We start from the raw sequence: 48,649 nt of genomic DNA on the forward strand, positions 1-48,649 counted from the left end.
GTCTTGGCGGCGTAGTAGCTGCTCGGAGCCACCTGCAGCAGTCTGCAGATGAGCTCGACTCCGAGTCGGCGACCGTCCACGACGTCGTCCTTGTTCGCGTCGATGAACGCGACTACTTCCGGTAGTGGCGGTCGAGCTCCGCCCCGAAGAAAGACGCCGCCCGCTTGAGCACCTCGTTGGCCCGACGAAGCTCCCGGTTCTCCTGCTCAAGCTCCCGCACCCGCTGCGCCTCGGCGCTGCTCACGCCCGGGGTGACGCCGTCGTCGATGTCGGCCTGCTTCACCCACATCCGCACGGACTCGACCCCGTAGCCGAGCTGCGTCGCGACGCGCTGCACCGTTCCCTGAGTGACACCGAGCTCCGCGCGCAGCGTCCTCACCATCCGCACCGCGGCGGCCTTCTCCTCGTCCGAGTAGCGACGCGTCGTCGGCTTCCCATTCGCCAGTTCCTTCGGCATAACTCCATCCTCGTTTCCAAGGTAAGGAGCCTCCAACAAACTCAGGGCGCTTCAGTACTCGGTCGCATCGAGTTGCCAGCACGCGTTCGGCGCGGGATACACGAACCGGCGAAACGACGCGCGCGGCCGCTTGTTCGGCGCCGCCCGAGCGACTCCCGCGTCCCGGAACACACGCGACAGGGACGCCGTCGACGGTGCCGGCAACCCCATCGCGGTCATCTTCGCGTGGACGCTGATCGGCCCGTGATCCAGCCCCGACTGCTCCAGCGACGCACGCACCTGCAGCGCTTGAACCTTGATGTCGTCGCCCAGCTGCGTTGGTGAGGTGTGCGGCCTGCGTGACTTCGGCTCGAGCAGCGCGGCAGGTCCTTCGGCGACCGCGCGCGAGCGCAATAGGTAGAACGTCTTCCGCGAGATGCCGTGCTCGGCGCAGAACGTCGTCACCGCCCCGCGCGGCGCGTCATCGGGCCACTGCGAGATCGCGAGACGGACACGGGGATCAACAGGCTCATTTCTGCTCACACCTACATGAGAGCGGCGGAAGTGTCACCACGAACAACCCCGGAAGTGTCACCGATGTCCTGATGCACTCTCGTCACCGATGTCCTGCGAGATGACACTCCAAAAGGAAAGGACGGAACGAAACTCAGGGCGAATCAGAGTGCCGGGCTCGCCGTAGACTCGACTTAACCGAACCGGGGGTGCCGTGGGGACGATCCTGCTCTGGGCTTCAATGAGCCTCGCGATTGCGTTGATCTGGAAGCGCAGTCCGCACGTCGTGCTCGGCTTCATTCTTGCGGCGGTGGTCCTCATCCCGTCGCTCGTTGCGCCGGTCGCTCAGTATCTCGTTGTTGCGCATTTGATCGTGCAGATGCTTGCACGCCCGCAAGCAACCGGCCGTGCAATCGCCCAACACTCGCTACTCTTCGCCGTGGCGCTCTACGTGACCGTGTTTGGCGCCGTGACGAGTTGGGTTGCAGACGGTTCGCTATTTGTCGAACTCCAATACGTAGCTGGCGTCGCCATCCTCCCAGTCACCTTCTTCGTGTTGTCGCGCCAGGCTCTGGCCGATGACCCGCGTCGGGCGCAATACCTAACCGGTGTTCTGATTGCATTGGTCGTGTTCGAGGTTGGCCTGGTGTGGCTCCAGTTCATTACGGGAGAAGTCCTCGTGTGGGAGTCCTACTTCTCCCAGCAATGGTGGTGGAGCACCAATCTCGTGAAAGTTCAACCCATCGGGACCTTTGGTCATTGGATCCCGGTGAGCGGCTTCCTCGCAGCCAGTCTGCCCTTCGTCTGGGTCGCGCGAAACCCCCTTTTCCGCGTGATCGTGTTGCTCAGCGCGCTGGCCACGATCATCCTGATCGGTGCGCGGACTGGAGCTCTCATTGCAGTCGTCGGGATTGCCGTGATGATTCTGACATCTCTAAATCTCCGGTCGCCCGCGCGGCTGCTCGGCTCGGTACTTCTCACCGGCACGCTGTCCGTCACGGCGTACTTGCTGATTACTTCCACGTTTGCAGCGACTTTGATCGGCAAGCTGACCAACGACGGGACCTCGACTTCTCTCCGGGGCGAGGCAACGAAGTGGATAGCAGAGAACTGGACGAAGTTCTTCATCTCGGGGTACGAGGGCGATACTGATCTGCGGCAATCTGGGGTGCTCGGGTCGAGTCTGGAGAACGCGTTCTACATGTTCGCTCTGCGCTATGGCGTGCTGCTCACACTCGTTCTGCTGGCCATGTTCGCAGTGATGGCGCTGCGGCTGCTACCTCACACTGGCCCTTACAAGTGGGCCGCGGTGGCGACGTCGATCGGGGTTGGTATTTCGTTCATCACGTCGGGGTCGTTCGGCTCGGGTGACTCAGTTGGCCTCATGCTCTTCTGGCTGGCGATGGCGTTGGGCGCCCTGCCCGGCACCGAGGGCGCCCCGGCCGATGACGGCAAGGGCGCACTTGTTGCGCAGTCGAAGAAGCTGTCACCGAGCTCCGGTCAGTTCTGAATCCTGATCAGATTCCGAACTGATACTCAGCTACGTGGGTCGCGATGCCCGGATCGACCTCGCCCGCCGACGAGGCCCGCGGCTCGACGACGACAGAAGGGGCCGGACCGCATCCTTCTTTACACCGCCGCCGACGTTGGCTCGCACCTGCGGTTGGTTCAGCAAAAGAGGATCTGATCGCCGTGGAGTCGCACAGAGGCGATGTCCCAACTCCGCGTCGAGCGCTTATCCCAGCTACGGTCAGTCGATCGACCACCGACGGCGCGGGAGATCCTCGATGAAGGATTGAAGGCGCGACGCCTTCGCCGACCAATCTTCTTCCTGCGCGCGATCTATGCCACGGCTATTGGTGCCATTCGGCACTGCCCGGGCACTAGCGCCGATGCTTCGTGAGGAGTCATAAATGATCACACCCGCATCAGAAGCATTGTCGACGCCTGCGATAGGCGGCGAAAGGACGTAGCAACCGCTCGCAAGATACTCGTACAGCTTCATTGGGCTACGACCCGAATTCGACGGGTGCGCGTTTAACGGGAGCAAGCCAACCCGCGCCCGCGCTAAGAGTGACGGGACTGAGTCGTAGCTGACCGGCCCATGGACGCGAACATTCTGTGGGAGTGGGCCCGGTGGGCCAACCGAGACTGGGCCGTAGATGTCGATCGGTTCGTCACTGGCCGCAGCAAGGTCTGCAACGGCCCCCCAGTCGAAACGAGCGTCAACGGCTCCTACGTAGATGTATCCCGCTCGTTTGCTGCCGGAATGATGGGGTGAGAATCTTGAAAGATCAACGCCGTTGCTGAGCATGAGGCCCGGTATCTTGCCCATGCGATATGCCTCGAGGACCGGCGTTGATGTTGCGACGACCCCATCCGCTGAGGCCGAGAGGAGCGAGGCTCTCGCAACAAGCCTCGCATCGGTGAAGAGATCTGTCGGACGGAAGACGATCGTGCAGCCCGTGAAGCCTTTAGGCCACAACAGCGGCTGATCGACTATCAATACGTCCGCTCCAGCCACGCCCATCCTCTTGAGTGCACGGGCCAGTTGTCGGACCGTCCACCGTGCCTGTGCTGGCAGGAGCGGCCGAGGGATATAGTGACGTACTCCGGCCGCCGAGACCGTGACACCCCGCTCCTGCGCTGCTAGACGATCCGGCTCGCCCTTCCTGAGGATCTTATGGGTGACGCTTAGTGGTGTAGATACGTGACTGACGCGGTTGCCGCGCTCGGCGAGGGCTTCGCTCAAGTGATGGCTCCCCACCACGAATGGACCGCCTGCAAACGTGTGGCTAAGGAAGACTACGTCGCGGATATTCAAGACGCACTACCGTCGTGAACTGCCGCGTCGAATGTCCGTTCAAGCTCTGCCGTACACGTTCGAACGTTGAAATCAGTCTGCGTCCTGCGTCGGCCTTCTTCGCCGAGCGCCACCCGGCTTTCCTCGTCGGAGAGTAGCGTGACGATGTTCGATGCAAGCGCGGCGATGTCACCTTCCGGCGCTAACAACCCAGTGATGCCATCGGAGACTGCTTCAGTTACGCCACCGTGCGCGTATGCAACCGCTGGGATACGAGCTGCGGCGGCCTCGAGAAACACCATGCCAAAGCCCTCGGCGTCGCCATCAGCGGCGTACTTGGATGGCGCGGCAAAGACTCGGGCGGACGACAGCGCTGCCGAAACTTCCGCGGGTCTTTGTGTACCGAGAAAATCTACTTTCAATCTGTACCGTGCGGCGACTCGCTCTAGGGATCCTCGAAGCGGCCCGTCGCCAATTACTGCAACACGGAGATTGCTCGGGACCGCCTGGTCTGCCTGCGACAGAGCTAGAAGGAGATCCTCCGCGCCCTTCTTCTCGACCAATCGCCCGACGAACACGACATCCCACTTGACTTCTGGGTTTGGTGGCAATTCGATCGGCGAGGGAACTCCGATATACCTAGTCACGACCTTGCTGGGGTCGGCTCCCCAGCGTATTGCTTCACCCCGAATGAAATCGGATACCGCGACGATTGTCGTTGCGGTCGCGAAGAGGCGTCGCAGGCGGTAGCGTGCCACCAGCCCGCGTGCTCCGCGCTGAGCCGGCCACCGCGTGATGTCGTGCCCATGGAGTGTGACCACGAGCGGGACACCGACGGAGCGTGCCGTCTGTGCGATGATCCAGCCGTCGCGCGCGAAATGGGCATGAATTAGGTCGGGGTCGACCTCTCGCACAAAGCGGCGGACGGCGCGTGATCTGCCGGTCCGATGGAATAGCTTTGCTCGTATCCGGCCAACCCGAGAATTTGGGAACACAAAGCGGTCTGAGTCCCGGGACAGGGCGCTCGGCCTGCGAACCGATCCCACCAGGAGAGGCTGCCAGCGACTAAACGAATCCACTTGGTTTCGGATGAATGTCTCTGACGGGGGGAGCAACTCGAGGTGCCAGATGAGCGCGCGCTTCCGCGGTTCCTCACCGGTCATATCGACCACTCCTTTGAAGTGGTGCGACCGCCCTGTGTAGCGGAGTGAAGTCGATCGGCTAGTGTATGCCGAATAGTCGTCGCCGACCGCTCCCAGGTGAAGCGGGCAGCGTTCTTGGCCCCTCGCGCGATTAGGTCGGCTCGCAGAGCTGGATCAGAGTCAATTCGCTCGATTGCGTCACGAATGGAAGCCTCATCGGTCGGATCGAAGTAGAGGACACTCTCGCCAAGGACCTCCCTCATCGATGCGGCGTCGGAAGAGATTACCGGGCACGAGGACCGCTGTGCCTCTAGGGGTGGTATGCCAAACCCTTCATAAAGCGAGGGAAAGGCGAAGGCCGTTGCACTGCGGTAGAGCACTGCTAGCTCGTCGTCGGCGACCCGTCCCAGACGCTTGACGCGATCACTTCCCGAGACCGATGTTGATGAAAACACGCGATCCTGACTCCCGACAACGACAAGGCGCTTCAAAGTTGTGAGATGGGCGCTGTCAAAGGCGCGTTCCAGACGGCCGAAGTTCTTGTGAAGGTTGGGGGATGACACCGCCAGCAGATAGGGAGCAGACGCGTAGCAGGCACCATCGGGGCCGAAAAGGTCAGATACTCCGTTCGGCACCACCAAGATCTTGGCGAGCGGAATTCTGTAGTGCGACGCGATCTCGGCCTTAGAGAACTCGCTGACTGTGATGACCATCTCGCTCCGCCTTAACAACGGCGGGATAAGCAGCCTGTAGAGCAGTCGGAATGCGCGGGAGAAACTCGACGGGAACCTGACGTAGGTGATGTCATGGTGAGTCACGAACTGCGGTCGGTAAAGAACAGGTCCGGTGCTGGCTAGGTTCAGGAGCGTGGGCGTTCCCGCTCGTCTCAAGTACCGGGGTAGATCGATCTGCTCCCAAGCGTGCCCACTTAACCGACCAGTCTGGACAACTGCGGCCTTTCCGAGGTCGACGGTCTCGAGGTCTCCAGGCGGCGCGATGACTGTGAGATCCGTTTGTTCTGCGAGCGCGCGCGTAACCTCTGATGCGAATCTCTGAACACCTGTCATCGGCTGAGTGAGAAAGCGGCCGTTGACGAACACTCTGGTTGGCATGCTCTTGCTTTCCATCATTCGAAGTTCCACCCGCCCGACCCCCAGAGCGAATCGAGCGCACGACGCTGATTTTGAGGAGTGTGGTCTTGAAGGTATTCCGACCAACCACGCCGATTCGCCTCCGCCCAGAGGGAGAAGTGTCCTCTGTTCATCGAGCTTGTCATTTCGAGGAGCCCCTGTTCTACGGTGAGGCTATCGGGGAGATCCGTGAACGCAGGGATGCGGCGAACAAGAATTGGGAGACCAACGTTGTTGGCATCGAGGACGGCCAGCGGGAAGCCTTCCCACGCCGCGCTGTGTATGTACAGGTCGATCCCGGCGAGCATCTGTGCCACATCGGCCTGATCCATCCAGCCGGTCACGATGACTTCCTGATCAAGGTTGCGCGAGTCCCCGCTTCCCATCCATAGCGCCTCAATCGGCCCTACGGCATCGCGGATGGTTTGGACCACTCGGGAAAAGTAGCGTGGATCCTTCTGCGAAGTGAGGCGCCCGAGCATACCGATGCGAAAGACTCCGTCGGCCCGTGCGGGGCGGGCGGTGACGGACATTGCCGAGACGTTGGGTACGAAAATAACCCGGCCGCCAAGCGACCTTATCTGCCGTGCAGTGCGTGCTTCTCCTCGCCCGCAGGCTGCAAGCGCGGTGGTGGACGCGCCCAGAAGCTGCTCGACTCCTCGGAATGCGATCCGTTTCGCTCCTCCCACATCGCGTCGCTCGAAGGCGAAGCCATGGGGTGAATAGACGACCGGGGGTCGGGTGCGGCGACCCGTCGGTGTTCGCGCATAGAGCCCGGGAAAGCTGGAGTGCGCGTGGACGACGTCAGCGCCCATCTCGGTTGCCACAACGCTGATTCGCTGGGGGGACTTGGCTATTGATGGGCTACCGAGATCCCGCATCTCTGCCTCCACGCCCGTCCAAACTGCCGCGGGCGCGGAGCCTACGAAGGGAGAGAGGATCGTGTGTGTGAACCGAGATGGGGAATTTGCGATGTAGCCTCGCACCGCCGCCGGGACTCCGCCTGTGAGTCGGTCGACGACATGGAGGACCCGGGCTTGCCCGGTCAAAGTGCGCTCTCGCCGGGAACGAGCACCGTACGAACTGTCTTTGCGAGGATAACTAGGTCAGCTATGAGCGACCAATTCTCTACGTAGAAGAGGTCCAACTTCACTGCTTCCTCCCAACTTGTTTCGGAACGCCCGCTTACCTGCCACAGACCCGTGACACCGGGTCGCGCCAACAGGCGTCTCTTGGCCGCGTCTGAGTAGAGGGCGACTTCGTCCGCGATCTGTGGGCGCGGACCCACCAGGCTCATTGAGCCGCTGAGCACGTTGAAGAACTGGGGCAATTCGTCGAGTGAGTACTTGCGGATGAAGCGGCCGATCGGCGTAATACGCGGGTCGTTCTTGATCTTGAACAGCGGTTGCGTATCGGTGCCCTGCGCCTCAAGAAGCGACTTGAGCTCTGCGTCGGCACCCACGCGCATCGAACGGAACTTCAGCATGCCGAAGGGCTCGCCGTTCAGGCCGATTCGCTCTTGGCGATAGAGCACAGGACCAGGGCTGGTGAATTTCACCGTCAGAGCCACGACGAGCAGAACGGGCGAGAGAACGATGACGAGAACCGCGGCCCCGACGAGATCAACGCTCCTCTTGAGGAAGCGCTGCCCCGAGCTAAACCGTGGCGTCTCGACGTGGATGAGCGGTAGCCCAGACACCGGACGACTGTGCACGCGCGGGCCCGCGATGTCGGTGATGCTCGGCGCGAGCACGAGGTGTTGGCGGCCGGCCTCGAGGCCCCACGAGATCTCTTTGACCTTGTTGGGTGGAAGGTCATCGGTGCTCGTGACGACCACCGTGTCAGCGCCCGTCACGGCCAGCGCGCGGTTGATTGCGTCGACGCTTCCCATGATCGGCAGCGACGTGCCCTCGATGACGTCGGCCACGGCGCCGTTCGGCACACACGCGCCGACGACCTGGTAGCCAGCATCGGGACTGCGCTGCAGATCACGCGCGATCTGCGTGACCGACTGGCGTGAGCCGACGAGTAGCACCTTTGCCGAGTAGCGACCCATCGAGCGCTGGGCGACGAGCCACTGGCGCCAGAGCCAACGGGTCAAGACGAGAACCGCAATGCCGACCGGCAGCGAAATCAGCAGATAGCCCCGCGCGACGTCGATGCGCACGAGGAAGGCGATGATCGCGATCGCGCCGAACAAGCCGAAACTCGCGCGCGTCACGCGCGCGTACTCCTCGGTGCCGGTGCCGATCACGCGATCATTGCGCGAATCGGCCAGGGCGAGAGCCAGCATCCACAAGAGTACGAGAAGCGCGGAGAACAGCCAATACGAGAACTCAGTGATGCGGCTGTCTTGCCGCACCGCGACGTCGACGCGGCCCCAACCGAACCACAGCAGCTGCGTGCCATACACGACCCACACCAACACGATGAAGTCGGAGATACGCAGGAAGCGGGCGAAGCGCGAACGCCAGTTGTCGTGGGGCGGCGGTAACACGATGCGGCCGGATGCCGTCGTCACCGGTTCGGGCTTCGGCTGCGCGAGTGTTGTGGCCTTCGCGCGCGAGGTCGCGGCATCCACACTCATCGCCTCACCTTCCGTCGCATCCGAGACATCGGGCATGACCGTACCAGGCTCATGCGACGAGAGAGTTTCGTGAGGCGACATGGAGGTTTCCTGAGGAGCAAGGGGTGGTGTCAGGATACCCGTCGGATGAGGACAGGCTCATCTGAGGCCGTTCGGCGCGGTCCGCGCTGCACGAAAAACCTCGATAAAGACGACGAGCAGGATGCCGACGCACGCGCCCGCCGTATTCGCCACGACGTCGAGCATGCTCGGGGTGCGGGCCCCCAGCGCGACCGCTTGGACGCACTCGATCGTCACCGTCGCGACGAACGCGATCGGCAGGGTGAGCCAACGGTTTCGCGTGAGGATGAGCGTCAGAAGGAACCCGAGCGGGATGAAGAGGGCGATATTCGCGGCGAACTCGATGCGCGGATAGGTGAGCACCGGCAGGATGCGAGTGATCAGCCGGATGAGCGGCCCGGCGCCCTGGTCGACCGGCGACGGCCAGAAGGCGACGCCGGCGAGGAGCACCACATACAGCGCGAGGTAGGCGCGGGGATCGCGGGCGAGGCTTCTTGTGGCTAGTGGTGCATCGGTCATCGGGCCTCCTGGAAAGCGGGGCGCCGCGACGATGCGCGCTGGAAGGCACGAGTTTAGCCGAGGCGGTGCGCGGGGTGATGCGCCGTCAGATCATCGGAGATCGCCGCGACGACCTCGGCGGCCAGCGCGCGCGCAGTCCAAGCCCGTACAAGTCCGTACGCATCGCCTCCTCCCCAGGCGCGTGGATCGGCGAGTTGTCCACAGATGGACAGGTTTTAGATTCGAATGTCGGAGGTGTTTGAGATGATTTACGTATGACATTCCTCGAAGATATGCACGATGCCGTGGAGCGGCTTCGCGTGTTCTCTGAGCTCGATGTCGACGCGGCGGGGCTGCCGACCTCCGTGCAAGAACTCAGCGACGAGTCGGTGCGCGAACTGATCGGCGAGGTCGGGCAGATCGCCACCTCGTGGCAGACGCTGCAGGCCATGCTCGCCGGGGTCGTCGCGCAGCGCTCGACGCGCGAGCTCGGTCAGGGCGGCTTGGCCGCGACGGGCGGGTTCCGCACGCCGGTCGAGATGATCCGCACGATCACCGGCGTCACGCGGGGCGAGGCGACGCGTGCCGTGAAGGTCGGCGAGGCGATGCTCGAGGGGGCCGGCCGGGCTGATGTTGCCGATGGTGACGTGACTGGGTCTGAGCCTGGGCCTGTCCCTTGGCACGCGCCGCTGCGTGAAGCGATGCTCGCGGGGCGCCTGACCCCAGCCCAGCACGACGCGATTCACCGCGGGCTGGGGGAGCCTCCGCACGAGGGACTCGTCGAGGCGTGGCGGCTGGCGGCCGAAGAGCTCGCGTGCGACGCGGCGCAGTGGACCGTCGAGCAGCTGCGCGATCACGCGCGCACGCTCCGCGACATGCTCGACCAGGAAGGCGCGCAGGCGCGATTGCGGGCGCAATACGACGCGCGGTCGGTGCGGATGTGGCGTGACGCCGACGGGCGGCGCCGATGCGACATCACCTTCGACCCTGAAATGGGGGAGTGGTTCGAGTCGCTGTTCGGTGCGGCCCTGCGCCCCCGGCGCGGCGGGCCGCGATTCGTCGCCGAAGGGGAGAAAGAAGCCGCGGCGGCGCTCACCGATGATCCGCGCACGAACGAGCAACTCGCCTACGACCTGCTGATCGACGTCGTCCGCTCGGGCGCGCTCGCCGAGGCGAAAGATGTGTTCGGGGCGCGCGAGCCCGGCGTCCGGTTGATCGTGATGAAAGACGCCGTCACCGGCGACACCGTCCACCGCGACGCGTTCGGGCGACTCATGGCTACCGGGCACGTCGAAGACGGCGGCACCACAGTCGACGGTGCCACCATCGAGCGGGCGCTCTGCCTCGGCGGGAGCGTCGAGGTGACCGTCGACACGACCGGCAAACCCCTCGACGTCGGACGCCTCGAACGGCTCTTCACCTCGACACAGCGGGTGGCGCTCGCCGTCCGCGACGGTGGATGCATGTGGCCCGGCTGCGATCGCCCACCGGCGATGTGCGAAGCGCACCACTGCGTCCCCTGGGGGCAAGGTGGCTTCACCGATATCGACGACGGGATTCTGCTGTGCCGGTTCCATCACATGAACCTGCACTTCCGCGGATGGGCGATCGAACGCGACGGCGACGGGCGCTTCGCGCTCGTACCGCCGGCGGATGCCGCGGGTGGCGGTGGTGGTGGCGGGGATGGGCGGGTCGGCGCGATTCGGCTCGCGTCGAAGTCACCGCTGCGGTGGCTGTGGGATCCACCACCGGATCGGCCGCGGTGGAGAATCGGTCGCGCAGCGTAGGCGGTTGGGGTGGGTGTGGGGGATCGGGGCGGGCGGAGGGCGGCGCGGCTTGAGGGCGCGGCTCAGGGCGGCTCGGGGCGCGGCTTGAGGCGGTGCGGATCGGGCGGTGTCGGGCGGGCGGCTCGGGCTGGGGTGGACAGCTCAGTCCAGGCCGAACACCGAATCGCCCGACCAGAACACGAGGTCCTCGCCCAACAGGGACAGTGCGGCGGGAGCGGCGACATCGGTGAGAGCGGCGGCATCCACATCCGAGATACAGCCCAACTCGGCGCCCTCCACTTCCGTGAACTGCGTCACCGTCACCCCGGCCTCACACTCGTCGGACACATGTGCCACAACGATCGTTCCGGCCACGGCGTCGAGAGCCACGGCATCCGGAGCGAGAGTCGTCCACTCATCGTTCGACCACACGAACGCCGACCCGTCACACACGATTCCCGTCACCGAGCGACTCGTGCGCGCGCTCCGCGCCTCGGCGCACGGCGCCGACAGCGCCGTGCTCGCAGCCGTCACCGACGACCGATCCTGCGGCGACACGAACGTCGTCGCACCGAGCATCTGCGGATACGACTGCCACGCATTCCCCGCCGTATACGTCCGCAACACCGTCGGCGCACACGTCGCATCCGTCGCCGCAACCACCTCAGACGCGCGCGAACCGAGCGTCGCCAGCGCAACAACCTGCACAGCCGAGTCGGGAGTCACATCCACCCACGAATCGCCGCCATCCGACGAGTACTCCACGACCGGCGCCGCGCCACCGCACACACCGCTCGTCGCGCGCCACACATCCGACCCGTCGATCGCCAAGAAGCGCTCCGCCGCATCGGCCGTCGCCGCCGGCGGCACGGTCGCACTCGGCGTCGGGGTGCCCGACGCGCGATCACCGAAATCGAACGTCGGCGCGGAGCGCGCACTACCGATCGGAGCAGACGTCGCCGTGCTCTGCAAAGCGAGCACCGACAACGCACCCACACCGATCGCCAGCACCGTGATGCCGAGAGCACCCCACACTCCGTGCGCGGGACGTCCCCCGCGTCGCCAGCCCGCCATCCGCGTCAGGACTGGTCGCTGCGGCGAGTCGGCGGCAGCGGCGGCTGCCCGCCATCCGGCTGCGTACCGGTCACACGCGCGCCGCCGACCGACGGACCGAAGCCCAGGTCCTCGATGCTCGTACTACTCGGCACCTGCGCGATCGGACCCCGGCGCTTGCGGCCCTTCGCGGCCTTGCTCGCGACGTCCTGCTGCACGTACCCGCCATACCCGCCGTAGCCGCCGTACCCATACCCGCCGCCGTAGCCGCCGTAATACGAGTCGGGCCCGCGGGTCGGCACCATCGACATCACGATGCCCGCGACCTTCGCGCCCACCGTCTCGAGCGCATCCGTCGCGCCCTGCAACTGGTGGCGAGTCGTGCGTCCTGCGGCGACGATGACGATCGCGCCGCTCGTCGCGCGAGCGAGAATCGCGCCGTCCGTGACCGGCAGGAGCGGCGGTGCATCGCACAACACCACGTCGAAGTCACGCTCGAGCACATCGAGCAGCGTCTTCATCTGGTTCGAGCCGAGCAACTCGCTCGGGTTCGGCGGAATCTTCCCCGCCGGCAACACATACAGACTGCGGCCACCCCACGGGAGCATGACATCCCCGACGCGGGCGCGGCCGATGAGCACATCGGTGAGGCCGGCGCCGCCCTCGATGCCGAGGTACTCCGCGACCTTCGGCTTGCGGAGGTCGGTGTCGAGCAGGGCGACCCGCTTGCCGGCATCCGCCAGCGCGATCGCCAGGTTGATCGTCGTCGTCGACTTGCCCTCACTGGGCACCGAGCTCGTGACGACGAAGCTCGAGCGGCCGCCCATGTCGAGGAACTGCAAGTTGGTGCGGAGCGCGCGGAACGACTCGGCCCGGGGGCTGAGCGGGTCGGCGTGCACGATGAGCGGCCGCTCCTTGGCCTTCGGGTCGTACGCGATCGCGCCGATCATCGGCGCCTTCGTGACCTGCTCGGCGTCCCGGGGCGTGCGGACCCGGGTGTCGAGCACCGAGCGCAGCACGGCGATGCCGATGCCGAGCGCCAGGCCCACGAGCGTGCCGAGCGCAAGGTTCAGCGGCGTGTTCGGGCTCGCCGGGCTGAGAGCCGGCTGCGCGTCGCGCACGCGGGTAAGGCGGACGGGGCTGACGTCGCTGTCGTTCGGGGTCTCGATGCTCTCCACGGCGCTCGTGAGGCTCGCGGCCAGGGCGTTCGCGACATCCGCGGCGCGGACCGGGTCGGGGTCTTCCACAAGGATCGTGATGAGCGTGGAGTTCAGCGCCGACGACGCCGTGACCGACTGCGCGAGCTCGCCGGCGGTGATGCCCAGCTCGAGCTCGGCGATGACGGGGTTCATGACGATGGGCGTCGGAACGAGCCCGACATATGTGTTGATGCGCGCCTGCGTGAAGCTCGAGCCTTGCTGCAGCTCGGCGACGGTGCCGCCGGTCTGCGTCGAGACGAACACGGTGCTGGAGGATTCGTACGTGGGCGTCCGGGTGAGGGAGTATGCCGCCGCCGCACCGAGGCCCAAGAGGGTCGCGACGAGGATGATCGCCCAACTCTTGCGCAGGATGCGGATGTAGTCGCTGAGCTCCATGGTGCCTCTCGGATGCGGCGCGCCGGAAACGCGCGCCGTGATGGGGGTCGTCTCAGTCTGCCACAGGGCGGTTTCGCGGCGGTTTCACGCTGTCGTTCAGGCGACCGCGAGCCGCACCACCCGGACCACCTGGTCGACGGCCGGATCGAGCTGCGCGCCGGAGAGCTCGTACGTCGCCCACGACCGGCGGAACGGGTCGATGACGTCGTCGTCGTCCGCCTCGGCCGGGCCGAGCGCGAGGCCGCGCTGCGACGCGACGACGGCGGCCGCGGCACGCACCCGCGCCGAGGCGTCCGGGCCGGCCGCGGCAGCGGCATCCGCGATCGTCTCGTCGGGGAGCGTGGCGGCCAGGCGGGCGAACTCCCGGAACGTGAACGTCGACCGCAGGCGGGCGGGGGCGAGTTCGGCGACCGCGCGGCGGTGGTCGCGGGTCATCGTGAGGATGAGGTCGGGGCTGTCGAGGTGACGCTCGGTGAGGAAGCGGGACCGGTGCGCGCGGGCGTCGTCGCCCGTCACGCCGCGGAGGGTGGCGAGGCGGATCGCCTCCTCCGTCATCGGGGCGCTCGCGAGCCCGCGCGTGCCGGCGCTGTGCACCCGCGCGTCGAGGTCGGCGAGGCGCGTGCGCAGCAGCAGCTCGGCCAGCGGCGAGCGGCAGATGTTGCCGGTGCAGACGGTCAGGATCTCGAACACGATGTCACCTTCGGCTGGGGGGATGCCGGAGCACAGGGGGCGTGGAGCGGTCCGCGCCCCGGGTAACGTGGGCGCGTGGACGAACAGCCTATCGACGTGATGGCACCCGCCGAGACGCAGCCGGCGGCCGCGCCGGTGGAGCCGGTCGCGCCGGCGTTCACCGCCCCGTCGTCGCGAGCGCGGACGCGCCGCGCGGGCCGCACCGACTGGCGTCTCGGCGGCCGCACCGTGCGGCCGTGGCGCGAGCTGACCCTCGCGTGGGCGTGCTTCAGCCTGGGCGCCGGGGTGCTGCTCGGGTTCGTCATCTCCACGTCGTGGGCCTCGCCGTGGGCCTCGTTCACCGCGACGGCGGTGCTGTGGGTGTCGATGCTCGTGCCGATCGTGTGGGCGTTCCGACGGTCGCGCCCGGTCGGGCTGCTGAAGCTGCGCCCCATCGACCTGCTGTACGGCCTCGCGCTGGGCGTCGCGCTGCGCATCTTCCAGGGCGTCGTCGCCGAGATGTCCGGCACCGGCGCCACGTTCCCCACGTTCACCACGTTCGACGGGCAGCTGCCGGCGCTGTGGTGGCTGACGGATGCCGCATCTTCGGTGCTGATCGCCCCGGTCGTGGAGGAGTTCTTCTTTCGCGGAGTCATCCTCGTCGCGCTCTACTCGGCGCTCCGCCGCCCATTCGGCAAGCTCACCGCGGGCCTCGGCGCAGGCCTCGTCTCCACGGCTCTGTTCATCATCGTGCACACCGTCTCCGGGGCCATCGCCCCGGACACCGCCGTGTCGCTCGCCGCGGTCGGCGCGACCTGCGCGCTGCTCGTTCTGCTGACCGGACGCCTCTGGGGCGCCGTGCTCGTGCACATCGTCTTCAACACCACGTACTTCGTGCTGGGCCTCGTCGGTACGTTCGCCGGCTGAAGTATCGCTAGCATGAGCGCAGGCGGCCCGAACCGCCCGGAAACAGACGGCCCGAACCGTCTGCGTTCCAGCTCTCGAATCTGGGGATTTGATGAAGAAGACCCTTGCGGCGCTCGCCGTGTCCGGCGCGCTCCTGCTCGGCGGCGCATCCGCCGCCTCCGCTCACAGCTACACGGCGGACGGATACACGGTGCCACCGCCGACGTGCGCGGCCGCGCCCGCCAGCATCCCGGTCGGTGAGACGACCACCATCACGTGCGATTTCGATGACAGCTTCGAGGGCGCCACGGTCACGTTCGGCATCACCGGCCCGGGCGTCCGCAGCGGGTCGCTCGCGGCCATCGCCTTCACGGCGCGCGGCACGGCGACCATCGACAAGGTCGTGCGGTCCGGCCAGGCTGCGACGACGCTCACCGGCCCGGCGGCAGGGGCGTACACCGTCACCCTCGCGTACGGTCCGAGCGCCGCGATGGTGCTGCCGATCGACGTCACCGTCACCGCCGCCGAGGGTGCGGCGCTGCCGATCACGGGCGGCACCGTGCCGACCGAGGGCATCTGGATCGGCGCCGGCGCCGTCGCGCTCGGCGGGATCGCGATCTTCGCGGCCCGCGCCCGGCGCCGCGCCTACGCGCGCGCCTGACCGCGCCGGGGCGCTCTGCGCCGTCGCCCTACACTGAAAGCGACCGTTCCGGCTGGGAGCGGCCGCATCCAGATGGTCGGGAGACTGACGTGCCTTCATCCGCCGCTCTTCGCACCTGGCTGATCGCACCGGCTCTTCTCGCCGCGCTCGCGCTCGCCGGGTGCAGCGCCTCCGCGCCGTGGGCGGCCGACCCGTCGCCGTCGGCGACCCCCACCCCGGTCGCCACCGCGCCGCAGCCGGTGCCGAACGACCTGTCGACCGGCTCCACCCGCCGCACGCTCCAGGCCGGCCCGCTCGGCCTGTCGATCGACTATTGGTCGGACCTGCTGATGGACAAGTGGACCGCCGGGGCGCTCAAGCCGGTGAGCATGAACCTGCTCGCCACGGTCACCCCGGATGACGGCAAGTCGGTGTACCTGCAGCGCGCCGCGATGCTCGCGACCCCGATGAACGGCGCCACCGCGCTGCCGACGCTCGCCGCGCAGGTCGACACGTCGAGCGTCGCGCCGGGCTACCTCGCGCTCGACCCGTACAGCTACTCGCAGACCTTCACGGTGGGCGCGGTGCCCGAGGAGGCCACGCACGTCGTGCTGCTGTTCACCTACGACATGCTCGTGCAGACCACGCCGACATCGGACCAGTACGCGAAGCAGACCGCGACCGACACGCTCACCGTCGCGATCGCGCCGACGCCCGCGGGCTGACCCGGCTCAGACCGCCGCGACCCGGGGATCCACCCGGCGCCACCGGTCGCCGCCCTCGTCGCGCGCCGCCTCCACGGCGATCGACGCGGCGCGGCGCAGCTGGGGCAGCTCGGCGGCGGCCGGATCGATCGGCACGACGCCCGCGCTCGCGGTGAGACGCACTGCGAGCGGGTTGCCGGCGTAGTCGTCGCGGAGGCGGGTGAGCACCGTCCGCACCGACTCGGTCGCGGCCACGGCCGGCAGCGACACGAGCACGAGCACCTGGCCCGATTCGCCGCGGCCGAGGTCGGCATCCGCGGGGAAGACGGCGGCGATCGCGCGCTCGAAGTGGCCCGTCACGGTCTCCACGGCGACGTCGCCCGTGGCGGCCTGGATCTTGCGGAGCTCGTCCATGCGGAAGTCGATGAACGTCCAGGTGCGCTCACCGCGCGCCGCGATGCGGCGGAGGCGCTCGGTGGCGAGCGCGACGAACTGGGGCGCGGGCAGCACGGGGTCGGACATGCCGGTGGTCGACGGCGCCGCGCGCCAGGTCGCGACCAGGCTCAGCACGGTGACGGTGACGGCGACGACGTACACGATCATCGCGATGCTGAGGAGCGCGTGCACGGCGTCGAGGGCGGTGGAGCTGCCGGTGGCGATCTCCACGACGATCGCGGCGACCACGAGCACCGGGATCAGCGCCGACGTGAGGACGACCGGTGCCGTGAGGCGCGGGTAGGTGCGGGCGAGGAAGACCAGCTCGATGACCAGCAGCACCGCGAACACCCCGGCGGCGATGAGCTGGAGGAACAGGGCGAGGCGGGCGGTGGACTCGTTCTGCAGCCACCAGAGCATCCCGACGCCGAGCACGGCGATCCCCGGGCCCACCCAGCCGAAGCTGCGCGCGCCGCGGGACGCCCGGAAGCCGGACCAGATCATGGCGGGCACGCCGGTGAGCGGGGCCAGCGCGATCGTCCGTGCCGACGGCGGCAGCCCCAGGGCGGTCGCGGTGATCGCGCCCCAGCAGGCGACGAGGGCGAGCGCCAGCGCGGAGGTCCAGAGCGTCGTGGCCGGCACGGGCAGCGCGAGGAAGCCGAGGGTCGCGACCAGGACGACGCAGGCCGAGACGACGGCGCAGAGGGCGAGCAGGATGCCGGAGGGCTCGGCGGACAGGAAGCTGGTCATCGCTCCGACACCTCCGCCGCGCCGGCGGTGGCCGGTTCGCCGGCGCCGTCCGCCGGGTCGTGACGCTCGGGGCGCGCCGGCAGGGTGACGGTCACCTTTGTGCCGGCGCCCGGCTCGCTCTGCACGGCGATGGTGCCGTTGTGCTCCGCGACGATCGACTTGACGATCCCCATTCCGAGGCCCGTGCCCTGCGTCGCGCTGGCGCGGGCGCTGTCGCTGCGGAAGTACGGCTCGAAGATCCGCTGCACCTCGCTGTGGCTCATGCCGACCCCGGTGTCGGAGACGACGAGCGTCGCGGTGTCGCCGTCGTGGGTCGCGGCGATGCGCACCCGTCCGCCCTTCAGGGTGTACTTCAGCGCGTTGCTCACGAGGTTGTCGACGACCTGGCGCAGCCGGAAGGCGTCGCCGTCGACGATCACCGCTTCGGCGGTGTCGAGGCGGAGGACGATGCCCGCCAGGCGCGCCGCCGGGTCGAACGCGGTCACCGCGTCGGCGCAGATCTGGCCGAGGTTGGTCGTCTGCCGGACGGGCTTGGCCGCCTGCGCGGCCGGCGTCTCCAGCAGCTCGCCGATCATCCGCATCATCCGCTCCGCGGCGGTGTTGATCGCCTCCGCCCGGTCGCGGGTACGCTCCTCGTCGGTGTCGTCGCTGAGCATTTCGGAGTAGCCGAGCACGGCGGTCAGGGGGTTCCGCAGCTCGTGCGAGACCCGGGCCGCGAGGCTCTGCCGGTCGGATTCGGCGCGGATGACGTCGGTGATGTCGTGCACGACCAGGAGCGTGCCGGACTCGTCGGAGTCGTCGGTGAGGTCGCGGGCCGAGAAGGAGAGTGCGAACCATTCGCCGTGCTGGTCGAACAGCCAGAGGCGCTCGTCGACGAACCGCTCGCCGGCGACGGCGCGGGCCAGCGGCTGACGGTCCGGCGGCAGCGGGCGGCCGCGGAAGCCGTCGTACTCCACGGAGCGGGCGCGGGCCGCCGGGTCGCCGGGATCGAGCCCGTACAGCTCGCGGTAGGTCTCGTTGGCGTAGACGATCTCGCCGCGCTGGGACAGCCGCACCACGCCGACGTCGACGGCATCCAGCAGGAGCGACACTTCGCGCTCCTGCCGGCTCGTGCGCTCGACCGTGGCAGCGAGCTTGTCGGCCTGACGGCTGAGCAGCTGCTTGAACGCCCGGTTCTGCGCGGCGCTCGTCCGCATGAAGAGGGAGATGAACCCGAACGACAGGATGGTGACGACGAGGCGCATCGTCGGTCCGGGCTGGCCGAGGATCGCGATGTCGCGGATCACGATGCACAGGGTGATCAGGCTCAGTCCGCCGGCGATCGCGACATACCCGAAGTAGGTGGCGATCCACACGACCGGGAAGAGCCAGAGCGAACCGACGCTGAGCAGCGGATCGATCGTCAGGAGACCGATGGCGGCGATGTCGACGAGCGGCACGACGAGGACGAACGCTTCCGCAAGGCGATCCCACGGCACGGCCAGGGTCGCGGCCGTCGTCACGATGATGATGGAGATGCCGGCGGTGAACGTCCACGACGTGGTCGCCTGCGGCGCGAGGGCCTGCGCCATCAGCACGAGGATGATGATGATCCCGGCGAGCAGCAGTTGGGCCAGCCACACCGAGTACGTCCTCGTGCTCACCGCGGGCGTCAACGCCCGGGAGCGTGCCAGGGCGCCGTCGGAGGTCACGCGGCGGCTCGGCGTCGGTGCGACCATGGTGCCGAGTCTACGGTCTCGACGCGGACCGGCTCAGCCGCTCGACACGGCTCGCGGGGCGCGCCGCGCGCACGATCTCCGCGACGCTGCGCAGCGTCACCTGCTGCACCGACAGATCGGGCCGGTACTTCACGCCGCGCAGGTCGAGCCCTTCGGTGAACAGCGCCCGGACATCGTCCTCCACGCCCTCGTCGACCTCGAAGCTCGTCGCCATCGCCGCGAAGATCCCGGGCCGCACCCGGCCGATCACGACGTCGGCCGGGAATGCGGCATCCACCGCCTCCAGCAGGGCGGCGAACACCTCCCGCGTCCAGGTGCGACCGTAGGCCGTGCGGTGCAGCGACAGGTCGAGGATGCTGATGAGGACGACCGACCGCGGCGAGGCCAGGGCGAAGCGGATGGCCGCCGCCGTGCGGAAGGCGCGGATCCCGAGCACGCGCTTCGGACCCCGCACACGGCTCTCGTCGATGGCGATCCGGGTGACGCCGTACGCGCACGCGGCCGTCACGACGGCGCCGACGATCCCGCTCGGCGCGGTCGACAGCGCCGCGATGTAGAGCGGGTGGTCGATGCCGAGCACGGCGGTGCCGACCAGACGCACGAGGCTGTACACGCCGTATGCGCCGACCGCCGCGCCGACGACGGTGCGGCCGGTGCTGGGCGGAGTGCTCGGGCGGAAGCACTCCCACGCGGTGAGGGCGCCGAACACGAAGATCACGCCGAGCTTGGCGTACTGCCCGGCGTCGGGCGAGACCCAGAGCGTCGTCACCCCCACGAGGGCGGATGGGACGATGACCGCGGGCAGCACCGACCGGACGACGTCGCGCCCGCGCCGCATCGCGGCCCAGAGGAGACCGACGGCCAACGGCATCGTCGTGTCCGCGATCACGAGCGGCATGGAGGGGTGCTCGCTGCTGTCCGCGATGACGTAGCCGAGCGTGGACAGCAGGGCGGAGAATGCCCCGATCCCGGCGAGCATGGTCATCGGCAGACCGGGCTCCCCGCCACCGCGCTGCCACGGCTGGGCGATCACCATGATGGCGATGCCCATCCCCGACGCGAGGATCAACGCGACCGTGAACACCTCGACCACAGCGCTCCCACCGGTTCCGCATCGCGGGAGGAGGCGGCGCCTCATCCGTTGCGGAGGTCTTGACCGAGTCTTGAGGTGGCCTCGACCGTCTCTCCACGTGACGCGGAGGCAACTCTAGCAAGCTGGACCCATGACGTTCCCGCCGCCCAGCACCGCCCCCTCCTCTGCCCTCGCCACCCGTGGCGTCCGCCCTGTCGAGCTCGAGGTCACCGGCACGGAGCACGCCGCCTTCCCGTCGGACTTCATCGACGTCTTCGACGACACCCAGCGCGCGACCATCGGGTGCGTCATCCCCGCGTACAACGAGGAGGAGTCGATCGCGAGCGTCATCGAGAGCCTGCTCTCCCAGACGCGCGTGCCCGACGTCATCCACGTCGTCGTCAACAACACGACGGATGCCACCGTCGCGATCGCCTCGCAGTTCGCCGGCGCGCACACCATCACGACCGAAATGGGCGAGCAGTTCACCGAGGTGTTCGTCCACGACATCGGCAAGAACCCCGACAAGAAGGTCGGCGCCCTGAACTACGGCTACGCGCTGGTCGAGGGCTACGACTATCTGCTCGGCGTCGATGGTGACACCACCGCCGACGCGCGGGCCGTCGAGTACCTCGAGACCGAGATCACGAGCGACAGCCGGATCGGCGGAATCTCGGCGATCTACTCGATCGACAACAAGCCGTTCAAGGGCCTCGCGTCGTTCCTCATCAGCGGGCAGCGCTCGCAGTTCGCCGCGTTCAACCTGCAGAACCTGCTGCGCGGCCGCAACATGGCCGTCCTCGGCGGGCAGTTCTCCATCTTCTCCACGCACGCCCTCCGCGAGGTCATGCGCGAGAACCACCAGTCCACCCCGTGGGTGAAGGACAGCGAGGTGGAGGACTCCCTCCTCTCGCTGCAGATCAAGAGCGCCGGCTACCTCACGAAGATCAGCCCCGTCGCCCGCGCCGACGTGGGCGGCATGACGACCCTCCGCGGCCTCGACGCCCAGCAGGTGAAGTGGACGTACGGGGCCATCGAGCTCATGTGGCCGGGGCAGCGCGGCGACACGAAGGGTCAGCCGTTCCACCCGAACCTGCGCGTCCGGTGGCTCGAGAACGGCGGCATGGCCGTCAACCTGTTCGTCCGCATCGCCTTCGTGCTGCTGCTGGCCGGGTCGCTGTCGCTCAACGCGTTCGTCTTCTCGCCGGTGTGGCTCATCCCCATCGCGATGGCTGTCGCCCTGAACGTGCGGATGGCGATGACGATGCAGAACCGGACCCGCAAGGACGTCCTGTTCGCCCTGCTCGTCGTGCCCGCCGAGATCTACATGTGGATCCGGCTGGCGCACTTCGCCCGGGCGTGGAGCCGCTTCCTGTCCAAGAAGAAGGTCGACAACTGGGCCGCGCAGGCGAAGGCCGAGAAGGGCGGCGGCAACGGGCACTGGGTGCCGCTGGTCGTCGTCGTCGCGATCCTCGTCACGCTCGCCGTCATCTGGTCGATGCTCGGCCCCGTCGGGCAGTCCTCGATCCTCTGGGTGGGCTGGCCCATCCTCGGGGTCGTGACGATCCTGCAGACGCTCGGGATGTTCCTGAAGCTCATCCGCCGCCAGCACGGCTACCGCGTCTGAGCGGCGGCGGAGTCGCGGCGCAGGCCGGGGCCGGGGCTAGTACGCGCTGCCGTCGGAGGTGAGCCGGTACCCGACCCCGCGCACGGTCTCGATGTACCGCGGGCTCGCGGCGTTGTCGCCGAGCTTGCGACGCAGGTTCGTCATGTGCGCCTCGATGGCGCGCTTGTCGGCGTCGCCCACGAAATAGGTCGTGACGTACGACTCGCCGCGCAGCAGCAGCGTCAGGTCGGCCTTGCTGCGCACGCGCCGGCGCGACTCCATGAGCGCGGCCAGCAGGTCGAACTCGGTGCGCGTGAGCTCGAGCTCCTCGTGGCCGATGAGCACGACGCGGCTGTCGGGGTCGAGTCGCAGGTCGCGGTGCGTCAGCCAGTGCGCTCCGTCCGGCGCGGCCGCGACGGCGGCCGGCTGCTCGACGATGCGCGCGACGTCACCGGATCCGGCCGGGGCAGGCGGCACGGGCGCGGCCGGCGCGACCGGCATGCTGCTGGTCGCCGGCTGCCGTCCGGCGGGGAAGGACGGGCCGGCGCTCTCCTGCGCACGCGGCGCCGGGGCGAGCGGGGCGCGCGGGCGGCGCAGCAGCGCTTCGATGCGGGCGCGGAACTCGCGCGGCCGGAACGGCTTGTGGATGAAGTCGTCTGCGCCGGCGGACAGCCCGAGGACCACGTCGGCCTCGTCGTGCAGCGCCGTGATCATGATGATGTACGTCTCGGGGTTCTGCGCACGGATGCGGCGCGCGGCCTCGAAGCCGTCCATCCCCGGCATGTTGACGTCGAGCGTCGTGATGAGCGGCGCGTACTGCGCCACGGCGCGGACGCCGTCGATGCCGTTGCCCACCGAGACGGTGGAGAACCCGGCCGATTCGAGCACGTCGATCAGGAGGTGGCGTACCTCGGGATCGTCCTCGACGATCACCGCGGTCTTGATCGGTTCTTCTGATTCGGCCAACTGATCCCTGGTCATCCTCTGAGCCGTCTGCGACGTGCGCCGTCGCTGCCCGCGCGGGGGCGCGGAGTAGTCGTCATCCTCCCACATGCGTGTGGCGGGAGGGACTATTGGGGCGGAGCGTCAGCCGACCGACCGGGTCAGCTCGGTCGCCGCATCCGGCCACCACTGACCGGCCGGGGGGCCGCCGTTGCAGGCGCCGTCGCTCTCGCCGGGCGGCTTGATCCACAGGTTGGCGTCGACGATGTCGTCGCCGAACGATCCGCTCCGCTGACCGACCTGCCGCCCGCCGGGGTTGCACCACTCGCCGGTCGCGCCGGCGCCGTTGCGGCTCGTGTCGATGACGGCGTGCAGCCCGCCGAGGTGGGCCGACAGGCTCCGCGCGTACATGACCTCGGCGGCGTCGGCGTTGTAGTTCGACACGTTCGTCGCGAAGCCGCGGATCATGTGGGTGACCCCGATCTGCGAGATGAGCCGCGCCATCTCGGATGCCGGACGCCAGTTCGAGTGGCCGCCGTCGAGGTAGAGCCACGCGGTGCGCGCCTGCAGGTTCGTCACGGCGGTCGCGATGTGCGCGAAGCGCTCCGTCATCCCGTCGCACTCGGGGGCGAGGGCCACCGCATCCGGCTCCACGATCACCACCGTCGGCGTCTCCGCCGCGCGCAGGGCGTCGCCGATCGCGAGGGTCCAGTCGTCGTACGCGGCCGGGTCGAGCCCGCCCGCGGACTGGTTGCCGCAGTCCCGGTCGGGGAGGCCGTAGACGACGAGGACGAGGGTCGCATCCTGCGTCCGCGCCTCCGCGGCCAGCGCTGTGACCTCCGCGCCGACGGTCTGGATCGGCTGCGCTTCCGGGGTGAGCCACACCGCCGTGGGCTGGGCGGCGAGATACGACGCGGCCCGTGTCGCGGGGTCATCCGCGGTGCCGGATGCCGCGGCATCCGCTGCCTTCGACTCGGCGGGCACGTGGAACGTGGTCCCGGCGGTCGCGGCGGTGAAGGGGAGGAGCCGGACGTACGCCGTGGTCAGCAGCGGGACGGACAGCACGAGCAGCACCGCGACGGCGCCGGCGATGACCGTCAGGGCGGTGGAGATGCCCCGGCGGGGTCTGCGTGGGCGCACCCGTACGAATATATAGCGCATGGGCGGCGCTTCCGCGCGCAGTGGTTTGGCCGCGGCATCCCCATGGCGTAGACTGACTCTTTGGTTCTTGTGCCCTGCTGGCCAAGTACCGCGAACGTGAGCCCTCCACTGGCGTGTTTCACGGGACGTCGTCTCGGGAAACCACCCCGGAGTGGGATTCACGAACCTCTCCGTTCGATCAAGAAAGCAGCACTACAGTGACGCGCACCTACACCCCCAAGGCTGGCGAGATCCAGCGCTCGTGGCTGGTCATCGACGCGACCGACGTCGTCCTCGGCCGACTCGCCTCGCACGCCGCCACCATCCTGCGTGGCAAGCACAAGCCCACCTTCGCCAACCACGTCGACACCGGTGACTTCGTCATCGTCATCAACGCGGAGAAGGTCGCGCTGACGGGCCAGAAGCTCGAGAAGAAGAAGGCCTACCGCCACTCCGGCTACCCGGGTGGCCTCAAGTCGGTCACCTACTCCGAGCTCCTCGAGAAGAACCCGACGCGCGCCATCGAGAAGGCCGTCCGCGGCATGCTCCCCAAGAACAGCCTGGGTCGCCAGCAGCTGACGAAGCTCAAGGTCTACGCCGGTGCCGAGCACCCGCACGCGGCCCAGCAGCCCACCACGTACACCTTCGACCAGGTCGCCCAGTAAGCGCCGCCGAAAAGACTAAGGACATACTGATGGCGAAGATCGCTGACTCCATCGACCAGACCCCGGAGAACTACACCACCGAGACCCCTGCCACCGAGGCCGCTGCGGCGCCCCGTCCGGTGCTGTCGGTCCCCGGTGCTGCAGTGGGCCGCCGCAAGCAGGCCATCGCCCGCGTGCGCCTGGTCCCCGGCTCGGGAACCATCACGGTCAACGGCCGTACGCTCGAGGACTACTTCCCGAACAAGCTGCACCAGCAGCTGATCAACGACCCGTTCACGGTGCTGAACCTCACCGACGCGTACGACGTCATCGCCCGCATCTCGGGTGGTGGCCCGTCGGGCCAGGCCGGCGCGCTGCGCCTCGGCATCGCCCGGTCGCTGAACCAGATCGACGAAGAGAACAACCGCCCGACGCTGAAGAAGGCCGGCTTCCTCTCCCGTGACGCCCGCGTCAAGGAGCGCAAGAAGGCTGGTCTCAAGAAGGCCCGCAAGGCTCCTCAGTACTCGAAGCGCTAAATCGCTCGATGGCGCTGTTCGGTACGGACGGTGTGCGGGGCCTCGCCAACGGCCCCCTCACCGCAGACCTCGCGCTCACCCTGGCCCAGGCGACTGCTGTCGTCCTGGGCCAGGGGCGTATTGCGGAGGCGCGCAAGGCCGCCGGCAAGCGGCTGACCGCCGTGGTCGCCCGCGACCCCCGCGTCTCGGGTGAGTTCCTGGCGGCCGCCGTGGCGGCCGGCCTCGCCTCGTCGGGGGTGGATGTGCTGGATGCCGGCGTCGTGCCGACACCGGCCGCCGCCTACCTGATCGCCGACATCGACGCCGACTTCGGCGTCATGGTCTCGGCCTCGCACAACCCCGCGCCCGACAACGGCATCAAGATCTTCGCGCGCGGCGGCGTCAAGCTCCCCGATGAGGTCGAGCAGCGCATCGAAGAGGCCATGGCCGGGCCGAAGCTGCAGCCCACCGGCGGCGACGTCGGCCGCATCCGCCGGTTCGCGGACGCCGAGGACCGGTACGTCGTGCACCTCCTGGCATCCCTGCCGAACCGGCTCACGGGCCTGCACATCGTGCTGGACTGCGCGCACGGCGCAGCATCCGGCGTCTCCCCGGAGACGTTCCGCGACGCGGGCGCCCGTGTCACCGTCATCGGCGCCGACCCGGATGGCGTCAACATCAACGACGGCGTCGGTTCGACGCACCTCGACAAGCTCGCGGCCGAGGTCGTGCGCACCGGCGCCCACCTCGGCATCGCGCACGACGGCGATGCCGACCGCTGCCTCGCGGTGGACGCCGACGGCAAGGTGGTCGACGGCGACCAGATCATGGCGATCCTCGCCGTCGCGATGAAGCGCCGCGGGCGCCTGACCGACGACACGCTCGTCACGACCGTCATGAGCAACCTCGGCCTGCACCGCGCGATGGCCGCACAGGGGATCAACGTCGTCACCGCGGCCGTCGGCGACCGGTATGTCCTGGAAGCCATGAACGAGGGCGGCTACGCGCTCGGCGGCGAGCAGAGCGGTCACGTCATCATGAGCGAGTTCGCCACCACGGGCGACGGCCTGCTCACCGGCCTGCACCTGTGCGCCGAGATGGCCCGGACCCGCAAGAGCCTCGCCGAACTGGCATCCGTCATGACGATCTTCCCGCAGGTGCTCATCAACGTCCGCGGCGTGGAGCGCTCGCGCGCGACCGACCCGGACGTCGTCGCCGCCGTGCGGCGGGTCGAGGCGGAACTCGGCGACACCGGCCGCGTGCTGCTGCGCCCCTCGGGGACGGAGCTCATGGTGCGCGTCATGGTCGAGGCGGCGGATGGCGAGACCGCGCAGCGCCTCGCTGACCAGCTGGCCGAGGTCGTCCGCGGGGAAGGCTGAGGGCTGCACGGCGGCTTCGGGTTCGGCCTGCCCGGGTCAGGCGCGCCTGCCGGGCTCGGGCTTGCCCGTGGCGTGGAGTCGCGCTGCTTCGCCTTCGGGAGGTTTTGGCGCCTCGGGAGGTCGAAAACCGCGGGATCTGTCCTCTCCAAGCGACATGTCCTCCCGAGTGCCGTGCGATGCGCTGACATGCGCCGCCGGGGCTCGGCGGTTCGGGAGGCGTTGACGCCTCGGGAGGTCGAAAACCGCGGGATCTGTCCTCCCCAATCGACATGTCCTCCCGAGCTGCGTGCCGCCCTGACGCATCCGTGCCCGCCGGCCGAGGGCGGGGCGCGCGCCGCGACTCAGCCGGGCTCGTTCCAGGACAGCGACTCGATGTAACGCAGCAGCACGCCTTCGCGGAGCGCCCACGGCGAGACCTCGAGCTCGTCGACGTCGAGCATCGTCATCGCCGTGTGCAGCACGACGGCGCCGGCGACGATCTGCAACGTCCGGTCGGCGGTGATCCCGGGCAGCTCCTGACGCGCGGCGGCGGGGATGCGGGCGAGCCGCGGGATCCATGAGCCGAGCGCGGCGCGCGGCATCCGCATCCGCTCGTTGCCCGACCAGCCCGGGACGGGGTAGCCGGCGAGCTTCGCGAGCGAGCGGATCGCCTTCGACGATCCCACGACGTGGTCGGGGCGGGTCTGGCCGGACATGAGCTCGGCGACGGGCGCGAGGGTCGTGCGGGCGTGCGCGCGCAGCACCTCGACGGCGTCTTCGCCGGGCGGGTCCTGCGGGAGGAACTCCACCGTCATGCGCCCGGCGCCGAGGGGGACGGATGCCGCGAGCTCCGGGAGTTCGTCGGGTCCGGCGGCGAGCTCCAGCGAGCCGCCGCCGATGTCGAAGAGAAGGATCTGCCCGGCCGACCACCCGAACCAGCGCCGCACCGCAAGGAACGTGAACCGGGCCTCGGACTCGCCGCCGAGCACCTGCAGCTCCTGGCCGAGGGCTTCCTCGATGCGGGCGATGACCTCCGCCCCGTTCGCCGCCTCGCGGACGGCGCTCGTGGCCGTCGCGAGCAGCTCGACGACGTTCTCGCCGTCGGCGATCCGCCGCGCCTCGGTGACGGCATCCACGAGAGCCGTCACGCCGACCTCGCTGATCGAGCCGTCGGGCTCGAGGTAGCGCATGAGGCGCAGCACCGTGCGCTGACTGGTCTTCGCGAGCGGCCGTCCGCCCGGGCGGACATCCGCGACGAGCAGGTGGACGGTGTTGGATCCGATGTCGAGGACTCCCAGGCGCACGGGCCCAGCGTAGTCGTCGGCGTAACCGGGATGTGACCTCCGGTGGGCGGCACGGGGGTCCCGGCGCGGATACGATGGGGCGCGATGTCCGAGAGCACTGTCGCGAGCGAAGACGCCGCACCCGAGACGACCGCGCGCGGGCTGTACCGCGAGATCCCTCGCGACGAGTGGGCGCGGATGGCCGCCGGCATCCCGCAGCCGTTGAGCGAGACCGAAGTCGTGCAGCTGCGGGGCCTCGGCGACCGGCTCGACATGGCCGAGGTGCGCGAGGTGTACCTGCCGCTCAGCCGTCTGCTGTCGCTCTACGCGAGCGCGACCAAGCGGCTCGGCGCCGATACCGCCGACTTCCTGGGTGAGACCGACTCCACGACGCCGTTCATCGTCGCCGTGGCGGGCTCGGTCGCGGTCGGCAAATCAACGGTCGCCCGACTGCTGCGCGAGCTCATGAGCCGGTGGCCGGGCACGCCGCGGGTCGAACTCGTGACGACGGACGGCTTCCTCCACCCCAACGCCGAGCTCGAACGCCGCGGCATCATGCACCGCAAGGGCTTCCCGGAGTCGTACGACCGCCGGGCGATGGTCGATTTCCTCACGCAGGTGAAGTCCGGCGCCCCCGAGGTGCGCGCCCCGTTCTACTCGCACATGCGGTACGACATCATCCCCGACGCGCACGTCACCGTGCGGCGCCCGGACGTCGTCATCGTCGAGGGGCTCAACGTGCTCGCGCCCCCCACGACGCCGCACGGCGTCGCGGTGAGCGACCTGTTCGACTTCTCCATCTACGTGGATGCCGACATCGCGCACATCGAGGCGTGGTTCGTCGACCGCTTCCTCGCCCTCCGCCAGGGGGCGTTCAGCAACCCGAACTCGTTCTTCAAGGTCTTCGCCGACCTGCCGGACGAGGAGGCGGTGCGTCAGGCCCTCGGCTTCTGGAACGACATCAACCTGCCGAACCTCCGCGAGAACGTGGAGCCGACGCGGCACCGGGCCCGCCTCATCCTGCAGAAGGGCGCCGACCACACCGTCTCCAGCGTGCTGCTGCGCAAGCTCTGAGTCACCCGGCCAGTCGGATGCCCTCGCCGTCGGCGACGTAGCGCTCGCCGCTGTCCGGGCACGTCCACCCGTCGCCGTCGGCCTGCAGCGGATGGCCGGTCCGGCCGACCCAGCCGATGCGGCGGGCCGGGACGCCGGCGACGAGCGCGTGCGGAGGCACATCCTTGGTGACGACGGCGCCCGCCGCCACCAGCGCCCACGCGCCGATGGTCACCGGGGCGATGCACACCGACCGGGCCCCGATGGAGGCGCCCCGCTCGACCGTGACCCCGACCGCGTGCCAGTCGTCGCCGCCCTTCAGGGAGCCGTCCGGGTTCGCCGCGCGCGGGAACTCGTCGTTCGTGAACACCACCGCCGGCCCGATGAACACCCCGTCGCCGACGACCGCCGGCTCGTAGACGAGCGCGTAGTTCTGCACCTTGCACGCGTCGCCGAGCACGACACCGGGGCCGATGTACGCGCCCCGGCCGATATTGCAGTCGGCGCCGAGGACGGCATCCTCCCGCACCTGCGCGAGGTGCCACACCCGCGTGCGCGGGCCCAGCGCGGCGCGCTCGTCGACGTCGGCGGACGCGTGGACGACAGGAGCATCATCGATCATGCAGGCCTCCCCAGCGGCAGCGGTCCGGCTCAGATGAGAGCCGTCTCATGCCCAGTATTGTGCCCGCCTCGCTTGTGTGGATACACTCCCGAACGGGGAGTCCGGTCAGGGCCGTGCCACTGGGAGGCACGCATCTTCAGCGCTCAGGCGCCGTCGCGACCGGCTTATGCACGTCGCCGGTCGTTCACGGGGGCGCGCTTTTTGGGGAACGAGTATGGGGATACCTGGGGGACTCGGCGCGGCATCGCTGACGCGGTCGACCACACTGGTGCTGGGCACTGTCCTGACGCTGCTCATCGCGACGCTCGTCGCGGTCGCGGGCACGCAGCCGGCCGAAGCGGCGAGCCCCTGCGGCCCCGACGTCAACGCCATCGCGTGCGAGAACCGGCAGCCGGGCACCGACCCCGATGTCTGGGACATCGACGGCGCCGGCGACCCCAGCATCCAGGGCTTCGCCACCGACATCTCGGTCAACGCGGGGTCGCGCATCGACTTCAAGATCGACACCGACGCCGCGGACTACGCCGTCGACATCTACCGCACCGGCTGGTATCAGGGCCTGGGCGCGCGATACATCGACTCGGTCGACCCGCTGCCCTCGCCGCCCGGCGGCCAGCCCGAGTGCGTGACGGATGCCGCGACCGACCTCTACGACTGCGGCACCTGGCACGTGTCGGCGTCATGGAACGTGCCCGCAGCCGCCGTCTCCGGCGTCTACCTCGCGGTGTTGCGGCGCGGCGACAACGACGGCCAGAGCCACATCATCTTCATCGTCCGCAACGACGGCAACACCTCGGACATCGTGTTCCAGACGGCCGACACCACGTGGCACGCCTACAACACCTACGGCGGCGCGAGCTTCTACCAGGGCGGGAGCAACGGCCGCGCGTACAAGCTGAGCTACAACCGGCCGTTCGCGACCCGGCAGTGGGAGCAGGGCCGGGACTTCTACTTCAGCTCCGAGTTCGCGACGGTCCGCTTCCTCGAACGCAACGGTTACGACGTCAGTTACATCTCCGGCGTCGACGCCGACCGCTTCGGCGGCGAGCTGCTGAACCACGACGTGTATCTCTCGGTCGGTCACGACGAGTACTGGTCGGGTCGGCAGCGCGCGAACGTCGAGGCGGCCCGCGACGCCGGAGTGAACCTGCAGTTCCTCTCCGGCAACGAGGCCTATTGGCGTGTCCGGTACGAGCCGTCGATCGACGGCTCCGCGACGGCGTACCGCACGCTCACCTCGTACAAGGAGACCTGGGCCAACGCGAAGATCGACCCCGCGTCCGAATGGACCGGTACCTGGCGGGACCCGCGGTTCGCCGGCGCCGCGCAAGGCGGCCACCTGCCGGAGAACGCTCTCAGCGGCACGATGTACGTCGCCAACTACGACGACCTTCCCGTGACGGTGAACGCTGCCGAAGGCAAGACGCGACTGTGGCGTCACACGCCGCTGGCGTCGCTCGCCGCCGGGACATCGGCCGCGCTGGCGCCGCACACGATCGGCTACGAGTCCAACGAGGACATCGACAACGGTTTCCGGCCGGCGGGACTGATCCGGCTGTCCACCACCGTGGGGCCCACCCCGGAGTACCTCATCGACCACGGCAACGTCGTGGTCCAGGGAACCACCGAGCATCACCTGACGCTGTACCGCGCCGCGAGCGGCGCGCTGGTCTTCTCGGCGGCGAGCATCCAGTGGGCGTGGGGCCTCGACCAGACCCACGACGGCAACGGAGCACCCGCCGACCCGCGCATGCAGCAGGCTCAGGTCAACCTCCTCGCCGACATGGACGCCCAGCCGACCACGCTCATGGCCGGGCTCACCGCCGCGACGAAGAGCGCCGACACGACCGCCCCGACGACGACGATCACCAGTCCCGCCTCGGGCGCGACCGTCGCCAACGGCACGCGGGTGACGGTGACGGGGACCGCCTCCGATGTCGGCGGCGTCGTCGCCGGGGTCGAAGTCTCCCTCGACGGGGGAGCCACCTGGCATCCGGCGACGGGCACCACATCGTGGACCTACACCGGCATCCAGCAGGGGTCCGGCGCCGTGACCGTCAAAGCCCGCGCGATCGACGACAGCGCCAACTTCAGCGCCGCGGGCGTCGGGCGGTCCATCACCGTCACCGGTCCCTTCTCCGCACTGGGCGCGATCGAGCCGGTGCTGGCATCGGCCGATGACACCCAGGCGGTCGAACTCGGCATGCGCTTCACGCCGGATGTCGACGGCTTCGTCGCGGGGGTGCGCTTCTTCAAGGGTGCCGCCAACACCGGGGTGCACACCGGGTCGCTGTGGGACGCAGCCGGCACCCGGCTCGGCACCGTCACCTTCGGCAACGAGTCGGCCGAGGGGTGGCAGAGCGCACAGTTCACCGTCCCGATCCAGGTGATCGCCGGCCAGGACTACACCGTCTCCTACACCGCTCCCAACGGCGGCTACGCGATGAAGGCCCAGTACTGGCCGTATCACGCGACACCCTCGACGCCCGTCACGGTTCCGTCGGCGGTGGGCGCGTCCGCGGCCGGGGTCTTCGGAATCGCCGGCCAGTTCCCGGCCGGCACCTGGCACGAGTCGAACTACTACGTCGACGTGCTCTTCACCAAGTCCGACACGTCGCCCCTGCGGATCCTCAGCAGGACGCCGCAGGCGGGAGCGGCGAGCGTCGACGTCGCGACCACGATCTCCGCGACCTTCACCCGCCCGGCCGACCCCGCGACGGTGTCGATGACGGTCACCGGGCCGGACGACCAGCCCGTCGCCGGTTCGACCGTCTACGACGCGCAGACCCGCACGGTGCGCTATCTGCCCGATGCGCCGCTGGCGGCCAGCACCACGTACACCGTCACACCTGCGGCCACCGATGCCGCCGGCGTGGCGCTGGAGGACGGTGCCGCCTGGAGCTTCACGACCCGCGCGGAGGAGCGTCCCGAAGGAGTGTGCCCCTGCTCGCTGTTCCTGGAGAGCTGGGTGCCCGACGTCGCATCCGCCGCCGACCGGGATGCGGTCACGCTCGGTGTGAAGTTCAGCAGCTCGCTGCCCGGCCAGGTCACCGGCATCCGGTTCTTCAAGGGACCGCAGAACGGCGGCACGCACGCCGCGTCGCTGTGGACCGCGGGGGGCACACTGCTGTCGACGGCGACGTTCGCGAACGAGTCGGCGCTCGGCTGGCAGGTCGCCACGCTCGACACGCCCGTCACGATCCAGCCGGGTGTGACATATGTCGCGTCCTACACGGCACCGGCCGGCGGCTACGCCGTGACCGCCGGGCTGTTCGGCAGCGCGTACTCGCGCGGACCGCTGTCGGTCGCGGCCGGCGGGTCGGTGTTCAGCTACTCGGGCGGCTTCCCGACCCAGACGTCGACGACGGGATACGGCGTGGACGTCGTCGTCGAGACGGCCCCGGCGACGCCGACGATCGTGTCGCGCGCGCCCGCGGCAGGAGCCACGGATGTGGCGGCCGATGCGAGCATCTCGGCGACCTTCGACACGCCGATCCAGGCCGGCTACACCGGTTCGGTCAGTGCAGGGGGACAGGCGATCGCCGGAAGCTGGGCGCTGAACGCGGCCGGCACCACTGCCACCTTCACTCCCGCGACGGATCTGCCGCCGGCTGCCCAGATCGACGTCACGCTCTCCGGCGTGGTCGGCGCGGAGGGGGGCGCGGCCGCGACGTTCTCGTGGGCGTTCTCGACCCTCGATCCGGACGCCCCGATCAGCTTCTTCGCCTCGGCCACGCCGGCCGCGAAGGACCCCGACTCCTCGTCGGTCGAACTCGGGCTGGCGTTCACCACCTCGGTCGCCGGCGAGGTCCGGGCGCTCCGCTTCCACAAGGCCGCCGGCAACGGGGGGACCCACGTCGGCAGCCTGTGGGGGCCCAACGGCCAGCGTCTGGCCCAGGTCACGTTCACGAACGAGACGGCGACCGGCTGGCAGCGTGCCGTGCTCAGCGCCCCGGTCGCCCTGACCCCGGGCGTGGTCTACACCGTGTCGTACCTGGCGCCGCAGGGGAACTACTCCTACACGGCGGGCGCGCTCACATCCCCCGTCACCAGCGGCCCGCTGACCACGGTGAGCGGAGCCAACGGGCGGTACCGGTACGGCAGCGGCGGCGTGATGCCGAACAGCTCGTGGAACTCGGCCAACTACTTCGTCGACGTCGAATTCGTTCCGGACGCCGCGGCACCGCTCTCGGTGGCCTCCATGAGCCCGGGTCGCGACGCCGTGGGGGTGTCCCACGCGGCCGACATCTCGGCCGTGATCGACGGAGACATCGGCAGCCGATCGCTGACCATGTCGGTCACCGGCCCCGAGGGTGTGGTCGCCGGCGCGTCGGCCTTCGACAGCAGCACGCGAACGCTCTCGTTCACGCCCACGACGCCGCTCGCGTTCGAGACGACCTACGCCGTCACGGTTCGGGTGCAGTCGTCCACACTCGAGACGTGGCGCTTCACCACCGGCAAGCTCACCCAGACGCTGTTCGGGGACGACCTGCCCCAGGTGGACGCGGTGTCCGATACGGATCCCGTCGAGGTCGGCACGCGCTTCACGGTCAGTGAGGTCGGCGTGGTGACGGCGATCCGGTTCTACAAGGGTGCGGCCAATACGGGCAGCCACCGCGGCACCCTCTGGGGTCCGGGCGGCGAAGTTCTCGCCCAGGTGCAGTTCACGGCGGAGACGGCGTCGGGCTGGCAGCGCGCCGAACTCGCCCAGCCGGTGACGGTCAACCCCGGTACGACGTACACGGCCTCGTACTTCTCCGCCACCGGACGGTACGCGCACACGAGCGAGTACTTCCTTCAGCCACTCGTCTCCGGCAGTATCACCGCCCCGGCGGGGGACAACGGCCGGTTCTTCTACGGCCCGAACGGCGGGTTCCCGCTGTCGTCGTGGAAGTCGGGATCGTACTTCGTCGACGCCGAGATCATGTTCGACCCGGCGCTCGCACCCACCCCGACACCGACGCCGACCCCGACGCCCACACCGACGCCGACCCCGACACCCACGCCGACACCGACACCGACGCCGCCCCCGACGCCCACGCCGACCCCGACGCCTGCACCGGCGCCGACGCCGGAGGCGACCCCTGAGCCGACGCCCGAACCTGCGGCCACCGTGGCCGTCACAAGCACGACCCCCGCGCCGGCCGCGACCGGTGTCGCGCCCAACGCGGCGGTCTCCGCGACCTTCGCATCCGGCGTGACGGGTGCGTCGCTGGCGGTCAGCGGACCGACCGGCCCCGTGGCCGGTGCGGTCGCGTACGACGAGACCGGTTGCACGGTCACGTTCACGCCGACCGACCCGTTGGCCTGGTCCACCGGCTACACCGCGACCGCGACCGCGGCGGGCGTCGTGGTCACCGACGCGACCTGGACCTTCACGACCGTGGACGAGCCGCCCGTGATCGCCGCGGCCACAATCTTCGGCGATGCCACACCGCAGAACGCCGCGTGGAACGACCCGGACAGCGTGCAGGTGGCGACGCGGTTCACCGTCAACGTCGCCGGCGACGCCACCGGCGTGCGGTTCTACAAGGGGGCGGCCAACACCGGCATCCACACCGGATTCCTGTGGCGGGCGGACGGCCAGCTCATGGGCCAGGTCACCGTCGGGAACGAGACCGCCGACGGCTGGCAGGAGGCGGCCTTCGCCTCGCCCATCCGGCTCGAGCCCGGCGTGGAGTACCGGGTCGGTCTCCACAGCACCACGGGACGCTACGCGGTCGATCTGAACGCGCTGGCCGCCCAGACGGCGACCGGCGTGTTCACCATCCCGGCGCAGGGCAGCGCCTACACCTACTCGACCGGATTCCCGGCGAACCTGTCCGCGCACAACTACTGGGTGGACGTGACATTCGTCCCGGTCGAATGACCGCGACGTATCAAGAAGGCCGGTGACGGCCACATGCAACTGGGGAGAAGCATGACAGACAAGAAAAGGGCAGTCGTGGTGGGGGCCGGGTATTGGGGACCCAACCTCGCACGCAACTTCCGGGCGAGCACGGACTGGGAACTCGCAGGCATCTGCGACCTCGACCTCGATCGCGCGCGCAAGGTGTCGGACGGTGTGGGCGGCGTGCCGATCACGTCGAGCCTCGACGAGGTGCTGGCCGACCCGCAGGTCGACGCGATCGCGATCGCGACGCCGGCACGCACACACCACCCGATCGTGATGGCAGCGCTCGACGCCGGCAAGCACGTCATGGTCGAGAAGCCGCTCGCCGACGACCGCGTGCGCGGGCGGCAGATGGTGGACCGGGCGAACGAACGCGGACTCGTGCTCATGGCCGACCACACCTACTGCTACACGCCCGCCGTGCTGAAGATCCGCGAGCTCATCGCCGACGGGGCGCTCGGCGACATCCTGTTCGTCGACAGCGTCCGCATCAACCTCGGTCTCATCCAGCCGGACGTCGACGTCTTCTGGGACCTCGCGCCGCACGACCTGTCGATCATGGACTTCGTCCTGCCGGGCGGCCTGGCCGCGGCATCCGTCTCGGCGCACGGATCGGATCCGCTCGGGACCGGGAAGTCCTGCGTCGGCTACCTCGCCATGCCGCTCGAATGCGGCGCGATGGCGCACGTGCACGTCAACTGGCTGAGCCCGACGAAGATCCGCCAGATGGTCATCGGCGGCACGAAGCGCACCCTCGTGTGGGACGACCTCAACCCGCAGCAGCGGCTCAGCGTCTACGACCGCGGCGTCGACATCGCCGCGGTGTCGAAGTCCACCACCGCAGACACGCGCGACGCGAACATCTCCTACCGGCTCGGCGACACGTGGTCACCGGCGCTGCCCGAGCGGGAGGCACTCGGCGGCGTCGTCGGCGAGTTCGCCGCCGCGATCCGCGAGGGTCGCCCGGCCCGCACCGACGGCGAATCCGGCCTGCGCGTGCTCTCCGTGCTCGACGCCGCGCAGCGCAGCCTCGGTGCCGGCGGCGCGCCGGCACCCCTCACCCTCGACATCCAGCCCCGGAGGGCGGCAGCATGACCCAGCTCGAAGGAGCCCGCATCCTCGTCACCGGCGGCGCCGGGACGATCGGCTCGACACTCGTCGACCAGCTTCTGGAGGCCGGCGCCGAGCGCGTGATCGTGCTCGACAACCTCGTCCGAGGCCGGGTCGCCAACCTCGACGCCGCGCTGGAGACCGGGCGAGCAGTCCTCGTCGAGGGCGACATCCGCGACGCGCGTCTCGTCGACGACCTGGTCGCCGGCACCGATGTCGTCTTCCACCAGGCCGCCATCCGCATCACGCAGTGCGCGGAGGACCCCCGCCTCGCCCTCGAGGTGCTCGTCGACGGCACGTTCAACGTCGTCGAGTCCGCTGCGCGGCACCGGGTCTCGAAGCTGATCGCCGCGTCGAGCGCATCGGTGTACGGCATGGCCGAGACCTTCCCGACGGACGAACGCCACCACCACGAGAACAACGACACCATCTACGGCGCCGCCAAGACGTTCAACGAGGGGCTGGTGCGCAGCTTCCGCGCGATGCAGGGCCTCGACTACGTGCTGCTGCGCTACTTCAACGTGTACGGCCCCCGGATGGACGTCCACGGCGTCTACACGGAAGTGCTCGTGCGCTGGATGGAGCGCATCGCCGACGGCCGCCCGCCGCTCATCTTCGGCGACGGGCAGCAGACGATGGACTTCGTCTGCGTTCCCGACATCGCCCGCGCCAACGTCCTCGCCGCCCGCAGCGGCGTCGTCGACGGCACCTACAACATCGCGAGCGGCACGGAGACGAGCCTGCTCGACCTGGCCGAGGCCCTGCTGCGGGTGATGGGCGCCGAGCACCTCGGCGTCGAGCACGGTCCCGATCGCCCGGTCAACGGCGTGGTGCGCCGGCTGGCCGACACCCGCGCCGCGAAGCGTGACCTCGGGTTCGAGGCGACCATCGGGCTCGAGGAGGGCCTGCGTCAGCTCGTGGAGTGGTGGCGGCCGTTGCGTGAGGAGATCGCGGCCGGCCGCGTGGCGGTGACCGCGTGAGCGAGCGCATCAACGTCATGGTCCCCTGGCTCGGCCGAGAAGAGGCCGAGGCCGTCGCGGAGGTCATCGCGAGCGGGTGGGTGGCGCAGGGGCCGCGCGTCGCGCAGTTCGAGCAGGAGTTCGCCGCGGCGATGCAGGCGCCGTACGCGGTCGCGACCTCGAGCTGCACCACGGCCCTGCACCTCGCGCTCATCGTCGCGGGGGTCGGGCCGGGCGATGACGTCGTCGTGCCGTCGCTGTCGTTCATCGCCACGACCAACGCGGTCCGCTACGTCGGTGCGCGCCCGGTCTTCGCCGACGTCGACCCCATCACGGGGAACCTCACGGGCGAGACCGTGCGGGTGGCGATCACGTCGGCGACGAAGGCCGTCATCGCGGTCGATCAGGGCGGCGTGCCCGTCGACATCGACGATGTCCGCACCGCCACCGACACCTACGGCATCGTCGTCATCGAAGACGCCGCCTGCGGCGCCGGATCGACCTACAAGGGGCGACCCGTGGGCGCCGGCGCGACGATCGCGGCCTGGTCGTTCCATCCGCGCAAGCTCCTCACCACGGGTGAGGGCGGGATGCTGACGACGACCCGAGGGGACTGGGCGCAGCGCGCCCGCCGGCTGCGCGAGCACGCGATGACGGTGTCGGCGGCCGACCGCCACGGCTCCGTCCTCCCGCCGGCCGAGGAGTACTCGGAAGTCGGATACAACTTCCGCATGACCGACATGCAGGCTGCCGTCGGGCTCGTGCAGCTGGGGCGCCTTCCCGAGATCGTGCGCCGGCGTCGCGAGATCGCGGCGCGGTACCGCGCGGCGATCCGCGGGATCCCCGGGCTGCGGCCGGTCGCCGATCCGGAGTACGGCACCGGCAACGTGCAGTCCTTCTGGGTCGAGGTGGAGGATGACTACCCCACGGACCGGGACGGCCTGCTGGAGGCGCTCGCGCGGGCGGACATCTCCGCGCGGCGCGGCATCATGGCGGCGCATCGCCAGGCGCCGTACCGCGATCTCGCGGTGGACGGGTCGCTGCCGGCCACCGAGCGGATCACCGACGGCACGCTGATCCTGCCGGTCTACCATGCCCTCACCGAGGCCGATCAGGACCGCGTCATCGACGTGCTGCGAGATCCCGTGACCGAGGCGCTCGGATGAGCGCCGGGCTGCTGCTTGTGGGGGCAAGCGGCCTGGCGAGAGAAGTACTGGCGGCCGGCATCACCGGTGTCGTCGGGATCCTGGACGACGACGCGGCGCTGCACGGCACCGAGATCGGCGGCGTCCCGGTCGTCGGCGGGATCGACGACGCCGCGGCGCGGGACGAGCAGCTGATCGTGTGCGTCGGAAAGGGCGCGGCGCGACGCGCCATCGTTCAGCGACTCCGGGATCAGGACGTCACCGCGGAACGCTACGCGCGGTATGTCGCCCGCTCGGCGCGGGTCGGCGACACGAGCAGCATCGGGCCCGGCAGCATCCTGCTGGACGGGGTCGTCGTCACGGCGGATGCCGCGATCGGCGCCCACGCGGTCGTCATGCCGAACTGCACGATCACGCACGACGACGTCCTCGAGGACTATGCGACCCTGGCGGCGGGGGTCGCGCTCGGCGGTGGGGTCCGGGTCGGCGAAGCCGCCTACCTCGGGATGAACGCCGCGGTCCGGCAGGGCGTCGGGATCGGCGCCGGCGCCACCGTCGGCATGGGAGCAGCAGTGCTCGACGACGTGCCGGCGGGGGACACCTGGGCAGGTGTGCCGGCCCGGCCCTTGAGGAGTCACAGGTGAAGACAGCAACGGGCATCCATGTCCGCACGAGTGCCGGGGGAGCACACATGACCGTACCTTTTCTCGATCTCGCCGCACAGCAGGCCGAGATCGTCGACGACGTCCTGCCGGTCTGGCGGCGTCAGCTGGCATCCGCCGCCTTCATCGGCGGGCCGGAAGTGGATGCCTTCGAGCAGGAGTACGCCGACTACATCGGCGTCCAGCACGTGGTGGGCGTCTCCAACGGCACCGACGCGCTCGAACTCGCGTATCGGGCGATCGGCGTCGAGCCGGGCGACGAGATCATCATGCCCGCCAACACGTTCATCGCGACCGCGGAGGCGGCCTCGCGGGTCGGCGCGGTGCCGGTGTTCGTCGACGTGGATGACGACTTCCTGCTGATCGACCCGGATGCCGTGGCCGCGGCCGTCACCCCGCGCACGCGGGCGATCGCCCCGGTGCACCTGTTCGGGCAGACCGCCCCCATGGAGCCGATCATCGCGCTCGCCGAACGTCACGGCCTGGTCGTCGTCGAGGATGCGGCCCAGTCGCAGGGCGCCGTGAGCGCCGCGGGGCGCGCCGGCGCGCTGGGCACGGTCGCGGCCACCAGCTTCTACCCGGGGAAGAACCTCGGGGCCGCCGGCGACGCCGGCGCCGTCATGACCGACGACGCGGGGATCGCCGCGATCGTGCGGAACCTCGGCGCCCACGGCAGCTCGGTCAAGTACGTGCACGACCGGATCGGCGTGAACGCCCGGCTCGATGCCGTGCAGGCCACGGTGCTGCGGGCCAAGCTGCGCCGACTCGACGACTGGAACGCGGCGCGGCGCGCGGCCGCCGACCGCTACGCGGACCTCCTCGCCGACATCCCCGGGGTCCGGCTCCCGGCCGTGCGCCCCGGAAACGAGGACGTCTGGCACGTGTATGTCGTCCGGGTGGACGACCGCGACCGCGTCATGGCCGAGCTCGGCGCGGCCGGGATCGGCGTCGGCATCCACTACCCGACGCCCGTCCCGTTCACCGAGGCGTATGCGGGACTCGGGGTCGCGCGGGGCGCCTTCCCCGTCGCGGAGGCCGCTGCGGGCGCGATCCTGTCACTGCCGATGTTCCCGCACCTCACCGAGTCGCAGCAGGGTCGCGTCGCCGCGGCGCTGCGGGCGGCGCTGCGCTCATGAACACGCCCCGCCCGTTGCGGGTGCTCGTGGCACCGCACAGCATGGAACTCGGGGGTAGCCAGATCAACGCGCTCGAGCTCGTTGAAGCGATGGCGTCTGACCCGCGAATTGAATTGATCCTCTACGCGCCCGACGGTGTCCTGGCTGATCGAGCAAGACGAGCGGGCGTGCAGCTTCACCTGACCAAACTTCGAGAGAACGCAGTCTCAGCGCTGCGCATGCGTGAGCTGTGGTCTCTCGCGCGCAGAGTGGACGCGGACCTCGTGCACACCTATGAATGGATGCCGACGGTGGATGCCGCATACTCAGTCGTCGCCGGCCGAGGTATTCCGCTCCTGTCCACCATTCTGTCGATGGACTACCCCTATCTGCTCCCCCCCGCTGTGCCCCTCGTGCTGGGAACGCGTGAGCTGACCGGCCGGGCGATCGCCGAGGGGCGCCGTGCATACCTGCTTGAGCCGCCGGTCGACACCGGCTTGTTCCACCCCGCCGCGCGACCTTACTCGGAGATCGCCGCCGCGCGGGCGGAATGCGGTGCCGAAGCCGATGACACGCTCGTCGTAGTGGTCGGGCGACTCGCACAGATGCTGAAGCTCGAGGGACTACTCGTGTTGACCGAAACGGTCGGTGCGTTGGCGAAGAACCGGAACGTTCGGCTCGCGATCGTTGGCGACGGCGACTCGCGTCGTCTCGTTGCCAGCGCCGCAGCGCAGGCCAATGCCCAGGCGGGTCGCGAAGTCGTTCGCCTTCTGGGCGAGCGGATGGACCCGCTACCGTACTACCTCGCGGCCGACGTCGCCGTGGGCATGGGTGGCTCTGCCCTTCGGGCGATGGCGGTGGGGCGACCGCTCCTCGTTCAAGGTGAGGCTGGATTCTGGGCCGTTGCAGACGAGCACTCGGCGCCGACCTTCCTGAAGCAGGGCTGGTACGGCGTCGGTGATGCACCGCGTTCGGTCGAACGTTGCACTGCTGAACTCACCCGACTCCTGGACGCGAGTGATGACGAGTTGGCGGCGCTCGGGCGGTTCGGTAGAGATCTCGTCACGCGGAACTACAGCCTGACGCGCGCGGCAGCGACCTTGGCCGACATCTACCTGAGCGAGACAACGGCCGCGAGACCGACTCGAGGTCGCCGCGTACGAGAGCCGGCGCGGTTGACGCTCGAGCTCGCGAAGTCTGCGCTCTCGGTTCGCTTGCCCGGGCTGCGCGATGTGGTTCGCCGAGCGACTGGACGACCACCAGCGGAGCGGCGGACGTCGAAGTCGCAGCCCACTTTCTCGGTGGTCATTCCCTGTTACAACTACGTCGACTACATCGATGACGCGATCCAGTCTGCGCTGAACCAGGAGGGTGTCGACGTCGATGTTGTGGTCGTAGACGACGCGTCGACCGATGGCAGCCGGGCTCGTGCTGAGGCGTGGGTTCGGCGCGATCGACGAGTGCGGGTGGTGGCCCACGAGGCTAACCGCGGGCACATCGACACGTTCAACGAGGCATTGAACTCTGCGACAGGGGACTTCGTGGTGAAGCTCGACGCGGATGACGTCTTAACACCGGGCTCGTTGCGCCGCGCGGCAGACGTACTCGTCCGGCATCCGAACGTAGCTTTCGTCTATGGGGGCGTCGAACACGTTCGGGGCCCACTACCTACTGAGATTCAGATGCGAGCGCGCGGCGTGCGAGTGTGGGAGGGCGAGGAATGGCTCATGCTCGTCGCTCGTCATGCACGTAATCCCATCTCCCAACCCGAGGTCGTGATACGGCGTAGTGCACTCGAGTCGGCGGGCGGGCACCGGCCCGAGATCCCGGGGACGAGCGACTTGCATCTGTGGCTTTCCCTGGCCACACGTGGGCAGGTGGCTCACATACGCGGGGCAGTGCAGGGGCTCTATCGTGTGCATGACGCGAGCATGCGGGCGACTATCCACTCTGGCGCGCTGTACGACGTGCACGCACGCAGGGACGCCTTCGAGCTCCTCCTAGCGGAGCGCAGGGCCAGCATCAAAGTCGCCGACCGGTTCGCCGCCACCTACCGTCGTGCGCTCGCCGCCGATGCCCTCTTCAACGCGCACCTGGACATCGATGCCGGGCGCGATCCGCAGCCGCTTCTGGACTTGGCGATGGAAATCGACCCGGGACTCGTGGGTTCTCGCCGGTGGCGTGCAGTCCAGCGGCGCTCGCAGGGCGACGGGGGCCTCAGGGCATTTGCCGGCCGTACGCGCCGCGATGTGCAAAGCCGTCTCCATTGGCGCCGGCATCGGCTGTGGGGTGTTTGACGTGACTCATCCGAGCGGGATGCGTGCGGCCGATCCGGCGGGGGAGAGGGAGTCCGACGGCGACGTCGGACGTCGTGCTGCCAGCGGGGTGCTGTGGCTCACCATGCAGAAGTGGGCGACCCGGCTGCTGGGGTTCGTCACGATTGCGGTGCTCACCCGATTGCTCAGTCCCGAGGACTTCGGGACGGTTGCCGCGGCTTCAACGGTGCTGCCGTTCTTCTTCCTCGTGGCAGACCTGGGCTTCGCGGCTTACATCGTACAAGTCGACCGAGCGAACCGACGGATGCTCAGCACGGCTTGGTGGTTCTCGCTTGTGGCAGGTGCAACTCTCGCCGGGTTGCTCGTCGCCGTTGCTCCCCTCCTCGGTGCTGCCTTCCGCGATGAGCGGGTCGTTCCGGTCCTGCAGGTCTTGTCGCTTTGGGTCCTGCTGACCGCTGTCGGCTCAGTGCCGATGGCTATCCTCCGGCGAAAGATGCTGTTCAAGCGGCTGGCAGCACAAGGGGCGATTGCAGCCGTGGTTGCACAGGTCGTCGCCCTCTCCATGGCGTTCAGTGGTTTCGGCGTATGGGCGTTGGTCGGGCAAAGCCTCGTGGCTCCGGTGGTGACGACGAGCCTCGCGTGGTTCTCCGCACGATGGGCGCCGACTCGAGACTTCTCCGCAGCAGAATTCCGGCGCATGCTTGCATTCGGGGCGAAGGTTCTCGGAGTTGAGTTCATTGCCATGCTGCGAGCATGGGCTGAGGCTGCCGTTGTGTCCGCCGTGCTTGGGATCGTTTCGTTGGGCTATCTGAGCGTCGCGCAGCGCCTTGTGCAAGTGGTGCAAGACCTTACAGGTGGCGCCATCATTCCCGTTACGACCGTAGCCTTCGCGCGGTTGCGCGATGACCCGGAGCGCCTCCGGAAGGCATACCTGCGTGCCCTGACTACATCATATGCGGCGCTCTCGCTCCCCCTCACTGTCATCGCGGTGACTGCTCCCATGCTGATTCCGATCGTGTTCGGGCCGGGGTGGGAGGCGAGTGCGCAGGTCGCGCAGCTTCTCGCGCTCGCTGCGACTATGACCGTCGCCGCCGCGCTCGATCATGGGCTTTTCTACGGGCTCGGTCGACCGGGGCTCTGGCTGATCTACGCGATCATCGTGGATGCTCTGACTCTCGGGGTCACGGTGGGGACGGTTTCGTTTGGGCTCACGACAGTAGCGATGGGGTTCGTCGCCGTGTGCGTCTTGGCGACGATCGTCCGTTGGTTCCTCACAGCCCGGGTTCTTGGTACGCGGCTCTCGATCGTTTGTCGTCCCTTCGGCTATTTGATCGTCGCCGTGTTCTTATCCGGCAGCGGGGGGCTCCTCATCACGGCGACGACTGCAGCGTGGAACTCCTTCCTCGTGATCGTGGTGGCTGCAGCGGTGATCGTGATTGTTCACCTCGGTGTCACTGCGCTCATGGCTCCGGAGGTGCCCCGCGATGTCGTCACTCTCGTGCGGCGGTCATCCCCATGGCGCCGCTTCACACGCCGGCAGCCGAAGGAGAGCTGAGATGCATGCCATGATCCCGGCGGCGCGCACACCGGTGTCCATCGTGTGCGTCTACAACGACCCCGAGGTGCTGGGGGCGTGTCTGGGTCGGTCGGTGACGGACGGTCGTGCGGCGGCACCCGCCACGGACCTCATCGCGGTCGACAACCGCGACGGGTCGTTCGCGACCGCCGCGGCGGCCCTCAACCACGGCGCCTCGCAGGCCCGGCACAGCGTCGTCGTCTTCGCCCACCAGGATGTCTACCTTCATTCGCTCGTCCGCCTCGAAGAGGTCGCGCACGTGCTGATGGCGTCGCCGGACATCGGCGTGATCGGCGCGGTCGGAATCGATGACGGCGGTCGGATCGTGGGCCGGATCCGGGACCGCATCATGGCTCTGGGGGAGCCCGCGCCCGAGCCCCGCGACGTCGAGTCGATGGATGAGGTGCTCTTCGCGCTCCGGCGCACCGACGCCGTCGCGGAGCCGCTCGCCGACGTGGCAGACCTCGGCTGGCACGCGTACGCGGTGGAGTACTCGGCGCGGGTGCGCCGGCGCGGTCTGCGCGCGACGGTCGCCGACATCCCCCTCACCCACAACAGCCTGACCACGAACCTGCAGCACCTCGACCGGGCGCACGCGTGGATCGGAGCGTCCTATCCGGAGCTCCTCCCCCTGCAGACGACCTGCGGCACCATCCGTCGGCCGGGGATCCATCCATCCGTGGATGTCGTGCGGAGGCGGGTGTCCGGGATGCGGACGTGGACGCGCGAGTCCCTCGTCGTGCGCTCTCTGGCGGTGGATGCCGTGATCGCGGACATCCGGTTCCTCATCGACGATGTCGTCCGCCTCACGGGAGCGCGGTCGCTGCGGGCGCTGGATGTCATCCAGGACGCGGCCGCCCCGACCAGCCTCCAGGGGATCGTCCGTCACGAGGTCCCGTACTCCGCCGCCTCGGTCACCGCGGATCAGGCTCGCCGGGAGATCGCCGGACGGCACCACGACCAGGCGATCGTCGTCACGAATCTGCGGGAGGCGGATCTCATGACCCTCGTCGAGGGAGCACGCCCGGATGTCGTCGGGGTGTCCGAGGGCGCCGGCATGTGGGCGCTGTTCGGCGTGGACGCCGAGCGGGTCGCACCGCTCTGGTCGGGAAGACGTCAGCGCCCGTTCGCGGGTCTCGTCCCTCCGCGGAGGCCCCGGTGACAGGGGCGCCGCGCCGATTCCCGCGGGGCGCAGGCGTGGTGCGGGCCACCCTGTTCGGCCTGATCGTCGACGCGACGAGCCTCCTGCCGCCGCGCCTGCGCTATGCGTACGTGCACCGGATCACCGCCCGGCTGTTCCGCAGGCCGCTGCCCGCACTCCTCGCTCGGGACACGCCGGCCGCCTCCGGGCCTGCCGCCGTCACGTCACCGCGGCCCGCCGACCTCCGGTGCGTCCTGGCCGCCGACCGGCTCGACATCGGAGGCGTGGGCGCCGTCGTAGAGATGCTCGCGACCGGACTGGAGGCCCAGGGGGTGCATCCGATCGTGGTCTGCCTCGGCGACGGCACACGTGCCCGTCGGCTGCGCGCCCGCGGCGTCGAGGTGTTCTCCGTCGAGGACGAACGCACCGCCCTGGCAGCGCTTCGGGCAGCCGACCCCGACGTGATCCAATTGCACAGCGCCGCACCCGCACTGGAGCGCTTGGCCATCGCGGGGGAGACCCCGCTGATCCCGGTGCTGCACAACACGGAGATCCACTTCACCCGCGCGCGCTGGCGGGCCTTCGAGACCCTCATGCACCGGTCGTACGCCGCGATCGCGGTCAGCGGCGTCGTCCGGGACTTCCACCGTCGGCACGTCTCCCCGGCGCTCGGCGAGCGGTTCCGGGTCGTCCCCAACGAGGCGCCGGGGCGCAACGCCACGGGTCATCCGCAGCGCACAGCGGCGAGGGCGGAGCTCGGAGACGTGCTGGGAGTGGACCTGGCAGCCGATGTCGTCTTCCTGTGCTTGGCCCGCTATGACGCGCAGAAGAACATCGCAGGCACGGTCGCATCCTTCCTCCGGGCGATCGATGCGACAGGCGTGCCGATCCGCCTCGTGATGGCGGGTGAGCCCTCGGACTGGGCTGAACTGGGGCGCGCCGACGGCATCCGCCGGTCGAGTCCGCACGGCGACCGCGTGCACCTGCTCGCCAACTCGGATGCGGCGACCCTGCTCGCAGCCGCGGACGCGTTCTTGCTGAACTCCTTCTTCGAGGGCTGGCCGGTCGCCGCCACGGAAGCGCTGTCCGCGGGCCTTCCCCTCGTGCTCAGCGATGTCGGCGGGGCGCGCGAGCTCGTCGCCCGGCATCCCGACCGATCCGTCCTCATCCCGAACGCGACCGGGGAAGCCGGATCCGTGACGGACGCCCGCGTCGCCCGGGCGCGTCGCCGTTCCGCGCGACAGGACAACGCGGCGGATCTGATCGCGGCGGTGACGCGTGTCGCTCAGCTCGCGCGCAGCGATGGGGCCTCCCGCGCCGATCCCGCTCCGGCGGCAGGGAGCGGGGCCGGCCCGTCAGGGATTGCGGCGATGATGGCCGGGCATGCGCAGATCATCCGGGAAGCCCACGCGCATGCGCGAGGCCGCCGCAACCTCATCGGTCACGACGGCCTCACGATTCCAGGCGCCCGGTCCTAGGCGGAGGGCCAGGGCTTGCTGACGAGACGTCCCTTGCCGTCCGTCGCGTTCTTGTCGTAGATGTAGTTGTCCTCCCACTGCGCCCAGCCCGGACCGCGCTGCGCGTAGGTGGCTCCGAATCCGGTGCCGCTGAAGCGGTTGTTCGTGGCGCGGAGGTTGCTGTACGGGGAGTTCAGCTCATTCAGGCCCAGCTGGTAGCCGGCGCCCTCGAGGTAGTTGCCCTCGATCACGACGTTGTCGATGCGCCCCGAGTAGGACTGGATGAACAGGGCTCCCGTGTCGTTGCCCGAGTCGGAGTTGAACCGGTTGTTCCGGATCGTCAGCTGGCGATCCGGACGCTGGGACGCCGAGAAGTCGCGGACCGTGAACGCGTCGGTGTGGTTACCGGTCGTCGCGGCGTTTCCCCATGCGATCAGGTCGGTCACGTAGTTGCGCTCGACCAGGCCGTTCAGGGTGTCTCCCGACTTCATGATGGCGATACCGCTGCCCATGTGGTGGAAGTAGTTGCCGGAGAGATTCGCGATGCCCATGAAGCCGGTAGCCCACGCGGCGGACTCGGTGCTCAGCTGGGAGCCCGTGATCTCACTGTTGCGGATCGTCACGGTGTCGGGCGTGATCTTGAAGGTGTTGTAGTTCTGCGTGTGCAGAATCGGCATCCCGCGACCGATCGACGTGGGCTGGATGCAGCTCTTGTCGATGGTGATCGCGCCTGCGGACAGGTCCAGCGGAGTCGTCACGCGCATGCCCGAGATGACCGTCCCGCGCGGGACTTCGCTGCTGCCGGTGTACAGGGGCAGCGACTCGCACGACAGGCCCTGCGGTGCGAGGCCCACGGTGGACGGGCTCACCGTCCAGCCCACACCCGAGGTGGCCGGCGGCGTGGTCGGTGCCGGGGTGGGGGTCGGCGTGGGCGTCGGTGTCGGCGTCGGGGTGGGAGTCGGTGTGGGCGTCGGCGTCGGCGTCGGAGTGGGCGTCGGCGTCGGTGTCGGCGTCGGGGTGGGGGTCGGCGTCGGGGTCGGCGTCGGGGTGGGCGTCGGCTTCGCGGGGCTCGTCGCCCCGGCGCGGAACACCACGTCGACCAGGTAGTTGGACCCGCGGTAGGTCTGTCGGGGGAACGCGCTCTGCCCGTACGTGTACACGCCGGCGCCGCTGTCGAGGCGGAAGCCGTTCTGCGTGCGCGCGCTCGTGAGGTCGTTCTCCGTGACCGGGTAGCGGCCCGTCGGCGCGTGGTAGGAGGCCACGTACGTCTCGCCGGCGGTGACGGCGACCGGGGCCGGCAGGGAGACGGTGCGCCAGCCCTCCGTGCCGGATGCCGGGAAGCGGACACGCGCGAGCGCGTCGCCCTTCGAGGACCACAGGGTGGCGGTCGTCACGCCGGACGCGCGCTCGCCCTGGTAGTACTGGAGCGCGGTGACCGCGCCGTCCTTCTGCGGGGCGAACTTCACGCCGAGTTCGACCGCGTCCCGGTCGGAGTCGGCCGCGACGGCCGGCCTCAGGTCATCGGCGAAGATGCCGGGGGTCGACGCGACCCCTGCCGTCGCGGGCGCGGCGGCGAGGGCACCGGCGCCCATCACGACGGCGGCGAGGACCGCCGTGAACCCGAGGCGGCGGGAGATGGGGGAGCGGTGTCGGTGGGGGGCGGGGGGGCGGGGGG

Annotated in this window: 37 protein-coding genes, 2 pseudogenes and 1 other annotated feature; of the genes and pseudogenes, 20 read left to right on the forward strand and 19 right to left on the reverse strand. The window is 69.2% G+C overall.

Annotated elements, in window-relative coordinates; translation table 11 throughout:
* Both BR85_RS14160 and BR85_RS14165 read right to left on the reverse strand, forming a co-directional pair.
* Positions 1-457: pseudogene (locus BR85_RS14160) on the reverse strand (transposase); the annotation flags it as partial.
* Positions 24-158 (reverse strand) — a sequence feature (AL1L pseudoknot). Its footprint overlaps the pseudogene before it by 135 nt.
* A gap of 54 nt (positions 458-511) precedes the next feature.
* Positions 512-979 (reverse strand): annotated as a pseudogene (locus BR85_RS14165) (helix-turn-helix domain-containing protein); the annotation flags it as partial.
* Positions 980-1,163: 184 nt separating this feature from the next.
* Here BR85_RS14165 and BR85_RS14170 point away from each other — a divergent pair.
* Positions 1,164-2,459, forward strand: a complete 1,296-nt coding sequence (locus BR85_RS14170) for a hypothetical protein (RefSeq protein ID WP_028497236.1) — start codon at positions 1,164-1,166, stop codon at positions 2,457-2,459.
* 240 nt (positions 2,460-2,699) lie between these two features.
* Here the strand turns inward: BR85_RS14170 and BR85_RS15895 are convergent, their stop codons facing one another.
* The 6 genes from BR85_RS15895 to BR85_RS14185 all read right to left on the reverse strand — a co-directional run bounded on the left by BR85_RS15895 (position 2,700) and on the right by BR85_RS14185 (position 9,190).
* Complete coding sequence (locus BR85_RS15895) at positions 2,700-3,773, reverse strand: glycosyltransferase family protein (RefSeq protein ID WP_424960596.1); 1,074 nt, start codon at positions 3,771-3,773, stop codon at positions 2,700-2,702.
* Complete coding sequence (locus tag BR85_RS15290) at positions 3,770-4,915, reverse strand: glycosyltransferase (protein WP_081782828.1); 1,146 nt, start codon at positions 4,913-4,915, stop codon at positions 3,770-3,772. Before BR85_RS15290 ends, BR85_RS15895 begins: the two co-directional genes overlap by 4 nt.
* A complete protein-coding gene (locus BR85_RS15295) occupies positions 4,912-6,024 on the reverse strand; it encodes a glycosyltransferase family 4 protein (RefSeq protein ID WP_197018642.1) in 1,113 nt (370 codons plus the stop codon). The genes BR85_RS15290 and BR85_RS15295 overlap by 4 nt, the downstream gene beginning before the upstream one ends.
* On the reverse strand, positions 6,021-6,905 hold the full coding sequence (locus BR85_RS15300) for a glycosyltransferase (RefSeq protein WP_269319971.1): 885 nt from the start codon (positions 6,903-6,905) through the stop codon (positions 6,021-6,023). The genes BR85_RS15295 and BR85_RS15300 overlap by 4 nt, the downstream gene beginning before the upstream one ends.
* 164 nt (positions 6,906-7,069) lie before the next feature.
* Positions 7,070-8,647: a sugar transferase gene (locus BR85_RS14180; protein ID WP_231478745.1), complete on the reverse strand. Its 1,578-nt coding sequence runs from the start codon at positions 8,645-8,647 to the stop codon at positions 7,070-7,072.
* Positions 8,648-8,749: 102 nt separating this feature from the next.
* Positions 8,750-9,190: a VanZ family protein gene (locus BR85_RS14185; protein ID WP_081782830.1), complete on the reverse strand. Its 441-nt coding sequence runs from the start codon at positions 9,188-9,190 to the stop codon at positions 8,750-8,752.
* A gap of 254 nt (positions 9,191-9,444) precedes the next feature.
* On the opposite strand from BR85_RS14185, the gene BR85_RS14190 reads away from it, so the two are divergent.
* Positions 9,445-10,956 (forward strand): HNH endonuclease signature motif containing protein, encoded by a 1,512-nt coding sequence (locus BR85_RS14190; RefSeq protein WP_051526418.1) that lies wholly within the window; start codon positions 9,445-9,447, stop codon positions 10,954-10,956.
* 141 nt (positions 10,957-11,097) lie between these two features.
* Here BR85_RS14190 and BR85_RS14195 read toward each other — a convergent pair whose 3' ends face one another.
* From BR85_RS14195 to BR85_RS14205, 3 genes are all read right to left on the reverse strand, one after another.
* Entirely contained in the window at positions 11,098-11,946 is an 849-nt protein-coding gene (locus tag BR85_RS14195; protein ID WP_028497239.1) for a hypothetical protein, read from the reverse strand.
* A gap of 68 nt (positions 11,947-12,014) precedes the next feature.
* Positions 12,015-13,583, reverse strand: coding sequence for a tyrosine-protein kinase domain-containing protein (locus BR85_RS14200; RefSeq protein WP_081782831.1), 1,569 nt, complete (start codon positions 13,581-13,583; stop codon positions 12,015-12,017).
* 96 nt (positions 13,584-13,679) lie between these two features.
* Positions 13,680-14,273, reverse strand: a complete 594-nt coding sequence (locus BR85_RS14205) for an arsenate reductase/protein-tyrosine-phosphatase family protein (protein ID WP_081782832.1) — start codon at positions 14,271-14,273, stop codon at positions 13,680-13,682.
* A gap of 75 nt (positions 14,274-14,348) precedes the next feature.
* On the opposite strand from BR85_RS14205, the gene BR85_RS14210 reads away from it, so the two are divergent.
* The 3 genes from BR85_RS14210 to BR85_RS14220 all read left to right on the forward strand — a co-directional run bounded on the left by BR85_RS14210 (position 14,349) and on the right by BR85_RS14220 (position 16,523).
* The gene (locus tag BR85_RS14210) at positions 14,349-15,179 is read left to right on the forward strand and encodes a CPBP family intramembrane glutamic endopeptidase (protein WP_231478746.1); all 831 of its coding nucleotides are present in this window, start codon (positions 14,349-14,351) and stop codon (positions 15,177-15,179) included.
* 91 nt (positions 15,180-15,270) lie between these two features.
* A complete protein-coding gene (locus tag BR85_RS14215; protein ID WP_028497240.1) occupies positions 15,271-15,819 on the forward strand; it encodes a hypothetical protein in 549 nt (182 codons plus the stop codon).
* A gap of 89 nt (positions 15,820-15,908) precedes the next feature.
* Positions 15,909-16,523: a hypothetical protein gene (locus BR85_RS14220; protein ID WP_051526419.1), complete on the forward strand. Its 615-nt coding sequence runs from the start codon at positions 15,909-15,911 to the stop codon at positions 16,521-16,523.
* Positions 16,524-16,529: 6 nt separating this feature from the next.
* On the opposite strand, the gene BR85_RS14225 is transcribed toward BR85_RS14220, so the two are convergent.
* From BR85_RS14225 to BR85_RS14235, 3 genes are read right to left on the reverse strand one after another with little or no spacing between them, the layout of a single operon-like run.
* On the reverse strand, positions 16,530-17,687 hold the full coding sequence (locus BR85_RS14225; protein ID WP_028497242.1) for a nucleotidyl cyclase domain-containing protein: 1,158 nt from the start codon (positions 17,685-17,687) through the stop codon (positions 16,530-16,532).
* Positions 17,684-19,405 (reverse strand): sensor histidine kinase, encoded by a 1,722-nt coding sequence (locus tag BR85_RS14230; RefSeq protein ID WP_051526420.1) that lies wholly within the window; start codon positions 19,403-19,405, stop codon positions 17,684-17,686. The genes BR85_RS14225 and BR85_RS14230 overlap by 4 nt, the downstream gene beginning before the upstream one ends.
* A gap of 10 nt (positions 19,406-19,415) precedes the next feature.
* A complete protein-coding gene (locus BR85_RS14235; protein ID WP_028497244.1) occupies positions 19,416-20,498 on the reverse strand; it encodes a hypothetical protein in 1,083 nt (360 codons plus the stop codon).
* Positions 20,499-20,628: 130 nt separating this feature from the next.
* Here BR85_RS14235 and BR85_RS14240 point away from each other — a divergent pair, with 130 nt between their 5' ends.
* Positions 20,629-22,104, forward strand: coding sequence for a glycosyltransferase family 2 protein (locus BR85_RS14240; RefSeq protein WP_081782833.1), 1,476 nt, complete (start codon positions 20,629-20,631; stop codon positions 22,102-22,104).
* Between the two features lie 36 nt (positions 22,105-22,140).
* Here the strand turns inward: BR85_RS14240 and BR85_RS14245 are convergent, their stop codons facing one another.
* Positions 22,141-23,064 (reverse strand): response regulator transcription factor, encoded by a 924-nt coding sequence (locus BR85_RS14245; protein WP_051526438.1) that lies wholly within the window; start codon positions 23,062-23,064, stop codon positions 22,141-22,143.
* Positions 23,065-23,169: 105 nt separating this feature from the next.
* Positions 23,170-24,165, reverse strand: a complete 996-nt coding sequence (locus BR85_RS14250) for a glycoside hydrolase family 6 protein (RefSeq protein WP_231478748.1) — start codon at positions 24,163-24,165, stop codon at positions 23,170-23,172.
* 218 nt (positions 24,166-24,383) lie between these two features.
* Here BR85_RS14250 and rplM point away from each other — a divergent pair, with 218 nt between their 5' ends.
* The 3 genes from rplM to glmM are packed head-to-tail and all read left to right on the forward strand — an operon-like array spanning position 24,384 to position 26,703.
* Positions 24,384-24,830, forward strand: a complete 447-nt coding sequence (rplM, locus tag BR85_RS14255; protein WP_028497247.1) for a 50S ribosomal protein L13 — start codon at positions 24,384-24,386, stop codon at positions 24,828-24,830.
* Positions 24,831-24,859: 29 nt separating this feature from the next.
* Complete coding sequence (rpsI, locus tag BR85_RS14260) at positions 24,860-25,345, forward strand: 30S ribosomal protein S9 (RefSeq protein ID WP_028497248.1); 486 nt, start codon at positions 24,860-24,862, stop codon at positions 25,343-25,345.
* 8 nt (positions 25,346-25,353) lie between these two features.
* Positions 25,354-26,703, forward strand: a complete 1,350-nt coding sequence (gene glmM / locus BR85_RS14265) for a phosphoglucosamine mutase (protein ID WP_028497249.1) — start codon at positions 25,354-25,356, stop codon at positions 26,701-26,703.
* Between the two features lie 341 nt (positions 26,704-27,044).
* Here the strand turns inward: glmM and BR85_RS14270 are convergent, their stop codons facing one another.
* The gene (locus BR85_RS14270) at positions 27,045-27,986 is read right to left on the reverse strand and encodes a Ppx/GppA phosphatase family protein (protein ID WP_028497250.1); all 942 of its coding nucleotides are present in this window, start codon (positions 27,984-27,986) and stop codon (positions 27,045-27,047) included.
* 84 nt (positions 27,987-28,070) lie between these two features.
* Here BR85_RS14270 and coaA point away from each other — a divergent pair, with 84 nt between their 5' ends.
* Positions 28,071-29,039, forward strand: a complete 969-nt coding sequence (gene coaA, locus BR85_RS14275; protein ID WP_028497251.1) for a type I pantothenate kinase — start codon at positions 28,071-28,073, stop codon at positions 29,037-29,039.
* A gap of 1 nt (position 29,040) precedes the next feature.
* On the opposite strand, the gene BR85_RS14280 is transcribed toward coaA, so the two are convergent.
* On the reverse strand, positions 29,041-29,640 hold the full coding sequence (locus BR85_RS14280; RefSeq protein ID WP_028497252.1) for an acyltransferase: 600 nt from the start codon (positions 29,638-29,640) through the stop codon (positions 29,041-29,043).
* Positions 29,641-29,854: 214 nt separating this feature from the next.
* On the opposite strand from BR85_RS14280, the gene BR85_RS14285 reads away from it, so the two are divergent.
* The 10 genes from BR85_RS14285 to BR85_RS15020 are packed head-to-tail and all read left to right on the forward strand — an operon-like array spanning position 29,855 to position 46,995.
* A complete protein-coding gene (locus BR85_RS14285) occupies positions 29,855-35,509 on the forward strand; it encodes a DUF4082 domain-containing protein (protein ID WP_081782834.1) in 5,655 nt (1,884 codons plus the stop codon).
* Positions 35,510-35,560: 51 nt separating this feature from the next.
* Positions 35,561-36,628 carry a Gfo/Idh/MocA family protein gene (locus BR85_RS14290; protein ID WP_028497253.1) on the forward strand — a complete coding sequence of 356 codons (1,068 nt, stop codon included), beginning with the start codon at positions 35,561-35,563 and terminating at the stop codon, positions 36,626-36,628.
* Positions 36,625-37,623, forward strand: coding sequence for an SDR family NAD(P)-dependent oxidoreductase (locus BR85_RS14295; protein ID WP_028497254.1), 999 nt, complete (start codon positions 36,625-36,627; stop codon positions 37,621-37,623). Before BR85_RS14290 ends, BR85_RS14295 begins: the two co-directional genes overlap by 4 nt.
* 17 nt (positions 37,624-37,640) lie before the next feature.
* Positions 37,641-38,768, forward strand: a complete 1,128-nt coding sequence (locus tag BR85_RS14300; protein ID WP_036273224.1) for a DegT/DnrJ/EryC1/StrS family aminotransferase — start codon at positions 37,641-37,643, stop codon at positions 38,766-38,768.
* Complete coding sequence (locus tag BR85_RS14305; RefSeq protein ID WP_028497256.1) at positions 38,765-39,391, forward strand: NeuD/PglB/VioB family sugar acetyltransferase; 627 nt, start codon at positions 38,765-38,767, stop codon at positions 39,389-39,391. Before BR85_RS14300 ends, BR85_RS14305 begins: the two co-directional genes overlap by 4 nt.
* Before the next feature lie 47 nt (positions 39,392-39,438).
* The gene (locus BR85_RS14310; RefSeq protein WP_028497257.1) at positions 39,439-40,545 is read left to right on the forward strand and encodes a DegT/DnrJ/EryC1/StrS family aminotransferase; all 1,107 of its coding nucleotides are present in this window, start codon (positions 39,439-39,441) and stop codon (positions 40,543-40,545) included.
* Positions 40,542-42,821 (forward strand): glycosyltransferase, encoded by a 2,280-nt coding sequence (locus tag BR85_RS15015; RefSeq protein ID WP_081782835.1) that lies wholly within the window; start codon positions 40,542-40,544, stop codon positions 42,819-42,821. The genes BR85_RS14310 and BR85_RS15015 overlap by 4 nt, the downstream gene beginning before the upstream one ends.
* Complete coding sequence (locus BR85_RS14325) at positions 42,772-44,355, forward strand: lipopolysaccharide biosynthesis protein (protein ID WP_166657824.1); 1,584 nt, start codon at positions 42,772-42,774, stop codon at positions 44,353-44,355. The genes BR85_RS15015 and BR85_RS14325 overlap by 50 nt, the downstream gene beginning before the upstream one ends.
* Before the next feature lies 1 nt (position 44,356).
* The gene (locus tag BR85_RS14330; RefSeq protein WP_028497258.1) at positions 44,357-45,538 is read left to right on the forward strand and encodes a glycosyltransferase; all 1,182 of its coding nucleotides are present in this window, start codon (positions 44,357-44,359) and stop codon (positions 45,536-45,538) included.
* Between the two features lie 35 nt (positions 45,539-45,573).
* Complete coding sequence (locus tag BR85_RS15020) at positions 45,574-46,995, forward strand: glycosyltransferase family 4 protein (RefSeq protein WP_051526424.1); 1,422 nt, start codon at positions 45,574-45,576, stop codon at positions 46,993-46,995.
* On the opposite strand, the gene BR85_RS15570 is transcribed toward BR85_RS15020, so the two are convergent.
* Positions 46,992-48,649 (reverse strand): DUF4082 domain-containing protein (locus tag BR85_RS15570; protein ID WP_036275438.1); only part of this gene is annotated, 1,658 nt, incomplete at its 5' end. The two genes, BR85_RS15020 and BR85_RS15570, sit on opposite strands and share 4 nt — an antisense overlap.

The sequence above is a fragment of the Microbacterium sp. UNCCL10 genome, from assembly GCF_000746195.1.
In the GTDB taxonomy this organism is placed as follows: domain Bacteria; phylum Actinomycetota; class Actinomycetes; order Actinomycetales; family Microbacteriaceae; genus Microbacterium; species Microbacterium saccharophilum.

Coding starts and splice junctions, on each gene's coding strand:
- glmM (WP_028497249.1), top strand. CDS start 25,354: ATGGCGCTGTTCGGTACGGACGGTGTGCGGGGCCTCGCCAACGGCCCC.
- BR85_RS14295 (WP_028497254.1), top strand. CDS start 36,625: ATGACCCAGCTCGAAGGAGCCCGCATCCTCGTCACCGGCGGCGCCGGG.
- BR85_RS14215 (WP_028497240.1), top strand. CDS start 15,271: ATGAAGAAGACCCTTGCGGCGCTCGCCGTGTCCGGCGCGCTCCTGCTC.
- BR85_RS14225 (WP_028497242.1), bottom strand. CDS start 17,687: ATGACCAGCTTCCTGTCCGCCGAGCCCTCCGGCATCCTGCTCGCCCTC.
- BR85_RS15295 (WP_197018642.1), bottom strand. CDS start 6,024: ATGATGGAAAGCAAGAGCATGCCAACCAGAGTGTTCGTCAACGGCCGC.
- BR85_RS15290 (WP_081782828.1), bottom strand. CDS start 4,915: ATGACCGGTGAGGAACCGCGGAAGCGCGCGCTCATCTGGCACCTCGAG.
- BR85_RS14240 (WP_081782833.1), top strand. CDS start 20,629: ATGACGTTCCCGCCGCCCAGCACCGCCCCCTCCTCTGCCCTCGCCACC.
- BR85_RS14310 (WP_028497257.1), top strand. CDS start 39,439: ATGACCGTACCTTTTCTCGATCTCGCCGCACAGCAGGCCGAGATCGTC.
- BR85_RS14290 (WP_028497253.1), top strand. CDS start 35,561: ATGACAGACAAGAAAAGGGCAGTCGTGGTGGGGGCCGGGTATTGGGGA.
- BR85_RS14300 (WP_036273224.1), top strand. CDS start 37,641: ATGGTCCCCTGGCTCGGCCGAGAAGAGGCCGAGGCCGTCGCGGAGGTC.
- BR85_RS15300 (WP_269319971.1), bottom strand. CDS start 6,905: ATGCGGGATCTCGGTAGCCCATCAATAGCCAAGTCCCCCCAGCGAATC.
- rpsI (WP_028497248.1), top strand. CDS start 24,860: ATGGCGAAGATCGCTGACTCCATCGACCAGACCCCGGAGAACTACACC.
- coaA (WP_028497251.1), top strand. CDS start 28,071: ATGTCCGAGAGCACTGTCGCGAGCGAAGACGCCGCACCCGAGACGACC.
- BR85_RS14185 (WP_081782830.1), bottom strand. CDS start 9,190: ATGACCGATGCACCACTAGCCACAAGAAGCCTCGCCCGCGATCCCCGC.
- BR85_RS14190 (WP_051526418.1), top strand. CDS start 9,445: ATGACATTCCTCGAAGATATGCACGATGCCGTGGAGCGGCTTCGCGTG.
- BR85_RS14305 (WP_028497256.1), top strand. CDS start 38,765: ATGAGCGCCGGGCTGCTGCTTGTGGGGGCAAGCGGCCTGGCGAGAGAA.
- BR85_RS14245 (WP_051526438.1), bottom strand. CDS start 23,064: ATGACCAGGGATCAGTTGGCCGAATCAGAAGAACCGATCAAGACCGCG.
- BR85_RS14285 (WP_081782834.1), top strand. CDS start 29,855: ATGGGGATACCTGGGGGACTCGGCGCGGCATCGCTGACGCGGTCGACC.
- BR85_RS14280 (WP_028497252.1), bottom strand. CDS start 29,640: ATGATCGATGATGCTCCTGTCGTCCACGCGTCCGCCGACGTCGACGAG.
- BR85_RS14325 (WP_166657824.1), top strand. CDS start 42,772: ATGTGCAAAGCCGTCTCCATTGGCGCCGGCATCGGCTGTGGGGTGTTT.
- BR85_RS14230 (WP_051526420.1), bottom strand. CDS start 19,405: ATGGTCGCACCGACGCCGAGCCGCCGCGTGACCTCCGACGGCGCCCTG.
- BR85_RS14180 (WP_231478745.1), bottom strand. CDS start 8,647: ATGCCCGATGTCTCGGATGCGACGGAAGGTGAGGCGATGAGTGTGGAT.
- BR85_RS14330 (WP_028497258.1), top strand. CDS start 44,357: ATGCATGCCATGATCCCGGCGGCGCGCACACCGGTGTCCATCGTGTGC.
- BR85_RS15015 (WP_081782835.1), top strand. CDS start 40,542: ATGAACACGCCCCGCCCGTTGCGGGTGCTCGTGGCACCGCACAGCATG.
- BR85_RS14200 (WP_081782831.1), bottom strand. CDS start 13,583: ATGGAGCTCAGCGACTACATCCGCATCCTGCGCAAGAGTTGGGCGATC.